57 protein-coding genes (1 of these 57 only partly in view) are annotated in these 55007 nt (G+C 67.2%); 18 read left to right on the forward strand and 39 right to left on the reverse strand.

The genetic code is table 11. From position 1 onward, the window contains the following. Nucleotides 1-38 precede the first annotated feature (38 nt). Entirely contained in the window at nt 39-437 is a 399-nt protein-coding gene (locus BWO91_RS18915) for a hypothetical protein (RefSeq protein WP_079003678.1), read from the reverse strand. Between the two features lie 247 nt (nt 438-684). After that, nucleotides 685-1572, reverse strand: coding sequence for a MerR family transcriptional regulator (locus BWO91_RS18920; protein WP_079003679.1), 888 nt, complete (start codon nt 1570-1572; stop codon nt 685-687). A gap of 317 nt (nt 1573-1889) precedes the next feature. Between BWO91_RS18920 and BWO91_RS18925 the strand changes: the two genes are divergently transcribed. Next, on the forward strand, nt 1890-2759 hold the full coding sequence (locus tag BWO91_RS18925; protein ID WP_079003680.1) for a hypothetical protein: 870 nt from the start codon (nt 1890-1892) through the stop codon (nt 2757-2759). Nucleotides 2760-3097: 338 nt separating this feature from the next. On the opposite strand, the gene BWO91_RS18930 is transcribed toward BWO91_RS18925, so the two are convergent. Together BWO91_RS18930 and BWO91_RS18935 are read right to left on the reverse strand one after the other, a co-directional pair. Further along, entirely contained in the window at nt 3098-3604 is a 507-nt protein-coding gene (locus tag BWO91_RS18930) for a hypothetical protein (RefSeq protein ID WP_153303555.1), read from the reverse strand. A gap of 279 nt (nt 3605-3883) precedes the next feature. After that, on the reverse strand, nt 3884-4756 hold the full coding sequence (locus BWO91_RS18935; protein WP_079003682.1) for an alpha/beta fold hydrolase: 873 nt from the start codon (nt 4754-4756) through the stop codon (nt 3884-3886). 85 nt (nt 4757-4841) lie between these two features. Between BWO91_RS18935 and BWO91_RS18940 the strand changes: the two genes are divergently transcribed. Then, entirely contained in the window at nt 4842-5339 is a 498-nt protein-coding gene (locus tag BWO91_RS18940; protein ID WP_079003683.1) for a CGNR zinc finger domain-containing protein, read from the forward strand. After that, the gene (locus BWO91_RS18945; RefSeq protein WP_079003684.1) at nt 5317-5766 is read left to right on the forward strand and encodes a hypothetical protein; all 450 of its coding nucleotides are present in this window, start codon (nt 5317-5319) and stop codon (nt 5764-5766) included. Before BWO91_RS18940 ends, BWO91_RS18945 begins: the two co-directional genes overlap by 23 nt. 111 nt (nt 5767-5877) lie before the next feature. Here BWO91_RS18945 and BWO91_RS18950 read toward each other — a convergent pair whose 3' ends face one another. Beyond that, the gene (locus tag BWO91_RS18950) at nt 5878-6123 is read right to left on the reverse strand and encodes a hypothetical protein (protein ID WP_079003685.1); all 246 of its coding nucleotides are present in this window, start codon (nt 6121-6123) and stop codon (nt 5878-5880) included. A 16-nt stretch (nt 6124-6139) separates the two neighbouring features. On the opposite strand from BWO91_RS18950, the gene BWO91_RS18955 reads away from it, so the two are divergent. The 4 genes from BWO91_RS18955 (at nt 6140) to BWO91_RS18970 (ending at nt 10080) form a co-directional block, all read left to right on the forward strand. Continuing rightward, complete coding sequence (locus BWO91_RS18955) at nt 6140-6967, forward strand: MerR family transcriptional regulator (protein WP_153303556.1); 828 nt, start codon at nt 6140-6142, stop codon at nt 6965-6967. A gap of 254 nt (nt 6968-7221) precedes the next feature. Then, complete coding sequence (locus BWO91_RS18960) at nt 7222-7893, forward strand: CPBP family intramembrane glutamic endopeptidase (RefSeq protein ID WP_064295664.1); 672 nt, start codon at nt 7222-7224, stop codon at nt 7891-7893. A 659-nt stretch (nt 7894-8552) separates the two neighbouring features. After that, entirely contained in the window at nt 8553-8918 is a 366-nt protein-coding gene (locus BWO91_RS18965; RefSeq protein ID WP_079003688.1) for a hypothetical protein, read from the forward strand. Nucleotides 8919-9066: 148 nt separating this feature from the next. Continuing rightward, entirely contained in the window at nt 9067-10080 is a 1014-nt protein-coding gene (locus tag BWO91_RS18970) for a PIN domain-containing protein (protein WP_153303557.1), read from the forward strand. Nucleotides 10081-10098: 18 nt separating this feature from the next. Here the strand turns inward: BWO91_RS18970 and BWO91_RS18975 are convergent, their stop codons facing one another. The 7 genes from BWO91_RS18975 to BWO91_RS19000 all read right to left on the reverse strand — a co-directional run bounded on the left by BWO91_RS18975 (nt 10099) and on the right by BWO91_RS19000 (nt 13823). Then, the gene (locus BWO91_RS18975; protein WP_079003690.1) at nt 10099-11292 is read right to left on the reverse strand and encodes an ATP-binding protein; all 1194 of its coding nucleotides are present in this window, start codon (nt 11290-11292) and stop codon (nt 10099-10101) included. A gap of 146 nt (nt 11293-11438) precedes the next feature. After that, on the reverse strand, nt 11439-11660 hold the full coding sequence (locus tag BWO91_RS18980) for a hypothetical protein (RefSeq protein ID WP_079003691.1): 222 nt from the start codon (nt 11658-11660) through the stop codon (nt 11439-11441). Nucleotides 11661-11981: 321 nt separating this feature from the next. Next, nucleotides 11982-12257, reverse strand: coding sequence for a hypothetical protein (locus tag BWO91_RS18985; protein ID WP_079003692.1), 276 nt, complete (start codon nt 12255-12257; stop codon nt 11982-11984). Nucleotides 12258-12261: 4 nt separating this feature from the next. Next, complete coding sequence (locus tag BWO91_RS18990) at nt 12262-12555, reverse strand: hypothetical protein (protein ID WP_079003693.1); 294 nt, start codon at nt 12553-12555, stop codon at nt 12262-12264. Further along, on the reverse strand, nt 12548-13018 hold the full coding sequence (locus BWO91_RS18995) for a hypothetical protein (protein ID WP_153303558.1): 471 nt from the start codon (nt 13016-13018) through the stop codon (nt 12548-12550). Before BWO91_RS18995 ends, BWO91_RS18990 begins: the two co-directional genes overlap by 8 nt. A gap of 268 nt (nt 13019-13286) precedes the next feature. Next, nucleotides 13287-13562: a hypothetical protein gene (locus tag BWO91_RS19840; RefSeq protein WP_153303559.1), complete on the reverse strand. Its 276-nt coding sequence runs from the start codon at nt 13560-13562 to the stop codon at nt 13287-13289. A 45-nt stretch (nt 13563-13607) separates the two neighbouring features. Next, nucleotides 13608-13823 (reverse strand): histone-like nucleoid-structuring protein Lsr2, encoded by a 216-nt coding sequence (locus tag BWO91_RS19000; RefSeq protein WP_079003696.1) that lies wholly within the window; start codon nt 13821-13823, stop codon nt 13608-13610. Nucleotides 13824-13867: 44 nt separating this feature from the next. Between BWO91_RS19000 and BWO91_RS19005 the strand changes: the two genes are divergently transcribed. From BWO91_RS19005 to BWO91_RS19015, 3 genes are all read left to right on the forward strand, one after another. Further along, the gene (locus BWO91_RS19005) at nt 13868-15010 is read left to right on the forward strand and encodes a DUF262 domain-containing protein (RefSeq protein ID WP_079003697.1); all 1143 of its coding nucleotides are present in this window, start codon (nt 13868-13870) and stop codon (nt 15008-15010) included. After that, the gene (locus tag BWO91_RS19010; RefSeq protein WP_079003698.1) at nt 15010-15489 is read left to right on the forward strand and encodes a hypothetical protein; all 480 of its coding nucleotides are present in this window, start codon (nt 15010-15012) and stop codon (nt 15487-15489) included. The genes BWO91_RS19005 and BWO91_RS19010 overlap by 1 nt, the downstream gene beginning before the upstream one ends. Nucleotides 15490-16252: 763 nt before the next feature. After that, nucleotides 16253-17869 (forward strand): hypothetical protein, encoded by a 1617-nt coding sequence (locus BWO91_RS19015; RefSeq protein WP_143736417.1) that lies wholly within the window; start codon nt 16253-16255, stop codon nt 17867-17869. Between the two features lie 254 nt (nt 17870-18123). Here the strand turns inward: BWO91_RS19015 and dnaB are convergent, their stop codons facing one another. From dnaB to rpsF, 5 genes are all read right to left on the reverse strand, one after another. Next, nucleotides 18124-19497: a replicative DNA helicase gene (dnaB, locus tag BWO91_RS19020; RefSeq protein ID WP_369808454.1), complete on the reverse strand. Its 1374-nt coding sequence runs from the start codon at nt 19495-19497 to the stop codon at nt 18124-18126. Nucleotides 19498-20072: 575 nt separating this feature from the next. Next, nucleotides 20073-20525: a 50S ribosomal protein L9 gene (rplI, locus tag BWO91_RS19025; protein ID WP_056780635.1), complete on the reverse strand. Its 453-nt coding sequence runs from the start codon at nt 20523-20525 to the stop codon at nt 20073-20075. 12 nt (nt 20526-20537) lie between these two features. Next, complete coding sequence (rpsR, locus tag BWO91_RS19030; RefSeq protein ID WP_056010351.1) at nt 20538-20801, reverse strand: 30S ribosomal protein S18; 264 nt, start codon at nt 20799-20801, stop codon at nt 20538-20540. 65 nt (nt 20802-20866) lie between these two features. Next, on the reverse strand, nt 20867-21388 hold the full coding sequence (locus BWO91_RS19035; RefSeq protein WP_064295656.1) for a single-stranded DNA-binding protein: 522 nt from the start codon (nt 21386-21388) through the stop codon (nt 20867-20869). Between the two features lie 5 nt (nt 21389-21393). After that, nucleotides 21394-21801, reverse strand: coding sequence for a 30S ribosomal protein S6 (gene rpsF / locus BWO91_RS19040; RefSeq protein WP_217485263.1), 408 nt, complete (start codon nt 21799-21801; stop codon nt 21394-21396). Nucleotides 21802-22005: 204 nt separating this feature from the next. On the opposite strand from rpsF, the gene BWO91_RS19045 reads away from it, so the two are divergent. Continuing rightward, complete coding sequence (locus BWO91_RS19045) at nt 22006-23313, forward strand: heparan-alpha-glucosaminide N-acetyltransferase domain-containing protein (protein ID WP_167620531.1); 1308 nt, start codon at nt 22006-22008, stop codon at nt 23311-23313. 8 nt (nt 23314-23321) lie between these two features. After that, nucleotides 23322-24413, forward strand: a complete 1092-nt coding sequence (locus tag BWO91_RS19050; RefSeq protein WP_079004068.1) for a hypothetical protein — start codon at nt 23322-23324, stop codon at nt 24411-24413. 79 nt (nt 24414-24492) lie between these two features. Here the strand turns inward: BWO91_RS19050 and BWO91_RS19055 are convergent, their stop codons facing one another. The 3 genes from BWO91_RS19055 to BWO91_RS19065 all read right to left on the reverse strand — a co-directional run bounded on the left by BWO91_RS19055 (nt 24493) and on the right by BWO91_RS19065 (nt 27617). Further along, complete coding sequence (locus BWO91_RS19055) at nt 24493-24747, reverse strand: hypothetical protein (RefSeq protein WP_079003701.1); 255 nt, start codon at nt 24745-24747, stop codon at nt 24493-24495. A gap of 129 nt (nt 24748-24876) precedes the next feature. Further along, nucleotides 24877-26595, reverse strand: a complete 1719-nt coding sequence (locus tag BWO91_RS19060) for a bifunctional 3'-5' exonuclease/DNA polymerase (RefSeq protein WP_079004069.1) — start codon at nt 26593-26595, stop codon at nt 24877-24879. A gap of 380 nt (nt 26596-26975) precedes the next feature. After that, nucleotides 26976-27617, reverse strand: coding sequence for a hypothetical protein (locus BWO91_RS19065; RefSeq protein WP_079003702.1), 642 nt, complete (start codon nt 27615-27617; stop codon nt 26976-26978). A gap of 162 nt (nt 27618-27779) precedes the next feature. On the opposite strand from BWO91_RS19065, the gene BWO91_RS19070 reads away from it, so the two are divergent. Next, complete coding sequence (locus BWO91_RS19070) at nt 27780-28094, forward strand: YbjQ family protein (protein WP_064294105.1); 315 nt, start codon at nt 27780-27782, stop codon at nt 28092-28094. Nucleotides 28095-28185: 91 nt separating this feature from the next. Here the strand turns inward: BWO91_RS19070 and BWO91_RS19075 are convergent, their stop codons facing one another. The 4 genes from BWO91_RS19075 to BWO91_RS19090 all read right to left on the reverse strand — a co-directional run bounded on the left by BWO91_RS19075 (nt 28186) and on the right by BWO91_RS19090 (nt 33860). Beyond that, a complete protein-coding gene (locus BWO91_RS19075) occupies nt 28186-29907 on the reverse strand; it encodes a dipeptide ABC transporter ATP-binding protein (protein ID WP_079003703.1) in 1722 nt (573 codons plus the stop codon). Continuing rightward, nucleotides 29904-31028, reverse strand: a complete 1125-nt coding sequence (locus tag BWO91_RS19080; protein ID WP_079003704.1) for an ABC transporter permease — start codon at nt 31026-31028, stop codon at nt 29904-29906. Before BWO91_RS19080 ends, BWO91_RS19075 begins: the two co-directional genes overlap by 4 nt. 2 nt (nt 31029-31030) lie before the next feature. Beyond that, on the reverse strand, nt 31031-32104 hold the full coding sequence (locus BWO91_RS19085; protein WP_064294103.1) for an ABC transporter permease: 1074 nt from the start codon (nt 32102-32104) through the stop codon (nt 31031-31033). Between the two features lie 124 nt (nt 32105-32228). Beyond that, nucleotides 32229-33860: an ABC transporter substrate-binding protein gene (locus tag BWO91_RS19090; protein ID WP_064294102.1), complete on the reverse strand. Its 1632-nt coding sequence runs from the start codon at nt 33858-33860 to the stop codon at nt 32229-32231. Between the two features lie 305 nt (nt 33861-34165). Here BWO91_RS19090 and BWO91_RS19095 point away from each other — a divergent pair, with 305 nt between their 5' ends. Genes BWO91_RS19095 through BWO91_RS19105 form a run of 3 tightly spaced genes read left to right on the forward strand, consistent with a single transcriptional unit; the run spans nt 34166 to nt 36249 of the window. Next, nucleotides 34166-35455, forward strand: coding sequence for an aminotransferase class I/II-fold pyridoxal phosphate-dependent enzyme (locus tag BWO91_RS19095; protein WP_079003705.1), 1290 nt, complete (start codon nt 34166-34168; stop codon nt 35453-35455). Next, complete coding sequence (locus BWO91_RS19100; protein ID WP_205847552.1) at nt 35413-35904, forward strand: RidA family protein; 492 nt, start codon at nt 35413-35415, stop codon at nt 35902-35904. The genes BWO91_RS19095 and BWO91_RS19100 overlap by 43 nt, the downstream gene beginning before the upstream one ends. Before the next feature lie 39 nt (nt 35905-35943). Beyond that, nucleotides 35944-36249, forward strand: a complete 306-nt coding sequence (locus BWO91_RS19105) for a hypothetical protein (RefSeq protein WP_079003707.1) — start codon at nt 35944-35946, stop codon at nt 36247-36249. A 15-nt stretch (nt 36250-36264) separates the two neighbouring features. On the opposite strand, the gene BWO91_RS19110 is transcribed toward BWO91_RS19105, so the two are convergent. From BWO91_RS19110 to BWO91_RS19160, 11 genes are all read right to left on the reverse strand, one after another. After that, nucleotides 36265-37284, reverse strand: a complete 1020-nt coding sequence (locus BWO91_RS19110; protein ID WP_079003708.1) for a D-2-hydroxyacid dehydrogenase — start codon at nt 37282-37284, stop codon at nt 36265-36267. A gap of 72 nt (nt 37285-37356) precedes the next feature. Beyond that, entirely contained in the window at nt 37357-38241 is an 885-nt protein-coding gene (locus BWO91_RS19115; protein WP_079003709.1) for a DUF4438 family protein, read from the reverse strand. Then, a complete protein-coding gene (locus BWO91_RS19120) occupies nt 38238-39146 on the reverse strand; it encodes a DUF4438 family protein (RefSeq protein WP_079003710.1) in 909 nt (302 codons plus the stop codon). The genes BWO91_RS19115 and BWO91_RS19120 overlap by 4 nt, the downstream gene beginning before the upstream one ends. Further along, nucleotides 39143-40582 (reverse strand): metallopeptidase TldD-related protein, encoded by a 1440-nt coding sequence (locus BWO91_RS19125; protein ID WP_079003712.1) that lies wholly within the window; start codon nt 40580-40582, stop codon nt 39143-39145. The genes BWO91_RS19120 and BWO91_RS19125 overlap by 4 nt, the downstream gene beginning before the upstream one ends. Next, nucleotides 40579-42105 carry a TldD/PmbA family protein gene (locus BWO91_RS19130; RefSeq protein WP_205847553.1) on the reverse strand — a complete coding sequence of 509 codons (1527 nt, stop codon included), beginning with the start codon at nt 42103-42105 and terminating at the stop codon, nt 40579-40581. The genes BWO91_RS19125 and BWO91_RS19130 overlap by 4 nt, the downstream gene beginning before the upstream one ends. Beyond that, nucleotides 42102-43268 (reverse strand): Gfo/Idh/MocA family protein, encoded by a 1167-nt coding sequence (locus BWO91_RS19135; protein WP_079003713.1) that lies wholly within the window; start codon nt 43266-43268, stop codon nt 42102-42104. Before BWO91_RS19135 ends, BWO91_RS19130 begins: the two co-directional genes overlap by 4 nt. A 72-nt stretch (nt 43269-43340) precedes the next feature. Then, a complete protein-coding gene (locus BWO91_RS19140; protein ID WP_071262055.1) occupies nt 43341-44276 on the reverse strand; it encodes an ABC transporter permease in 936 nt (311 codons plus the stop codon). Nucleotides 44277-44279: 3 nt separating this feature from the next. Then, nucleotides 44280-45212, reverse strand: a complete 933-nt coding sequence (locus tag BWO91_RS19145) for an ABC transporter permease (protein ID WP_197478999.1) — start codon at nt 45210-45212, stop codon at nt 44280-44282. Next, entirely contained in the window at nt 45209-46276 is a 1068-nt protein-coding gene (locus BWO91_RS19150) for an ABC transporter ATP-binding protein (protein ID WP_079003714.1), read from the reverse strand. Before BWO91_RS19150 ends, BWO91_RS19145 begins: the two co-directional genes overlap by 4 nt. Continuing rightward, the gene (locus BWO91_RS19155) at nt 46273-47286 is read right to left on the reverse strand and encodes an ABC transporter ATP-binding protein (RefSeq protein WP_064294094.1); all 1014 of its coding nucleotides are present in this window, start codon (nt 47284-47286) and stop codon (nt 46273-46275) included. The genes BWO91_RS19150 and BWO91_RS19155 overlap by 4 nt, the downstream gene beginning before the upstream one ends. A gap of 120 nt (nt 47287-47406) precedes the next feature. Next, nucleotides 47407-49032 (reverse strand): ABC transporter substrate-binding protein, encoded by a 1626-nt coding sequence (locus BWO91_RS19160; RefSeq protein WP_079003715.1) that lies wholly within the window; start codon nt 49030-49032, stop codon nt 47407-47409. Nucleotides 49033-49175: 143 nt separating this feature from the next. Between BWO91_RS19160 and BWO91_RS19165 the strand changes: the two genes are divergently transcribed. Next, nucleotides 49176-49874, forward strand: coding sequence for a GntR family transcriptional regulator (locus BWO91_RS19165; protein WP_064294092.1), 699 nt, complete (start codon nt 49176-49178; stop codon nt 49872-49874). Between the two features lie 65 nt (nt 49875-49939). Here BWO91_RS19165 and BWO91_RS20355 read toward each other — a convergent pair whose 3' ends face one another. From BWO91_RS20355 to BWO91_RS19175, 3 genes are all read right to left on the reverse strand, one after another. Further along, nucleotides 49940-50257, reverse strand: coding sequence for a hypothetical protein (locus BWO91_RS20355; RefSeq protein ID WP_240555600.1), 318 nt, complete (start codon nt 50255-50257; stop codon nt 49940-49942). Next, a complete protein-coding gene (locus tag BWO91_RS19170) occupies nt 50254-51255 on the reverse strand; it encodes an ABC transporter substrate-binding protein (RefSeq protein ID WP_240555601.1) in 1002 nt (333 codons plus the stop codon). Before BWO91_RS19170 ends, BWO91_RS20355 begins: the two co-directional genes overlap by 4 nt. 129 nt (nt 51256-51384) lie before the next feature. After that, a complete protein-coding gene (locus BWO91_RS19175; RefSeq protein WP_079003716.1) occupies nt 51385-52836 on the reverse strand; it encodes a CCA tRNA nucleotidyltransferase in 1452 nt (483 codons plus the stop codon). A gap of 188 nt (nt 52837-53024) precedes the next feature. On the opposite strand from BWO91_RS19175, the gene BWO91_RS19180 reads away from it, so the two are divergent. Continuing rightward, the gene (locus BWO91_RS19180) at nt 53025-54665 is read left to right on the forward strand and encodes a stealth family protein (protein ID WP_399542858.1); all 1641 of its coding nucleotides are present in this window, start codon (nt 53025-53027) and stop codon (nt 54663-54665) included. Between the two features lie 45 nt (nt 54666-54710). Here BWO91_RS19180 and BWO91_RS19185 read toward each other — a convergent pair whose 3' ends face one another. Further along, nucleotides 54711-55007, reverse strand: the final stretch of a protein-coding gene (locus BWO91_RS19185; protein WP_079003717.1) for an SDR family oxidoreductase. The gene runs 783 nt beyond the window's last position; the window shows 297 of its 1080 coding nt (coding positions 784-1080); the start codon falls outside the window, past its right edge; it ends in the stop codon at nt 54711-54713.

Below are 55007 nucleotides of genomic sequence, written 5' to 3' on the forward strand. Positions count from 1 at the left end.
GGGACGTGTCCCGGGCCCCTCCGTCACGCGTCGAGTGACTATGCGACGCAGGACTTCAGTCCGTAGACGGAGGCAGCCAGGCCCACGTAGGCGACGACGCCGGTGCCGGCCGTCTGGACGATGCCGTACGCGGACGCGCCGGTGCCGACGACGGCGACCAGGCAGTCCATGTTGATGGCGTTCGGATCGGCGACGGTGCCGTGCCCGGTCAGCGCGATGGTCTCGATCTGCTTGCCGTTGATGTACTTCTGCAGGTACGAGCCCTTGCAGGTGCTCAGCGCCGCGCCCTTGGTCATGCTGTAGGACGACCCGTCGGTGCCGACGCAGACGTATTCGTACTGCCCGGCGGGTTCGGCGTTCGCGGCGCCCGCCGCGCCGACGGTCAGCCCCATCGCTGCGACCGCGGTGATCAGGATCCGAGAGAACTTCGTACGCATCAGAGATACTCCTTTGTCTCGTTTGTTTCCGAAGCCGACACCGTACCCACCCGTCGTCGCTTGAAGTCAAGGACGAAGGCGTGTTACTCGCGGGCGCGCGTCCCACTTCGACGATCCGCGCGCCAGCCCGGCCCGATTGTGGCCACGGGACCGATAGCTGGATCGGAGGCCGCACCATCGACAACCATGTGAAGAACCTTTAGGCCGGTGACGACCAGTCCCGACACGGACGATCGCGGTCGACGGCTCAGTGTTCGGCCCGTGGCGTGAGGTCGAGCGCATCGAGTTCGAGGACGAGTTCCATGCACCGCAGGCGTGCGCGGGAGAAGTCGTAAGGCATCATCCGGACGGCCTCGGTGAGGCTCGTCGAGCCGCAGGTCGAGCCTGCGCCGTCCTCGTCGTCGGGAAGGGGGTGCGACTCGTCCCACGCGTCGAAGCGGTCGTCGTCGGCCTGCGCCAGGCCGGAGTCCTCGATGACCGTGCGGAGGGCCACCTCGAAGGCATGCCGTTCGGCGGCGACTTCCGCGACGCGGGGGTCGTCGACCGCGACCGTGTCGTCGAGTGCTTCCTCGGCGGCGTCGACCCGGTCGGACTCCTCCCGCAGCTCCGGGTGGGTGGCCAAGGCGATGAACCGCGACGCCTGGACGGAGGCGCCGAGCCCACCGAAGATCCGTTCGGTCACGAGCAGGGTGTCCAGGTCGTCCTGCCGCAGGGCGCTCGCGGGCAGGTCCGTGAGGCGGTCGCTCACGACGTCGGAGAGCAGCCCCAATCTGCTGCCCTGCGCACGCATGCGCTGCACGGCGGTCCGCTGCTGCTCGAGTTCCGCCTGCCGAGCGACGAGGGAACCCTCCAGGCGGTCCAGGATCCGCGCGACATCATCGTCGGTATCGGTGATGCCTTCCGCAAAGGCGTCGCGGATGTCGTCGAGGGCGATGCCGGCGTCCGCCATCCGACGGATCCAGAGCAGCCGGATCATCTCGTCGTAGCCGTAGCGGCGGCGACCGTCGCTCCCCCGCTCGGGCTCAGGGAGCAGACCGATCTGGTGGTAGTGACGGATCGCCCGTGGGGTGATGCCGACGAACGCGGCGGCGCCTCCGATGGTGACCTGGCGCGGCGGGGTGAAAGTCGAGAACATGTGGGGGCCTTCCTCGGTGGGCGGAATACGTCCACTGCACCACATGACGCTACGGCAGGTGCAAGTCGACCCACGGCCGTCCCCGGGAGACGGATGTGCCTCAGTTGTGGTTCTCCTACGTTCGAGTGCACGAACAGGATGAAGCCGACCATGACCAGAGCAACGAGCCTGAACCGCTCCCAGGACCACATCGCCCGCCACTCGCGTCGAACGTCCGTCGAGAGCGCGCATTCCGCTCGCCAAGGCGTGACGAACGAGCCGAAGGCGCACGCTCGGCACAGGGCTGCACCCTGGGGCGCCGTGGTTACGCTGGCGATATGACCGATCGCGTCCTGCGGAACAGTGACCCGGGTGATCTTGACGCCGACGCGCGTGCCGAGCTGACGACCCGTCTCTCCGAGCTGCGAGGTCGGCAGCGTCCCGACGCCGTGGTCGAGGCCTCCCGCGCGGCGGTACTGGCGGCAGTGCCGCGGCTGCGTAGCGCACAGGCGCGTCTTGCTCGGGACAGCGGTGTCGACGGACGAAGAGCGTCCCGCACCCGCTGGGGCGCTCGCGACGCGGCGACGGTGGTCGCGCTCCTGCTCGGGCTGCTCGCGGCGGGCCTTGTCCTGCCGTCTCCTCGGAACGGCCGGCCGGCTCTCGGTGTCGACGAAGCCGCGATGTGGGTGGGGCTGTGCGCGATCGTCTCAGCGGTGATCTTCGGCCTCCTCGAACGGGGAAGACTCACGTCGTTCCTGCTCGGCGCACACACGCGCGGCGCGGCGCGGCTGTACGTGGTGGTCGGCGTCGTGTGGACAGTGGTCTTCGCCTACGTGGTGGGCAACTGGGATGAGGTCGATCGGTACGAGCCCGCCCGGGCGATGACGGGCCTCGTGCTCCTCGGCACAGCTGTGGCCGGAATCGCTGCGCTGGCGGTGGTCGCTCGCCGCCGGGATCGCGTCGCGCTCGCTGATCCGATCACGGCGGCGAAGGACGAGTGGGGCAGGAGCCCGGGAGACGTCGATCCACTTCGGCAGTGGTGGGCTGCGCTCCCCAGCACGCTCACGCCAGCCGAGCGGCGTGCAGCGGATCGCTCCTACGGTGTGACGCTCGAGGTCTTGGAGGGGGAGAAGATGCTCCGGGCTCGCGACGCACGGCGCCTCCGACGCAAGAATCCTGCCGCGGTCTGGCGGGGCGACACAGGCTGAGATGAAGCGTGAGCCCCCGCCCGACGGCGACGCACGACAGTCCTCCGGGCGAGGATCCTCTCATCCGGTCAGCAGCGCTCCGTTCGGCGATGCACGGATGCCTCGTCGCCGTTCATGCAGCGTTCACCCGCGCGTTCCGCCGGTCCTCGCGAATGACACTGATGATGCCGATAGCCGTGGCGAGCAGGAGGAGGCTCTGCACGATCGCGGGGTACAGCTCGGTCGGTACCGGGCGTCTTCGACGCTCCGGCACGGCAGCGACATCGCGAACACGACCGCTGAAGCCACGCTCGCCCAGGTCCGGGGGGGGGCGAGGAGCATGACTTCGAGATCCGACCTCAGCTGAGAGCCGGGAGGGCCCAACAGCTCAGGGCTGCGCCGGTACCGAGTATCACGGCGGCGCCCCAGACAAGGCCCGCGCTGATTCTCCTGGTCAGCCCGAGGCGTTTCCGCAGCCGCGTGACGGTCTCGACGTGTCCCGCCATCTCTGCAGTGAAGCGCCGAAGCATCACCTCGTCTGCAGGTGTGGCCGGCGCAGGAGTCGTCGGCTCGGACAGACGTTCCACCGCGCGGGAGACCGAGTCGATCCGCAGCTGCACGGCTCCCGTGTACTGCTGGACGATGACCCCGGCAGACAGGACGAACGCCCCTATGGAGGTCGTGAAGATCGGCAGTACCTGCGCCAGCTCCTTCTCCGAGTAGTCGTCCAGCGGGCCGATGAACGCTGCCGACGCTATAAAGCCGACGCCCAGTACCGACAGGAGGACGACCAACGCACCCGGCCAGGTGGCGAGCGGCTCATCGACCAGCTTCCTGAAACCGTGGACGTTCAGCGTCTGAGCCATGCAAACGAACCTACCCGCGACGATGACAATCGCGCAGCATCGATCCCGGGGCTGCACTTCTCGACGGCGGACACCTCGGTGCAGAAGCTCGTCGACGCCGGGATCCTCGTCCAGTCCAGCGCAGGCGGACGGAACCGCTACTGGCAGGCCGGCGAGGTCCTGCAGGCGCTGGACGAGTCCGGCGCACGGGCCAGTCGTCGGCGGGGAGGTTTCCGAGCTGGCCGGCCCGGAAGGCGCCGCCGCTGAGCGCAGTCCGGGTGAAGGGACCGATCCGCCGAGCTAGGCGCTTCGCTCGGTCGTCCGGAGCCAGTCCGTGATGGTGGTAGCGACGTGGTCGAGGTCGGATTCGAGGAGGAAGTGTCCGCCGTCGACGAGTTCGACGCGAGCATCGGGGACGTCGCGGGTGAACGCCGTGGCGCCGGCGGCTGCGAAGATCTCGTCGTTCCGCCCCCAGATCGCGAGCACCGGCACCTGTGAGGTGCGGAGCCAGTCGTGCACCGCGGGGTAGAGGTCCCGGTTGGTGGTGTAGTCGCGGAAGAGTGCCAGCTGCACGTCGTCCTGACCCGGTCGGGCGAGGAGCGCGAGGTCGTGCTCCCAGGCGTCGGGGTCGACGGTCGTCGGGTCCGGCACGCCGTGGTTGTACTGCCACTCGACGGCCTCCCGCCCGAGGGCCGGACGGAGCGCGTCGCGCGTCTCGGTGGTCCGTTCGGCGCCGTCGGCCCAGATCGGGTCCCAGAAGCTCGGTACGAAGCCTTCTTCGTAGGCGTTGCCGTTCTGGGAGATGACTCCGACGACGGCAGTGGGGTCGTTGAGGGCCAGTCGCCAGCCGACCGGGGCGCCGTAGTCCTGGACGTAGATCGTGTACTGCGTCACGCCGATGGTCGAGAGGAACCGGCCGGTCACCTCTGCGAGGGCCGCGAAGGTGTATTCGAACTCGTCGACCGAGGGGGCGGAGGAGCGACCGAAGCCGATGTGGTCTGGAGCGATGACGCGGTACTGGCCGGCAAGCGCCGGGATGAGGTGCCGGAACATGTGGGAGCTGCTCGGGTACCCGTGGAGGAGCAGGAGCACGGGAGCGTCGGCAGGGCCGGCCTCACGGTAGAAGACGTCGAGCCCGTCGATCGAGACGGTGCGGTGGTGGACGATGACCATTGCTAACCCCTTAAGATTGTTTTACTGGTTAGCCAGACGGTAGCATGGATCCAGGGCGCCGGTCGGCGCGACAGAACGGAGAACGATGCTTCGCGACGAGGAGCTGCTGCTGGGCCTGTTGAACAGTGCGCCGGTCGTCGAGGGCACCCCGACCGATCAGCTCGAGGGGGTGGCCGGGCGAGACCTGGCGCGCAGCTGGGGCGGCACGGGATCCGCGGACGAGTTGACGCGCCTTCGTCGTGCGAGGCAGGCACTGCAGACCATGGTCCGCGGCGATGACGGAGGAGCGATCAGAGACCTCGCGGGCATCCTCGACGATGCCGTGCGCACGCCGCGTATCACCCCGGATGGCGTGGTCTGGGAGCTTCAGGTCCCTGACGACGATCGCTTGGTGGCGGGGGTCGTGCTGGCGTGGTCGAGCGTGATCACGGAGTTCCCCGGGCGCCTCCGCGCCTGCGCGAACCACGAGTGCACGCAGTTCCTCGTCGACCACAGTCGACCTGGCACCGCGAAGTGGTGTTCGATGGCGGTCTGCGGCAACCGGATGAAGGCGCGCACGCATGCGCGCCGCGCTCAGAGCTGAGCGGCCCGGCACACGCTTCCTCGCCTCGACGTTGGTCTCGGCGGCGATGATGGGACCCCCGGGCCGCCGGAACCAGTACCTCGACGCGATGACGGCGGTGGCGGTCGCCGGGCCGGCCACGGTGGTCGCCTTGCTGGCTGGCGTCACGGTGGCGCTGCTCCCCGTGCCGACTCGACGGGCGTTCGCTCCGACCGCGGAGACGTTCTCCATCACCCTGCTCGTCATCGTCACCGCGGTCGCCCTCTATCGCGGAGCCGTGGGCGCTGACGACGATCGCCAACTCGACGCCGGAGCGGTCGGCGGATGGCTGTTCGGCGCCGTCGGGATCATGGTTCTGCTGACCGCGGTCGCGATCCGCGCCGACCGCAGGCGACGAGCCGACCGTCGTGCCACGTCGACGACCGCACGGCGGTCGTCGCGCCGCTGACCGCAGCGGCGCGCGGACCGGGACGAGTGGGGCCGGAGCTCGCATGCGGTGCGTGCGCTCAATCGTCGTCTCGATCTCACTGGGGTTCCTCTGCCGAGCGGGGCAAGCACGCTACTGAGCGGAACGACGCGATTGCGCCTTCTCGACTCGACCTGCGACATACAGCCGAGACAGAATCGCGATCGCGCCCACCGCGGTCCCGATCCAGGACACCCAACCGTGGTCCGTCATGAAGTTCGTGATCGGGTCGGGGAGGAACCGCAGCACGTTCGGGTTGCTGTTGTGCAGAGTGAAGGAGACGGCGATCAGGATTCCGAGACCCGCGAGGACGGCGAGGGCGGCACTCAATTTCTTCATGGAATGAGAGGACACCGTGCCCTTGGGGCCGAGTCAAGTCATCCGTTCGCTTGACTCTGCCCCTGGGGCATCTGCTGGTATTGAGATCGAAGACGGGGAGAAACGTATGGCGTGGAGCACGCAACAGCTGGCCGACCTCGCCGGCACGACGGTGAAAACGGTCCGGCACTACCATCAGGTCGGGCTCCTCGATGAGCCGGAGCGCGCGCGCAATGGCTACAAGCAGTATCAGACCTCCCACCTGGTGCGACTCCTGCAGGTCAAGAGGATGAGCGATCTCGGCATCTCCCTCGCGCAGATCCGCGCGCTGGCCACGAGCACGCTCGACACGGACGCCTCCATCGCCGTCCTCGATGCCGAACTCGAGGCGAGCATCGAACGACTGCAGCGCGTGCGCGCGGAACTCGCCCTCCTCCTGCGATACCGCGCGCCTCTCGACACGCCCACACCGTTCGCGCACTCCGCCGACGGCCTCCCGGAGAAGTACCGCGGGCTGCTCACCGTGTACTCCCGCGTTCTGAACGAACCGGCGCTCCACGACACGAGCGATCTCCTGAACGAGCCGGATGAGGCGAGCGAACCGTTCGAATCCCTCACCGACGAATCGGACGACAGGGCCATCGATGATGTCGCACAGCTCCTCGCGGTGTCGATGGCGGCCCACCGCGAACGGTTCCCGTGGGCTTCCGATCTGCGATCGGCTCAGCGGACGAAGGGGAATCTCGCGCAGGAGGCACTCTCCTCCGCGGTCGTCGATGCCTTCAATCACGGCCAGCTGCGTGCTCTCGCGCGCGCGAACGATATCGTCCGCAAGGCTGACCCAGTGGACGATGAAACGCTGTGAACGATCCGCGTCACGGGCGCCACGGAGTTGACCCTGTCGTCAGGGCACAGTGTCCGATGACACCCATGAAGAACCACACATTCTCGGTGGCCTGACGGCTGTATCCGCGCTCAAGCGATCACCCGATTCGCCGAGAGGGCGAGTGATCATTCGAATCGGCGAGGCTTGACTCGGCCCCAAGGGCAGGCTGTCGACTGTCCGTGTCGTGAAGTGCGCGACACCGACAGGAGGGCTTTTCTGTGAACACCGACACCATGCCGACAGATCGTTCTCGCAGCGTCGGCTGGCCCGAACTCGCCGTCGCGGCGATCACCGCTGTCGTGCTGTACATCGGCGGCGGGCTTGGCCTCTACCTGCTCGAGCTCCCAGCCGCAGCATCGGGAGTCGCGCAGTTCGCACTCTCTGCCGCCGTCCCCGTGCTCGCGTTCGTCGCCGCGGTCCTCACTCGTCGGCGATCGCTGAGTGCATTCGGGTTCCGCCGGGTCGCCCCGAGGTGGTTGCTCCTCGCGGCGTTGCTGGGCCTCGTCGCGATGGGCCTCGCGTCGCTGCTGTCGATCTTCGTCCTCGATCCGCTCTTCCCTGACGACAACACGCAAGCGGACTACGACACCGCCGCGACCGCAGGCATCGCATTCTTCCTCGGAACGCTCGCCATGGGCGGAGTCATCGAACCGTTCGGCGAGGAGCTCCTCTTCCGCGGTGTCCTCGCGAGCTTTCTGAAGCGTTGGGGGCCATGGGTGATGATCATCGGATCGACCCTGGTGTTCGCACTCGCCCACGGCATCAACGTCGTCTTCTTCTCAGCCGTCTTCATGTCGGTCGTGAGCACCTACCTCTATTGGCGGACCGGATCGATCTGGACGAGTGTGATCGTCCACATCACGTACAACTCCGCCGCCCTCATCGCCAAAGGCTTCGGACTGTAAAACGGAGACAAATAGGAAGGCACCATCGCGCGATTTCCCGCGGCGTGGAATACCAGAGCGTCCTGACCGGCGATACACGCCGAATCGGTCGCGGGCTCATGATCTCCCGCTCGCCTTCCGCTTCCTGGGAGGCGCAGAGAGAGCCGGTTGCCACTCCGAGTGAGCCAGAGGGCTACATGTGAACGCGCACGCAAAGTGTCGCCGCGGGGCCAGTGAACGAGCGGGTTTCCAACGTAAAGTGTCGCCGCGGTTTCCAGCACAAAGTGTCGCTCCGAACAGGCCCGCGTGATTCCGCGGATCTGAGGCCGCGATGGGGCCATCTGGTGGCGCTCCGCGGCGAGGTCCACGCGTGGAGAGATGAGACGCCGTTGAATGAATCATCCGCAAGTACCACGCCGGCCTCTGCCGCGCAGCAACTCCGCTTTGCGTGAGCCCCCGTGCAATCTGCGTCGGGTCGAGGCCGACCGTAGCTCCGTCGTACTCGTGATGCCGACCGAGATTCCGGGGCCGTAGAGCACCGCGGCATGTCCGAATGATTGGGCCATGGCCGTGAGCGTCGGATTCAGCTTCGACGTGAACAGTCCGTCGCATCGACGGCACGCGTTGATCATGCTCGGCACTTAGGGCGTGTCGTCGACGAGCTCGCCTAGGCTGACTTCATGGTGAAGCTCCTCAAGACCGCGAACCCCGACGGCGGGCCCAGCATTCCTGTTGTCGTTGAAATCCGTTCTGGGTCGGTCGATGTGACCCACGTCGAGATCACTCGGGGGGAGAACGAGGGCAGCACGCGAGCATTCCACGCCGCGGTCGGCTTCGATACCAGCACCGCGTCGTTTCCGACAGGCGCATCTCGCACGTTCTACGTCGAGGTCCATGTCCTGACAGAGCACTGGGTGGCCACGATGCAGGATGCGATGACCGTGGAGAAGGAGCCGGACATCGCGAAGTCGTGGGACGACCTCGCCACGACATCGGGCGGCGACGGCGCGATTCACGCTGTCCTAGTGAAGACGTGGTTCGAATAAGAACAGGCCCGGCGCCGAAGCACCAAGCCTGTAGATAGCCTTATCTGAATATGACCGATCATCTCGGCCGTGACAGTCTGCGGCTTCCTCGTTCGGGGAGTCGTCATATTTGATCCGACCGCCTGTGGGCGGCTCTGAGGGGGGGAGCATGCTGGTCATCGTCGACGCCAACATCATCGTCAACGACCCCCTACTTCGCCAGCGCAAGTGGCGAGTAGCGCAGGACGAGATTGCTTCACACCGGCTACGCCTTGTGCTACCGGAGGTTGCACTACTGGAGGCAATCGGCGGATATCGCCGTGAGCGCACCGAGAAGGCGCGGCAGGTCCGATCCATCATTCGCAAGTCGACACAGAGAGCGAAGGGCGCAGCGGAAGAACTGTTGAACGTCTACCGAGACGAAGCCAACGCATACGAGTCGATCTTGCGCGCGCGGCTTCGAGAAGTCGGCATTGAGGTCGTCGACCCATCCGAACACAGCCATCTCGAACTGACTGAACGAGCGGTGAATCGGACGCCGCCCTTCGACGATGACGGGGGCGGGTACCGGGACACGCTAATATGGCTCACCGCCCTCGAGCAGGTCGGCGAACCGCCCTTCTTCGACTTGATACTTCTATCCGATGACGGCGTGTTCACGAAGCAAAAGAGCATACTTGCCGAAGAGCTACATGCAGAAACGGGTGCTGAGCTCACGGTTCTGCGTTCGATCGGGAGTTTAGCTTTCCCAGGCGAGTATGAGAGCGGTGACTTCGATCTGTCCGATCTCGATCTGAGCACTCGGCAGATCATCGATCGGCTCACGCTCGACCTTGCGCACAAGGACATCACGCGATGGAGCCCGCCCGGAGTGGATTACGCCCAAGTGCAGATCGTCGGTGGCGTAGACCTTCGCTTCGACACGCTCGAAGTCAAGAAGAGATACGGCACGACGGTCTACGAGATCGGTGTAGACGCCATCGCAGATGTGGACGCCGAGGTACTTGTGATCCATGACGAGCGCGGAGGCGAGACGGACTTCACGCAGATGTCAGCGCGATGGGATCTGCGTATGCGGTGGCGGGGCGAAGTCGAGTCGGAGACGAGCGGGCTTAGCCGGCAAAGCGAGCTGGAGGTACGGGGTCTGGACGAACGCCAAAGACCTTCCCCCGAGAGCAGCTGACGCCCCTTCTCCTGCTGATCATTCATCATCCTCGTCGTCGACGTTCGGTTGTCGAAGGATGAACGCGTCCATGTTTGGCACCGTGAAGCTAACGTAGCCCCGTCGTTCCGCATAAATGATGCCCTTGCTGATGAGAGATTGTCGGGCCGGGCTGAGCGCCGATGATACGACTCCCAGGTACTCCGCCACGGCGGTGGTGCTCGCCGTATTTCCTCCGACTGCAACCATGGCGCGGAGGTAGTGTCGCTCTCCGGCAGTTGTGCGATCCCATCGTGCAGGGAAGAATCCCTGGTCGAGGTCGGCGTTCCCCTCGGCGATCCCGGCTGCGGCGATCTCGGCGTCAATTCGTTTATCGGGGGCCAGATCCCACACGGCCTTGCCGTAGGTTTGAAGGAAGAACGGATAGCCCTTCGCCTCTCCCACGATGAGGTCGACCGCTCTCTGATCGAAAATCGCGCCCAGATCGGTGGCAGGCTTTGCAACGGCCTCGACTGCAGCTTCGTGGCTAAGTGCCCCAATTTCGCGAATCACGAATCGCTCGGCGTACGAGCGAGCTTCGGCCAATGTTCGCCTCAATGTCGAGAGGCCAGCGCCGATCACGTAGAACGGCCACTCGGATTGTGACGCCTTGTGTTGAACGGCCAGGAGCGCAGTCAGTAGGTCGCTGTCCAGGTCCTGCATCTCGTCGACGAATATGGCCAGCGCGCTGTTGTTCCGCGTCAGCGGGCCGGCGAGGTCCGCTACGAGTTCTTCAAGATCGATCTCTATCAGGCCGGAGTTCGCTCTGTTCTCTGCAGCCGGCGCATCCAGTTTGAGCGTCATGCCGGCGACCGTTGCGGAGAACGATGCGACGGTCGCAACGGCTGTCCGCACATCGCTGGCCGCGTTCTTGAAACGAGAGGTCATCTGCCGGCCAGCCATTGCCACACCGCGGCCGAGCGACTGCCTGGCGACCCGTGAGCCAGCCTCGCCAGGGCGAGCCTCCAACTGCACCGTCACCCATCCTGCTTTCTCAACGTTCTGCTGGAGCTGGTTCAAGAGCACGGTTTTCCCGACGCCCCGGAGCCCGTACAGAATCATGCCGCCATCGTTGCGCCGACGGCGGCTCTTAGCGACCATGAGGTCAACGAGATCGATCTCCGACTGGCGTCCAACCAGCTCGGGCGGACGCACGCCTGCGCCTGGTCGAAAGGGGTTCAGGACGGGCAACATGCCTGCAGTCTACCGCAATATAGCGCTCTATAACTAAAAAGCTATACAACCGCCAGCTCGTCGCGCCGGTGAGCCGGAGCTTGTAGCCTCATTGACAAGAGGGCCCGATCTCAGTTGAGTTGAGATCGGGCCCTCTTTCGAGAGATCTACTTCTTGTTCTCGGTGATGCTGGTGTGCGGGTGACGCGCAGCCGCAGCGGGCGTGATGTAGTGCCCGGTGATGGCGCTACGGTGCTGCGTCTCGCTGGTGCGGTTCGCTCCGGACTCGGTGACGCTGGTGCGCGGGTGACGCGCCGCGGCTGCGGCGACGAGCAGAGGCAGCCATGGCGGGAAGCTCGTGACTGCTGCGACAACGGTGACGACGAACAACGCAACAGTCCCTGGGCCGAGTATCCATCCCACCCAGAGTCGGCGTGTCCGCATCCCTTCTTCGTACTCGGCCGGCCTTCAAATTGCCGATCGCCCTCTGAGCGTTCGGCCCTCAGCGCATGCGTCGAAGGACCAACGCGAGCGCTACACCGACGATCACAACCACAAAGACGACGACGGCCTATGGCCGCAGCGAGGCGTCTTCCGGTCGACGTCGACGAGCACGGTCGAGGCCGAGGGCCGCGACTATCCGGCGGCGCGTGCCGCGCTCCGCGCCATGGTGCCCGCGGAACAGTTTGTGCTCTCCGTGCGCGTGCTCGACTAGTCGACGTCCAGGACGCCTGGCGCTCCTTGCGACTTGGCGTAGCTGTCCCACTCCTCAATCCGTGAGTCGAGCATCTTGCTCAGCTCATAGGCCGTCGAGGAATGGAGGTAGTGCCGCACGCCGTGGATAGTCACAACGATGCACTCGGCGTCATCGCTGCCTGTCAGCTCGACGCCAACGTGCCCGTCCGGCCAGTTCTGCGGCACTTTGGGTTCGTGCGTGGCCGTGATGACGCTGCCGCGCTCGCGCTTGATCCGGCTGGCCTTTCCCATGCGCTCAGCCCGCCTGTCCGCGAACGGGTGCTGCGTCGAGCTGATCCGCAATCTCGCGGAACGCGCGCGCAAGGATCTGGTGTTCGCTGGTGCCGCTGAGCTGAATGGTGAAATCCCGTTGCGATTCGGAGTCTCGCTCCTCTGTTCCGAGCCAGATCGACCCGCCTTGGACATTGAAGCGCACGGATGAGTCACCCGAGTTGCCGTCTAGCGGAGACGAATGCTCCACCGTCGCGAGAAGGATCGCGAAATCGGTATAGGTGAACTGCTTGACGATAGGCAACTGAGAGTCATTCATGCCCCGACACTAGTGGCTGCCGAGTCGACTGTTCCAAGCGTTCCCGAACGCGCTGCAGCGATTCGAGATAGGACGGTTTCGCCCATTTTTGATCTGCGGTCTTGACCGGGTGCAGAGGCCAGCGGCCTGTGAATCGTTTGGCTGCAGGAGATGTGCCACGCCCGACCCACGGCGTCTTGCGAATCCCGGGGAACTGGCCGATGGACGGGTCGACGGAGTAGACCGCTTCTGTCCCGATCCGATATTCCAGCCAGGTGTGCGTCGCGGTCTCTGGTCCAGAGTCGTTCGTGTCGACCAGGAACCATTGTCCGTCGCCGTCATTCAGGCCCCGATCGAGCAGCACCATCCCAACGGTGTACGAAGAGATGCCGCACGATCCGGCTGGATAGTTCTTGTACTGCGGGAGGTCATCGAGCCGATGCTCGGCGCGCAGCTGTTCGATCACGTCGAGGGTATCGAGCATGGCTTGACGGACCTGCTTGCCCCAATCCTCGGGTCGCCCGTCAGCCCACATCTCCGGCGCTTCCTCTTCGGCGCGTGCGAGACGTCTGTCACGCTTCCTGTTACTCGCCTTACCCATGACCACGTCCGTTCATCTAGGGGCCTTCGGATCGTCCGCAGGCTGCAGAAACGGGGCGGCTCGGAAGCCGCCCCACCTGTGGATAACTACCCGACTGAAATACGTAGATAACACTGGATTACGAAAGTCTGAGCGTTTCCTCTGTGGATAACTAGTCGGTCACCGTCGGCTTCAGATACTCGATCGATGAGAGCTTGAACAGCTGTTCCAGTGCCTGTGCAATCTGGTCCTCGGTCATCCCGTTCGGGCCGAGGTTGAACTTGAAGGACTGGCCACTTATGTCATGCAGCGTTGCTACGTAGCTTCCATCCTTGGTCGCCTGGCGCACCGTTGCGCGGATGATGTGAGCAGGATTGAACGCGGAGGTTAGACCTCCGTCGGTCGCACCGCCCGAGTCTCGGCTGATTACTACTACTGGATTCTGCATGTGTCCCCCTGGTTCTCGGTCCGACCCCCGGACCGTTCTGACACCCTACCGCCGACGTCGACGCGGACGGGTCGGCACGATCCGTCGACCGGCCTCCGTGTACGGCTGCAGCGCCTCGCGCAAAGCTGCAGCATTGTCGTCGCTGAGGTCAATCTCGTAAGCGCGGCCGTCGACGCCGAACCGGATCGTCTCGCCAGATCCTCGCTCGAGTTCTGAACCGTCGAGGTCGTCGACGAGCGTGGTGATCGTCCGCTGTACCATACCCAGATCTTGGCAGACTAATTTCGGTCGATAGGCTCAGGGCCATGAGCGAAATCGATGCGCTGCCCCCGAACGACGAGCCCTCTCCCGTCACGATCAAGGACGGAGACGGAGAGGTCTTCGACATTGACTCTGCTGACGAAGTGATGTCAACCAGCTACGACATTGCTTCGTATGGAGCGGACTACGACGTCGAGGGGCTCGTCCGCAGGATGGAGAAGGGCGACATCATCGTTCCCTCGTTCAGTCCGTCGACGCCGGGGCAAGATGTTGGTGCTTTTCAGCGGGGCTTCGTATGGCGGCAGACTCAGATGAGTCGCTTTGTCGAAAGCCTGCTACTGGGTCTTCCTGTGCCAGGCATCTTCCTCGTCCGTGATCGTGACAATCGGCTCTTAGTGCTCGACGGTCAGCAGCGGCTTCGCACGCTCCAAGCTTTCTACGCTGGGCGTCTGGGAGACCGGGTGTTCCGTCTCATCGGCGTGCAAGATCCGTTCAACGACGTGGCTTACGAGGATCTGCGTCCGGAGGATCGGCGGCGGCTGGACGACTCCATCATTCACGCGACCGTGCTGCGTGAGGAGACTTCTGACGGCTCTCAGAACGCCGTCTACTCGATCTACGAACGCCTGAACACGGGAGGGAGCCCCCTTCAACCTCAGGAGATTCGAATCGCTCTATACGAGGGCGATTTTCTTCGCGGTTTGAGCCTCTTAAACGGGCATCCCGCTTGGCGCGAAGTTTACGGTCCACTCTCCCCTCGTTTCCGCGACCATGAACTGATTCTGCGCGTGCTGGCGCTCTACGACTGGGAGAACCGATACCGGCGACCGTTGAAGTCCTTCCTGAATGAGTATCTTGCAGCTCACCGCGACACAAGCCTGACGGCAGACAGCGGTATCGGTCAGTTGTTCTTGCAAGCAGTCGAGGTCGTCGAAGAGGCTCTGGGTAAGTCCGCGTTCCGCCCTGAGCGTGCGCTCAACGCAGCCTTCGTGGACTCGATTCTCGTGGGGATGATGCGTCGTCTAGACGCGTCATCCGTGACTCCCTCAACACCTCTGGTTCAGCAGTCATTCGTCACACTGACGACCAACCGTGCTTTCATCTCCTCCACTGTGGTTCGCACCTCGGATGAGGACAACGTTCACCAGCGACTCGGTCTTGCTACTGAAGCGTTCGCCGCAGTCTGATGCCACAGCTGTATGGCGCTGACGAGGTCGCACGGCTGCAGAACAAGCTCGCTGCCGTTTTTTCACTGGTCGATGGCGCGGGCCTTGAAGCGGAAGTGTTAGCTCACTACTCGCGCTATCTGGCAGTCCAGCTCGCTGGATTTTCCGAAGAGTCATTGAAGCTCCTAGTCTCAGCACACGCCAGGAAGCGTTCAACGGTCCAGATCCATCGATTCGTTGAAGGGAGAATTCGACTGCTGTGGGGAATCAATGCGACCAAGCTCAAAGACACCCTCGATTCGTTCGACACGAGCTGGTGGCATGAGCTGCAGCAGACTCACAGCCAAGAAGTCGAGGCTCTGAACAGTGTGGGTAAGTTGCGTGACAGCATCACCCACGGTGGCAACTCTGGGGTGTCGATGCCAATCGTGAAGCAGTATCGAGACGATGTCTTCCGCCTTTTCCGAAAGCTCAGCCTCCTATTAGATCCGCCGAGCTAGTTTTCTTCGCCGCAAACCGTCCAGCGCAGCGCTATCAACCAGGAGCTTGGTCGTGGGACACCTCGGTGGTCGGTGACGTTCACATCGGCGCCGTTCCCCTGCGACCTCGCCTCCTCTTGTGGAGTCTGCATAACGGTTCGATGAGACGTGCTACCGTGATCGCCCACCGTAGGGGTGGATTTCTGCAGTATGCCTATAGGAGGCATCTTGAAGAAGCTCAGTAGGGACTGCTGCACGAGTAGGTGACAGTGGTTTTGTCACGCAGCCAGTGCGGCTGGCGTGTTCATGATGACCTCGAATTCGATGGGGCCATGTCACGCAGCCAGTGCGGCTGGCGTGTTCATGATGACCTCGAATTCGATGGGGCCACATGGCCAGGATGGCGCTCGAGAACGGGCACTCATTGGAGGCGATCGCCGATGCAGTCCAACGGCCGACGGTGACCGTGCAGGAATGGTTGGTGGAACCGGATGAGGAGTCGCCGTGACGCCCCGACTTCTCGGGTTCTTGCGGGGGTGCGCCTACTCGGGCTGGGCGCTCCGGTCTCGCGCCGAAGCGTGTAGGGCGATTCACGGCACACTTGAGCGCGATCACCATGTCGAAACACGCACGCTCTCGCACTGTGGCATCGCAGTAGACATCGAAGGTATGTGACACAGTGTGACCACTGCCCGACAAAGTAAAGACGGGAGCGGCCCCGAGGGGCGACTCCCGTCTGTCAGAATAACGAGCTCGCGCTCTACCGCAAGGATACACACTCAACGTGGAAAATCAATCGACAACTGGTGAACTTGTGCTGGCCCGCATGAGGGAGCTGGCTGACAGCCGCACCGCTTGGCATCGCGGTCTCTGGCAGCCCGGAACGCTCGTGCTTCTCGATGAAGTCATCGAGGCGGTTCTGGCTACATGGGACGGTTCGCTTACCTCTGACGAGGCGATGAAGGACATCATCAACACCACGATGACGCAGGTGCTCCGCGACCCGGGCGTCGGCGACCAGACCGTCCGAGAGGCTCTGCACGAGCTACTCCGGCAGCTACGACCGTCCGGCAACGCCAAGTCGAAGCCAACTCCCGATCTCCAGCAGCTTCTGGACCGAACCGTCGCCCTCGCTGCGCGAAGCCGAACCGGGTACGTCCTGAGGTGGATCGAACACGTCGAGTCAGTCGGTATCGCACCAGAGCAGGTCGAGCTGGCGTCACGCCTTCTGGTCGCGCACCTCTTGGACGAGGGATTCCACCGGAATCACGTCCACGGTTGGTTGGTGGCCCAAGGGCGGAAGGTCGAGCTGGCCGCTGTGCTGCGACGGGGTAGAGAGATGCTGGTCCAGTCGCGACGTACCTTTACCTTCTGTGTGGGCGTCGTCCGAGCCCCACTCGAGGTGAGAGAGGCGCTCAAGGAACACTGGCTGGACTCCGACACTTACACCAAGCGCTTTCGAGCAGCGAACAACCCAAAGCGCCGGCCCGTGCCACGCGCCGGCGCTGGCGCCATCGAGTGGAGCGCCGAAGCTCGCGACCCTCACGCCGCGATGTATGAGCTGCTCGAGTGGCAGCAGAAACTGGTGGCGAGGGTCCAACTGGGATACGGCCAGGGAGACAAGATCGAGTTCGAGGCCGACGTGATCGACGCAACAGCCAACAAGATACGCACTCCTCTCGAGGATCGCCGCTCCATTCGTGTGCCCGCTATCCAGCGGAGCCGGCTGTTTGTCGGAGGGGCCGACAGTGGCCAACGCTTGGATGGAGCGATCGGGCTCCTCGCCTCCCATAGCGGCGAGATCCGCGGAGCATCCATCGCCTCTGTTTGGGCTGCTGCTGAAGGCCTCCTCGGACGACCGGGCGGCAAGGGGACCGATGTCGCCGACAGGCTCTCTGACATCATTACGTGCAGTTTCCCCCGAGCAGAAGTCGGAGACCTGGCCCGCGCTTGGGCGGACCACGGATCTGGCGAGCTCTTTGACGCGCTTCAAGGACTCCCCAGTGCGGATCAAGCGCGTCTGATGGCTGAACATCTAGCTAACGCAGGTGACCCAGGATTCGAGTCAGCGGCGGATCGCGCGGCCGCCGCCCGCTATATTCAACTTGCCGCAGACCCGGTGGGCGTTCTCGAACGAGTTCGGAACTACTACAACAGTGTCTGCCGGCGCCTGTACTACCACCGCAATTTCATCATGCACGCAGCAAAATTTGACTCCGTCACACTCGGCGTCAGCGTGAGAACCGCCCCGGTGCTCGTGGCTGCAGCACTCGACCGAGTGGTAAACGCCGAGCAGGGCAAGAACCCTGTGTCCCCTCTTGCGCTCGCGGCTCGAGCACAGAACGAGCTCAGCCTGGTCGGCACCACCGGCGCGCGACCCCTCCACCTGCTCCTCGACTGAGCAGCCGGTTCAGCATGGGCCACAGGCCACTTCACCTGTCACCCCGGGCTCACAACCGCCCGAGCATCGTCAAGTGATTCGACTCTTGACCAGTCCTCGTCAGCAAACGACAGCACCAGTTCTCACGCAGGAGTGAAGCCTGAATGTCGATGTGATGCCCTGAGCCAGAGCGTCACATTCGGCCTGGACAGTCGGTCGGATCAAAGAAACGACACTTTACGCTGGCCAACGACACATTGTGATGGGCGTTCACACTACATCCCCGGCGCCATGTCCGCGAAGCGGCTGAAGTGCCCGTGGAAACCGACGGTGATCGTGCGCGTCGGTCCGTTCCGGTGCTTGGCGATGATCAGGTCGGCCTCGCCGGCTCGCGGGCTGTCCTTCTCGTACGCGGACTCGCGGTGCAGGAGGACCACCATGTCGGCGTCCTGCTCGATCGAGCCCGACTCACGGAGGTCGGAAAGCGCCGGCATCTTGTCGGCCCGCTGCTCAGCACCACGGTTCAGCTGCGACAGCGCGATGACGGGGACCTGGAGCTCCTTCGCCATGAGCTTCAGCGCACGGGAGAACTCCGAGACCTCCTGCTGACGGCTCTCGACACGCTTACCGGACGTCAGCAGCTGCAGGTAGTCGATGACGACCATCTTCAGGCCCACACGCTGCTTGAGTCGACGGCACTTCGCACGGATCTCGACGAGCGTCATGTTCGGGCTGTCGTCGATGTAGAGCGGAGCGTCGTTGATGCGTCCGCGCACCTGCGCGATTTTCGTCCAGTCCTGCGAGTCGACGGTTCCCTTACGCATGAGCTGCAGCGGCACGGACGCCTCAGCACTCATGAGACGCATTGCGATCTCACTGCGCCCCATCTCGAGCGAGAAGAAGATCGACGGCTGGTTGTAGTGGACCGAGGCGGCACGGGCGAAGTCGAGCGCGAGCGTGGACTTACCGATAGCGGGTCGGGCGGCGACGATGATGAGCTGACCCGGGTGCAGCCCGTTCGTCAGTTCGTCGAGCTCGCGGAAGCCCGTCGGCACGCCGGTCATGGAACCGTCGGTGTGCTTGGCGGCCTCGATCTCGTCGATCGCCGCACTCACCGCGTCGGTCAGCGGGACATAGTCCTCGACCTCCTGGTTGCCCGAGACGGCGTAGATCTCGGCCTGAGCGGAGTTGACGAGCTCGACGGCCTCACCCTCGGCGGCGTACCCCATCTGCACGATGCGGGTGCCGGCCTCGACGAGACGACGCAGCAGTGCGCGCTCCGCGACGATGCGGGCGTAGTAGCCGGCGTTCGCCGCGGTCGGCACGAGACTCGTCAGCGTGTGGAGGTAGTCCGCGCCACCGGCACGGGACAGCTCACCCGTCTTGACGAGCTCGTCGGTCACGGTGATGACGTCGGTGGGCTCACCGTGCGAGTACAGCGTCAGCAGGGCGTCGTAGATGACCTCGTGCTTGGGGATGTAGAAGTCCACACCACGGAGCGTCTCGACCACATCGGCGACCGCGTCCTTCGACAGCAGCATGCCGCCGAGTGCACTCTGCTCGGCGAGGAGGTCGTGCGGAGGGACCCGCTCGTTGCCGCGCGGCTCGTCGTACGAACCGCCACCTTCGGAGCGGTTGAGGTGAGCGATCGACAAGTGGACATCCCTTCTCGATGTTGACTCGGGTGGTGCGGGTGATGACGACTCAGGTGTAGCAGGAACGTGCGACACGCACGGGCCCTGCGGGGCGCCCACGGGCTACGGACGAGGGCTGCTCAGCCTGCTCGCCCGGCTGTTCCGAGACGCCGATGACTCACGATAGAGCCACTCGTCTCCACAACCAACTCTGCCTGTGTATAACTCTGTGGAGAGATCGGGGGAAACGCCGCGTGTCGTGTGCACAAGCTGTGGGAAACCCTGTGGAGAGAGAAGTTTTTCCGCCAGTCAATACCGTCCTGACCAGGAGATTCTGATTCCACAGGCTGTGTGTGGAAAGTTCTTTCGATCCTGTGTCGAACGTTGAGGAGAACGGGGGTCACCTGTGTACAACTTGCTTGACTCCGAGGGCGAAACGGGTGTAACACGCGGACGCCGAGACGACACTCCACCCCCGTTCTGGGCACAGAAAAACGCGATGGCGGCAGACCTCTCGGTCCACCGCCATCGCGCTCATCACGACGTGCATGAGGCGCCGGACCCGAGGGCCCGACACCGCACGGCGGGTGCTACTTGGCCGCGACCACCTGAAGGGTGATCGTGGCGACGATCTCGTCGCGGAGGCTGATGGTGGCCTCGTGCTCGCCGACGTACTTGATCGGGGTGTGGATCTCGATCTTGCGCTTGTCGACCTCGCCCAGCCCGGCTTCCGCCACTGCCTTCGCGATGTCGGCAGGCTTCACGGAACCGAACAGACGGCCTTCGCCACCCGTCTTGACCGTGAGCTTGACCTTGGTGGCCTGGAGGCGAGCCTTCAGGTCCTGGGCCTCTTCGATCGTGGCGTGCTCGCGCGCAGCGCGGGCCGACTTGATCTGCTCGACCTGCTTCTCGCCACCGCGGGTCCACGGGGTCGCGAAACCCTGGGGCACGAGGAAGTTGCGGGCGTAGCCGTTCTTGACGTCGATGACGTCACCAGCGGAGCCGAGGCCGGAGACCTCGTGCGTCAGAATAACTTTCGACATGTGCGGCGCCTCCTAGCGGCCAGAGCCGGCGTAGGGCAGGAGCGCCATCTCGCGTGCGTTCTTGACCGCACGTGCGATGAGTCGCTGCTCCTGGACGTTGACACCGGTGATACGACGAGCACGGATCTTTCCCCGCTCGGAGATGAATTTGCGAAGCGTGGCGACATCCTTGTAATCGATGACACCGACGCGGATCGCCTTCGCGGGAGCGACGTTCTTGCCGCCCTTAGCACCGCGGGCAGGCTTGCGGCGGTCGCCGCTCGACTTTCCAGCCATGGTTGTTCCTTTGCGTGTGAATGGAGTGATCGGCTAGCCGGCAGAACCGGACCGATCGAATCTGTTTAGAAGGGGGTCTCGTCGCTGTAGCTGCCCGGAGTGTTCCAGGCATCCGCACCGCCGTTGCCGCCGGAAGCTGCGGGTGCGCTCTGAGCCCAGGGCTCGTTCTGCTGCACCTGCGGAGCTCCGCCGCCGCGCTGCTGACCACCGCCGCCGCCACCCGAGGGTGCACGGCTGATGGTCGCGGTCGCGTACCGGAGCGAAGGGCCGATCTCGTCGACTTCGAGTTCCATCGAAGTCCGCTTCTCGCCTTCCTTCGTCTCGTAGGAACGCTGCTTGAGACGCCCGGTCGCGATGACGCGGCTTCCCTTGGTGAGCGATCCGGCCACGTGCTCGGCGAATTCACGCCAAACGCTCGCGCGCAGGAACAGCGCTTCGCCATCCTTCCATTCGTTCGTCGCGCGATCGAAGTTGCGCGGCGTGGAAGCGATGGTGAAGTTGGCGACAGCCAGGCCGTTCTGCGTGAAACGCAGTTCCGGATCGCTGGTCAGGTTGCCCACCACGGTGATGACGGTCTCGCCGGCCATGAGCCCTAGGCTTCCTTGGTCTCAGCCGCAGCCGGAGCCGCGTCTGCCTTGGGAGCCGCGGCGACAGCAGCAGCGGGCTTGGCGGCAGCCTTGCGGGCGGCCTTCTCTTCGCTGCGCTTCGTCTCGGTGGCGACCTGAGCGATGGCCTCTTCGGCACGCAGCACCTTGGTGCGCATGACGGCCTCGGAGAGCTTCAGCTGACGGTCGAGCTCCTGCGTGGCAGTGCTCGTCGCAGTGAAGTCCACGACGGCGTAGATGCCTTCGGTCTTCTTGTTGATCTCGTAAGCGAGACGACGACGGCCCCAGATGTCGACCTTGTCGATGGTTCCACCATCGTTGCGGATGACGTTGAGGAACTTGTCGAGGCTCGGTGCAACCGTGCGCTCGTCAATCTCGGGGTCGAGGATGACCATGAGTTCGTACTGATGCGTCACTAACCCACCTCCTTCGGACTCGAACGGCCACAGACTTTCTGTGGCAGGAGGGTGTAAGCATCGTTGCGATCGGGCGAGAACAGAGCGGACGCACCCGGGCAACCTTCACAGCGTACCGGACGGGAGCCCGGACCGCCACCGCGGGCCTGTCGCGGAGCCGCCACGCATGGGATGCTGGACCCGATGAGCAGCCCAGCCAGCCGACAGCGCGCCGACCGACTGATCGGTCTCGATCTCGCGCGCTTCCTCGCCCTCATCGGCATGATGGCCACGCACGTGTGGGCGTTCGACATCGCCACCGGCGGGCACACGCCGATCACGGAGGTGTTGTCGGGCAAGGCCGCTGCACTGTTCGCCGTGCTGGCCGGCATCGGGATCGTCCTCACGAGCCGGCGAGACCTCGCCGCCGGATCCCCCGCCGCCGCGCGCCTCAATCTCTTCGGCCGCGGCTTCGCCCTACTCGTCCTCGGCCTCACCCTCGGCGTCCTGCCCGGCGGTATCTACGTGATCATCGCCTACTACGGTGTGACCTTCTGGCTCGCGATCCCGGCCGTCACGTGGCGTCCGCGCACGCTGTTGATCGTCGCGGCCGTCTGGGCGGTGGTCTGGCCGATCTGCTCGCAGGCGCTCCGCATGCCGCTCAGCGGCGTCGACTCCCCCGAGATCGGCAGTGCGTCCTGGTTCGACGTCTCGGGCGGTGGGTTCGCCCGAGGGTTGCTCCTCACCGGGGTGTACCCGGCGCTCACGTGGATCGTCTACGTCCTCGTCGGGATGGCGGTCGGCCGGCTGCTCATGGATGCGCGGGCGGACGGGACCCTGCGACGGTTCGCACTCCGGCTCGCGGCGATCGGACTCGTCGTCGCCATCGCCGCGGACCGCCTCGCCGCCCTGCTCCTCGGTCCCGTCGGCGGCGTGCAGGGCATCGCGCGCGCCTGGACCGGCGGGCTCGAACCCGATCCGACGACGATCACCGCCGTCGACGACGCCCTCGCCGAGGGGATGTACGGCACGAGCCCCACGGAGTCCTTCTGGTGGCTCGTCGCCCGCGCCCCGCACTCGGGCACCACGCTCGACCTCGTCTTCACGATCGGGATCGCGGCGGTCGTCATCGGCCTGTGCCTGGCACTCGGCACGGTCCTGAACCGCGGCTGGTCGCTCGCACTCCTGCCGGCGACCGGCGCCGGGGCCGCTCCGCTCACCGTCTACTCGGCGCACGTCTTCATGGCGTCGGTGGGCGCCTTGATCGCCGCGATCGCCGGGACGTATGCGGACACGGCGTGGTTGATCTCGAGCCCACAGCTCTGGGTCGTCCACGTCGCCGGCGCGCTCCTCCTCGGCTGGATCATCGCCCTCACCAAGCGTCGCGGACCGCTCGAGACACTGGTCCACGCTGCCGGCCGTGCACTCACGGTCGCCGCGAACCGCCCTGGTCGGACGCCCGCGACGATGACGCCCGTGCCCGAACCGCACGGAACACCGCACGTACGATGACCGGTCCGATGACGCGAACCTCGACGCTGGACACGCGACCGCTCACGGAACGGATCGACCGACGCGCGCTCCGCGAGTACCGCACGGGCCTCCCGGGCGAGGTCCGTCCACCACTCATGGCGGCGATCTGGCCCGCCGTCGTGCTGGCGGTTCTGCCGATCTTCTTCCTCTCCGCCTGGTGGTTCGTACTCGAAGACGGCTCGATGCCGGATGAACCCTTGGACTGGTCGGCCCTGATCCTCCTGCCCTACCTCGCGCTGCCCGTCGGCATGCTCGTCCTGCTGGTGCGCACGGTCCGACGACGCAGCGGCGTGCGTCAGTACCGGCTGGACCGATTCGCTCGGGCGAACGGCCTGGGCTACCGACCGATCGCCGTTCCCGTGGCGCTGCCCGGGCTGATCTTCACCATGGGTGGGACGAGCGTGGCCAGGGACCTCGTCTGGCGCGACGGCAGGTCGCCGCTGTCGGTCGCGAACCTGGAGACGACCATCGGCTCGGGGCGGAACCGGAAGGTGCACCGCTGGGGTTACGTGGCCCTTCGGCTGCCGGTGGCGCTCCCCCACATCGTCCTGGACGCCGTCGGCAACAACTCACTCCTGCACCCGAGGCTCCCAGTCACGTTCACGAAGGACCAACGGCTGCGGCTCGAAGGCGACTTCGACCGCCACTTCGAGCTGTACTGCCCGCGCGGGTACGAGACGGACGCCCTCTACCTCTTCACGCCCGACATCATGGCGAGGTTCATCGACACCGTCGCCGAACTCGATGTCGAGATCGTCGACGACCACCTCTTCCTCTACTCACCCAGAGACCTCTCGACCCTCGACCCCGAGGTGTGGACGTGGCTGATGTCGGTCGTCTACATCCTGACCGAACGCATCGCGCAATGGGATCGCTGGCGGGATCGCCGACTGGAACCGGTCGACGCGGCGACGATGGCGGCTTCGTTCCCACTGATCCGTCCACCACGAGGAGTGGCACGGCAGGGAAGACGCCTGTCCCGTCGGACGGAATGGTGGTGGCTCATCGGTCTGGCCCTCGGCGTCTACGGCTGGTACCTCATCATCACCGACGCCGTCCGGGCGATCACCGGCGGCTGAACCCCCCATCCCAGCCCGCGAACTGTCACGTCGGAACAGTGCGGGCCGCGCACACCCACATCAACTGACAGTTCGCGGGCTAGGGGGCGAGGAAGGCCGCGGCGAGCATCGCCGCCGTCCCGCCGATGCAGATCGTGCCGATCGCGACGGCCCCCATGAAGATGCCGACGACGACGACCCAACCGGTGAGACAGCCGATCACCGCGCCGCCGGACTCGAGCAGGCTCGCGAGCGGTCGCTGGTCGTCCGGGGCCACCGCGTCACCGTCGGTCGGGCGGGCTCCAGCCGCCCAGGCGGGTCGGGTCGGGCGGGTCTGGACGTGTTCGACGGTCATGGCGCATCCTTTCGAGGGCTGATGCACTCCATCCCACCGCCCGACCTGTTTCGCCAGCGTCAAGCTCGCGAACTGTCACCTCGGAACAGTGTGGGCCGCGCACACCCGCGTCACGTGACAGTTCGCGGGCTACTTGGCGTCGGCGTAGGAGGTGACGACGGCGGTGGTGACCGGGAACTCGACCGGCGCGGTGCCGAAGATCAGGCGACCGGCCTCGGCCGCCGCCTCGCGCACGAGGGCGACGACCCGCTCGGTCTGGTGCTCGGGGCAGTGGACGACGATCTCGTCGTGGAGGAAGAAGACGAGGTGGGCCGACTCGGTGAGCGCGGCCGCCGGTCCGACCGTCTCTGCGGCGAGCGCCTGCAGCCGTGTCCGGAGGCCGGCCATCCAGCACAGCGCCCATTCGGCGGCGGTGCCCTGCACGACGAAGTTCCGGGTGAAACGACCCCAGCTCCGTGCCTCCATGCGGGCGCGCTGGGTCGCGGCGGCGTTCGCGCCCTCCATCGACGCGGCGGACTGGATCTCGCGCCAGGTCTCGCCGGGCAGCGGTGAGGTGCGGCCGAGCCGGGTGCTGACCCGTTCCCCGCGCTCCCCGGCACGGGCGGCGGCCTCGACGAACTCGATCGCCCGCGGGAACGCCCTCGTGAGCCGGGGCAGGAGGCGCCCGCTCTCCCCCGTCGTCGCGCCGTACATGGCACCGAGCATCGCGATCTTCGCATGTGGTCGGGTGTCGACCGCGCCGACGTCGACCATGCCCTGGTAGAGGTCGACGCCGCGTCCGGCATCGGCCATCGCGCGGTCGCCGGACATCGCCGTGAGGATCCGTGGTTCGAGCTGCGCGGCGTCGGCGACGACGAAACGCCAGCCGTCGTCCGCGAGGACGGCGCCGCGGACCTGGTGCGGGAGCTGGAGGGCACCGCCGCCGTCGGATGCCCAGCGGCCCGTGACGACTCCGCCGGGCACGTAGGTGGGGCGGAACCGTCCGTTCTTCACCCAGGTCTCGACCCACGTCCAACCGTTCGCGGTGAGGAGACGGGACAGCTTCTTGTACCGGAGCAGCGGCTCGATGACGGGGTGCTCGATCTCCTGCAGCTCCCACTGCCGGGTGGAGGTCGCGTTGATGCCGGCACGCTGGAGCGCCTTGAGGAGCTCGCCAGGTGACTCGGGGCTGAGCTCCTGCACCCCGAGGGCGGCCTTGACCTCCTCGAGGACCGCGGCCAGCTTCGCCGGACGGACACCGGGCGGCACCTTGGGGCCGAGGGCCTCAGCGAGGATGCGGTCGTGGGCCTCGGCGTCCCACGGGAGACCGGCGAAGGTCATCTCCGTGGCGATGAGGGCACCGGCGGACTCGGCCGCGAGGAGGAGTCCGAGCTGCGAGCGTCCCTGCGGTGTCGCGCCGTCGACGGCGTCACGCTGGAGCGTGAACTCGGCGACGGGATCGCGCTCGCCACCCGGGAGGTCGAGGTCGAAGAGGGTCCCGACGGCCTCCGCACGCTGAGCGACGCGCGGATCGAGGACCTCGTCCCACGGGCCGGCCGGAGCCATCGCGAGGGAAGAGTCGGCGGTGAAGGCGGCGTTGCGGAGGAGGTTGTGGGAGAGCCGGAGGTCGACGCAGCGGGCGACCCGGACACCCGCGGCGAGGAGCGCCGGGTACCAGAGCGTGGTGTCGTCCCACACCCAGCGCGGCGGGTTCGGCTCGGCTTCGAGACGCCGGACGAAGGCCGCGAGGTCGGCCCGCGGCATGGTGGTCTCGGAGACCCGAGGTGGCTCGCCGGATGGAGTGGGGCGGTCCTCGAGGTGCACGACGCGCACGCGGGCGCCGTCGAGCTGCTGGAGGATGATGTGCACCACCCCAGTCTGCCGTCACCCGCCGACCTCGCCCGACGCGCGCACTCGCTAGAGACACGAGACCCGGACGGAATCACTCGTTCCATCCGGGTCTCGTACTCGTCAACGCAGCTACAGCGCACCGCTCCCGTCGGGCCAAACTACCTGGCTAGAGAAACCGCTGCGCCAGCGTGATTCAACTGGCGCGTCGCCGTTTGTTGATCCAGCCGATGAGCCACCAGGCGGTAGCGAGCAGCCCCACAAGGAAGATCGCGCTCGCTAGGTAGTCCAACGGCCGGGCGCCACGGGCGATCGCACCTAACAGCAGCGGAACGCCGCCGGCGAAACCGCCGGCGATGAGGGCGCGTCGCCTGCGCAAGGGTGGATGCAGGTTACGAGGGTCAGACACGTACACACCCTGCCGTCACACCGTTCAAGTAGATCTTCATCTCCTTCCCGTTCTGGCAGACGCCCCAGTTGGACAGGACAGCGAAAGCGATCGTGATGAGTCCGCCGACAACCAGACATGCTGCTCGTCCGACTCCAGGTATCGCGCAAATCGCGGCTCCGATCGCGAAGCCGCTCCCGCCGATGATGAGGTTCTGGTCGAGCGCGTTGAAGAGGACATACATGCCGCCGCCATCGATGCCGCCGCCAATTCGCGTCGATGGAGGGTCGACGAACGTGAGATCGAGGCCGGCGCCGAGACTGAAGGTGGTCGTCACGGTACCGCCCAGGAGTTCCTCCTGGAAGGGGACCGCGGCGGCTTTCAGCTCGACGAAGGCCTGCCGTACATCAGCCTCAGAGATGGACGGCAAGGTTTCCGGCTTCACCGACTCCGCGGCCACGTTCTGAGCGCCTGCCTGGCTCGTTTGGTTCAGAACAGGCGCAGCTACGGCACCACCCCCGCCGCCGGCGACGACGGCCGTCGATACGACGAGTACAAGGACAGCACGAATCATCCACTTTGATTTCATTCCCTGCTCCATTTCGATACGAGAGGACTCCCTCTCGGTGAGATATATGATCATGAAACTCTTCATTCAAGAGTATTCCTGGTCAAAAAACGAGAGCGCAGAAGTTCGGAAAGCTGACCCGCGATTGCGTCGCGTGGCTCGTCGATCACTGCGCTTTCAGCGTCGACCGCAGTCGCTACCGGGACATCCCCCCTATGGGGGTGGGCGCAGCGGTGCCAGACTGCGAGCATGCTGATCTCGACGATGAACGATGTCCCCGGCCGCCAGGTCACCGAGGTGCTGGGCGAGGTGACCGGACTCACGGTCCGTGCACGCAACGCGGGCGTGCAACTCGGCGCCAACTTCAAGGCACTGCTGGGCGGTGAGCTCTCCGGGCTCACCAAGCAGCTCGCTGAGAGCCGCGAGGAAGCGAAGCAGCGACTCATCGAGGCGGCCACCGCGCTCGGTGCCGACGCGGTGCTCGCGATGCGGTTCGACGCGGCCGAGGTCGGGCAGAACTACCAGGAGGTCGTCGCCTACGGCACCGCCGTCAAGCTCGGCTGAGGTCACACACCACCGCTTGGCGACAGGAGAAGCGCCTGAGGGCAGGACCGAACGCGACGTTCGATCCTGCCCTCGTGCAGATCTCCTGCTGTCAGGCGCGGAGGCGCTTGAGCTCCTCACGACGGACGGCCTGCTCGGCCGGGTCTGGCACGGGGAGCGACGCGAGGAGACGGCGCGTGTAGTCGTCGTTCGGCGCACCGAGCACGGTGGAGCCCGGCCCCTCCTCGACGATGTCGCCGCGGTACAGCACGACGATGCGGTCGGCGAGCACGTCGACCACCGCGAGGTCATGGCTGATGAACAGCGACGCGAACCCGAACTCGCGCTGCAGCTCGGCGAAGAGCTCCAGCACGCGAGCCTGCACCGACACGTCGAGTGCCGAGGTCGGTTCGTCGGCGACCAGCAGTGCCGGTTCGAGCGCCAACGCCCGCGCGAGCGAAGCGCGCTGCCGTTGCCCACCGGAGAGCTCGTGCGGGAACCGGTCGCCGAACGCCTTCGGCAGCTGGACCGCTTCGAGCAGCTCGTCCACCCGGCGTCGGGCCGCCCGTGTGTCGCCGAAGCGACCGTGCACGATGAGCGGCTCCGCCACGCACTCCGCGATCGTGAGCAGTGGGTTGAAGCTCGTCGCCGGGTCCTGGAACACGAACCCGATCTCGCGGCGCTTCGGAGCGAACTCGCGCTCCTTCACCCGGTTCATCTCCACACCGAGCACCGACAGCGAGCCACCGGTCACCTTGGTGAGCCCGGCGATCGCGCGGCCGATCGTGGTCTTGCCCGACCCCGACTCCCCCACCAGGCCGAGGACCTCGCCCGCGTGGATCGTGAAGTCGACGCCCTTGACCGCCCGGAACCCGGCACGCCCGAAACGGCCCGGGTACTCGATCTCGAGCCCCTTCGCGACCACCACCGGCTCACCGAGCTGCAGCTGCTTGCCGCGCTCGACCTCGGCCGGCGCGGAGCTCTTGCCGCGGCCGACGTGCGGCACCGACGACAGGAGCTTCTTCGTGTACTCGGCCTTCGGTGAGGAGAACAGCTCCTGGACGGGAGCCTCCTCGACGATGTCGCCCTGGTACATGACAACGACGCGGTCGGCGAGGTCGGCGACGACGCCCATGTTGTGGGTGATGAGGACGATGGCCGTCCCGAACTCGTCGCGGCACCGACGCAGGAGGTCGAGGATCTCCGCCTGCACCGTGACGTCGAGCGCGGTCGTCGGCTCGTCGGCCACGATCAGTCCGGGGTCGAGCACGAGCGCCATCGCGATGACGATGCGCTGCTTCTGCCCGCCGGAGAACTGGTGCGGGAAGTAGTCGACCCGCTCCTCCGGCTCCGGGATGCCGACGCGACGCAGGATGTCGATGGCCTTGGCCCGTGCCTCGGCCTTCGTGTACGAACCGTGCGCGCGGAGACCTTCGGCGATCTGCCAGCCCACCTTGTAGACGGGGTTGAGCGCGGTCGACGGTTCCTGGAACACCATCGCCGCGTCGCTGCCGCGGATGGACCGCAGCTGCTCAGCCGACGCCGTGACGACGTCCTGCTCGGTCGAACCGTCGCGGGAGCGCAGCACGACCGCGCCGGAGGCCGTCGCCGTCTCCGGGAGCAGGCCGAGGATGGTCTTGGCCGTGACCGTCTTGCCCGAGCCGGACTCGCCGACGATCGCGACGATCTCGCGCGGTGCGACCGACAGCGAGATGTCGTTGATCGCCTTCACCGCGCCGGCGTCGGTCGAGAACGAGACCCCGAGGTCGCGGATGCTGACGATGTCCGTGGTACCGAGGTCGCGTGGACCGGTGGTCGGCGTCGACTGGCTCATGAGCGCTCGTCCTCTCGTCGGTTCTCCAGATCGCTGTCCGCCGCGGCGTCGCTCACGGCTCCCAGCGATTCGGCGTCCATCATCCCGGCGCCACCGGGGCTGTCGGGCGTGCCACCGGTGGTCGTGATGCTCGACGTCGCAGCGACCGATCCACTCGACGCACCGACCCGACGACGGCTGCGCAGACGCGGGTCGGACAGGTCGTTGAGGCTCTCACCGACGAGGGTGATGCCGAGCACGACGAGCACGATCGCGAGGCCGGGGAACAGCGCGGTCCACCAGATCCCGCTCGTGACGTCGGAGACGGACCGGTTGAGGTCGTAACCCCACTCGGCGGCCGCGGTCGGCTCGATGCCGAACCCGAGGAAGCCGAGCCCAGCGAGCGTGAGGATGGCCTCGGAGGCGTTGAGGGTGATGATGAGCGGCAGCGTCCGGGTCGCGTTCCGCAGCACGTGGCGGAACATGATGCGGGAGCTCGACGCACCGATGACCTTCGCCGACTCGACGAACGCCTCGCTCTTGATGCGCACGACCTCGGAGCGGATGACCCGGAAATACTGCGGGATGAAGACCACGGTGATCGAGATCGCGGCGGCGAGGATGCCGCCCCAGAGGCTCGACTGGCCGCGGCTGATGACGATCGACATGACGATCGCGAGCAGCAGCGACGGGAAGGCGTAAACCGCGTCGCAGACGACCACGAGCACGCGGTCGAGCCAGCCGCCGAAGTATCCGGCGACGAGCCCGAGCAGGACGCCGATGAAGATCGACAGGATGATCGCGGCCACGATGACGAAGAGCGCGGTCTGGGCTCCCCAGAGCACCCGGGACAGGACGTCGTACCCGCCGACGGTCGTGCCGAGGAGGTTCGTCGCGTTCGGCGCCTGCTGCGTGCCGAACGAACCGTCGTCGCCGCGCAGCTGGTTGAACCGGTAGGGCGCGACGAGCGGCGCGAGGATCGCGATGAGCACGAACACGCCCGTGACGACGAGACCGATGACGAGCATCGCCCGCTGCAGCCCGACCGACTGCCGGAACTGCTTGACGACGGGGAGACGTTCCCGCAACGGTCGCTTCGCCGGCGCGGTCTGAACGGCCGTGGTGGCTGTCGGAGCACTCATGCTCAGTACCTCACCCTCGGGTCGATGATCGCCGCGATGATGTCGACGATGAAGTTGGTCAGGGCGACGATGACGGCCAGCAGCGCGACGATCCCCTGGACGGCGACGAAGTCACGCGCCTTGAGGTACTCGCTCAGCATGAAGCCGAGGCCCTTCCATTCGAACGTCGTCTCGGTGAGGACCGCGCCCGCGAGGAGGAGCGCGATCTGGAGGCCGATGACCGTGATGATCGGGATGAGCGCCGGACGGTAGGCGTGCTTCGTCACGAGCCGGAACTCACTGACGCCGCGCGACCGGGCCGCATCGACGTAGCCGGAACCGAGCGTGCCGATGACGTTGGTGCGGACCAGCCGCAGGAAAACGCCGGCCGTCAACAGGCCGAGGGCGATCGCCGGGAGCACCGCGTGGGCGAGGACGTCGCTGATCGCCGTCGGATCGCCGAGGCGGATCGCGTCGATCAGGTAGATGCCGGACGGGCTCGAGATGGTCTGGAGCGTCAGCTCGGTGCCGGTGCTCGCTCGCCCGGCGACCGGGAGGATCCCGAGCCAGACGGAGAAGATGAGCTTGAGCAGCAGGCCGGCGAAGAACACCGGGGTGGCGTAGCTGAGGATCGCGAAGACGCGGAGGCCCGCGTCCTGCCAGCGGTCACGGCGGGCGGCGGCGAGCATGCCGAGCGGGATGCCGACGATGAAGGCGACGATGAGCGCGTAGATCGCGAGTTCGAGGGTCGCGGAGCCGTACGTGAGGAGGACCTCGATGACCGGCCGGTTGTCGGAGATCGTCGTGCCGAAGTTGCCGACCGCGATCTGTCCGAGGAACTCGACGTACTGGATGAAGATGGGCCGGTCGTAGCCGGCGGCACTGATGCGTTCCGCGAGCTGATCGGCCGGGAGTCGGCCTCCGAGCGCTGCGGTGATCGGATCACCGGTCAGGCGCATCAGGAAGAAGACCATGGTGACGAGGATGAACACCGTCGGGATGATCAGCAGGAAGCGGATGACGAGGTACCGCCAGAGTCCGCCACCTCCGGAACGTCTGGCCGCCTTGGGGGGTGGGGTTGCGACAGCTGCCGTCATTGCAGTGGATCCTCCTCGATCACCGACTCGGTAGAGCCCGGACAGACGATCGGGGCGGCTCTGTGGAGCCACCCCGATCGCGACGTCCGACTCACCATAGTCGGATATCAGTTGGTCAGGCTAGTCAGCCCTTGGTGATGGGCGCGTAGCGGAACTTGAACGACGCGTCGAGGACGGTTCCCTCGACGTCCTTGCCGACGACGGCCACCTGAGCGCCCTGGAGCAGCGGGATGGTCGACAGGTCGGCCGCCTCCGTGTCCTGGATCTGCTCGATGAGCTTCGTCCGTGCGTCGGCGTCCGTCGTCGAGCGCTGCTCGTTGATCAGGTCGTTGACAGCCGGGTTGTCGTAGTGGTTCGCGAGGAAGTTGTCCGTGGCGAAGAACGGCGACAGGTAGTTGTCGGCGTCGGAGTAGTCCGGGAACCAACCCAGCTGGTAGGCCGGGTAGACGTCCGTCGTGCGGTCCTTGGCGTACTGGACCCACTCGGTCTGCTGCAGGTTGACGGTGAACAGGCCGTCGGCCTCGAGCTGGTCCTTGATGAGCGCGTACTCGTCGCCGGAGCCGGAACCGTAGTGGTCACCGTTGTACTGGAGGTTGAGCGCGACCGGAACGGTCACACCGGCTGCCTCGAGCGTCTCCTTGGCCTTCGCGGCGTCGGGGCCGCCGTCGCCGTCGCCGTAGAGGCCCTTGAGGGACTCGGTGGCACCGGTCAGGCCGGCGGGCACGTAGGAGTAGAGCGGGGTGTAGGTGTCCTTGTAGACGTCCTTGGCGATCGCAGCGCGGTCGATCAGGTCGGCAGCGGCCTGGCGGACGGCGAGCGCCTTCGCGGGGTCGGCGTCGGCGGTGGTCGCACCGTAGGGCATCGTATCGAAGTTGAAGACGAAGTAGCGGATCTCGCCACCGGGGCCGTCGACGACCTTGACGTTCTTGTCCTTCTTCAGGTCCTCGATGTCGGTCGCGGAGAGGCTGCGCGACGCGACGTCGATGTTGCCCTGCTTGACGTCGAGCTTCAGGTTGGACTCGTCGGTGTAGTACTTCACGTTGACGGTGTCGTTCTTCGCCGCGCCGAGGAGGCCCTGGTAGTCGGCGTACTTCTTGTACGAGATGAGCTCGTTGAACTTGTAGCTGTCGATCGTGTACTGGCCGGCGAACGCCTTGCCCTTGACGATGTCGGCGTCCGGGGTGATCTCGGTGGCGGAGAAGACGTCCTCGTCGACGATCGGGCCGACGGGGCTCGAGAGCACCTGCGGGAAGGTCTGGTCGTTCTCGGTCTTCAGCGTGAAGACGACGGTGAGGTCGTCGGGCGCGTCGGTCTTCTCGAGGTTGCCGAGGAGCGAGGACGGTCCGTTGTCGTCCGCGATGGCGAGTTGACGGTCGAAGCTGAACTTCACGTCGGACGAGGTGAGGTCGTTGCCGTTGGCCCACTTGAGGCCCTTCTTGAGCTTCACCGTGTACTCGGTCGGCGAGGTGAACTCGGCCGACTCGGCGATGTCGGGCTCGACGTCGGGGCTGTTGTACGGCGTGTTCAGGAGGAACGGGAAGACCTGGTTCATGACGGCGAAGGAGCCGTTGTCGTACGATCCGGCCGGGTCGAGCGTCGTGACCTTGTCGGTCGTGCCGATGACGATCGTGCCACTGGCGCCGCTGCTGGATCCGCTCCCGCCGCCGGCGGCGCAGCCGGCGAGGGCGAGGGCGGTGATGGAGAGACCCGCGAGCGCGACGGCGCTCTTCCGGAATCCGCTACGTGGGGATGACATTGATGTCGACCTCGTTTTCTGTGTGTGAGAGACGGCACGGCTGTGTGCAGGTTCTTCGCACGTGCTTGTAGAGGATTACAGCACGCTCCGAACAAATCCCTCAAACCCAGAAGGCTTCCGGTGCTGATTCGTTACGAGCACGAAACGTGCGCATGCGGCAGCTGTCGCGCAAGGACCGCGCGTTTGGCCCGCAGTCCGTGGAACTCGCCATCTCGCACCGATCATGGATCACCGGTTGTCGATAGTATACAGTCTACAGATGACAGGTCCGGATGAGGCGGACCTCAAGACTCTGAGGAGCTCGTATGTCTGTGCACCCGCCTGCGGCCACCACCGCTCAGCTGGGCGGCGACACGCCCGCCGCTCCCGAGTTGCGCCCGGCGCAGAGCGCTCGCGTGGCGCGGACGCACCTCACCTATCGGGAGGCGGCTCCCGGGCTCTCCGTCCGTGCAGCGGACCTGTCGCTCAGACTCGACGGCGGCGGTCACGGGCTCCTCGACACGACGCACTTCGACACCGTCCGCTTCCCGCCACCGGCCTGGGCCGACCAGGCCATCCGCGAGGCCGTCGCCACCGGCGAATGGGCGTACACCCCGTACCGAGGCGACCCCGGCGTGCTCACCGACCTCGCCTCGGCGATCAGCGGCTTCCTCGGCAGCCCGGTGGGTCCCGGCAACCTCGCCCTGACCCCCGGGACGCAGGGTGCCCTGTTCACGACACTGTCCTCGATCGTCGACGAGGGCGACCTCGTCCTCCTCGCCGACCCGGACTACCTGTTCTGCGAGCGGATCCTCGCGTTCCTCGGAGCACGGGTCGAGCGCATACCGCTCATCCTCGACGGCGAGCGCCCCGGCCTCGACCTCGACGTGGTCGAACGGTTCCTGCCCGAGCAGCCGAAGCTGCTCATGTTCTCGCACCCGAACAACCCGACCGGCGCCGTCTATCCCGCGGAGATGATCTCCCGCGTCGCCGAGCTCGCCGTCGCCGGCGGCTTCCGCGTCCTCGTCGACGAGCTGTACAGTCGCCTGCTCTACACGGACACCCCGTTCCCACACCTCCGCTCCGAACCCGGCATGGCCGACCGCACCATCACCCTGCTCGGCCCGTCGAAGACCGAGTCCATGAGCGGTTTCCGGATCGGCGTCGTGGTCGCCCCGGAGGACGTCATCGCGTCGGTCGAGCAGACGCTCGCGATGACCTCCCTCCGCGCCCCCGCCTACGCGCAGCGCATGCTCGCCCGGTGGCTCGTCGACGACGACGACTTCCTCCGCGAACGCATCGCCGACCTGGAGGCGATCAAGCGCACCACCGTCGAGAGCCTGTCGCGGGTCCCCGGCCTGCGCATGACGCCGCAAGACGGGACCGCCTACCTGTTCCTCGACGTCTCGGCGTTCGGGGTGTCGGACGTCGAGGTCGCCGGAGCCCTGCAGCGCGAGGCGCAGGTCGTCGTCTCGCCCGGGTACCAGTTCGGCCCCTCCGGCAGCGGGCACTTCCGGATCTGCTACGCCCGCGACGAGACGGAGTGGGCTGCGGCGCTCGAGCGGATGGTCGTGTGCCTGACTGGCCTCGCGACCGCAGCCGGTATCGACGCGTGACCGACGGCGCGCCTCGCGACCCGGGGCTCCAGCCGGCCGGCGCATACTCCGTCGCACGCCTCGTCGGCGAGCTCGTCCACACCGCCGGCATGACCCCGCGGGTCGATGGCGCGCTCGTGGCGACCGGCCGGATCGGTCGCGAACTCGACGACGCCCAGGCGCTGTCCGCCACCCGGATCGCGACCGAACGGGCGCTCGCTGCCGCTACGAGGGCCGTCCCCGAGGGTGCCCTCCTCACCGGAGTGGTCTCCCTGACCGTCTACCTCGCCGTGGCCGACGGCTTCGTCCGGCTGAGTGAGATCGCCGACGCGGCGAGCGCCGTGGTCGTCGAACGGTTCCCGGACGCCGAGCTCCCCGTCCGTGCTGCGCTGGGCGTCGCCGCGCTGCCGGGCGACGCGCCCGTCGAGATCCAGCTCGTCGCCCGATGCGCCGACCGGACGAGCACCTGATCAGCGCCCGTCGCACGACGCCTGTGGTCTGATGGTGGGATGGCCGTCTCGTTCAGTTTCACCGTCGGAGTCCGCGAGCCCCATCACGTCACGGTGCGGGTCGCCGGCATCCGGAACCGGGTGACGATCGAGGTCGACGGGTGGCTGGCGGCCGACAGCGGGGGCAATCTGGGGCGCATCATGCCGAACGTCTTCGACGTCGAGGTCGGGGTGCAGGAACGACACATGGTGTCGATTCGGGTGATCATCCAGGAACCGATCGACGGTGGCGCACGCTACATCGACGTGTTCATCGACGGCCGCTTCGCCGCGCGGCACGACTGGCGGGCGATCCGCGAGCGGTGACCGTGGGTCGACAGGTCAGTAGCCCCGGTCGGCGTCGAAGCGGTTGAGCAGCGACTCCCCCGCGCGGTACCGGGCGAGGTTCTCGATGAAGAGCGCGGTGAGCGTCGCGTTCTCGCTCTCCACCGTGGACGCGGAGTGCGGTGAGATGAGCACGTTGTCGAGGTCCCAGAGGGGCGAGTCGGCGGGCAGGGGCTCCTCACGGAACACGTCGAGGGCGGCACCGCCGAGTCGACCCGAGCGGAGGGCCTCGATGAGGGCGTCCTCGTCGATCACCTGACCGCGCGAGATGTTGACGACGGCGGCCCCCTCGGGGAGGAGCGCGATCCGGTCCGCACTGATGAGGTTCTCGGTCTCGGGGGTGAGCGCCGTGCAGAGCACCAGCACGTCCGTGGTCGGCAGCACCTCGTCGAGCCGGTCGACATCGCTCAGCTCGACGCCCTCCGGCAGCTCGTAGCTCCCGCCCACACGACCAACCGCGGTCACGCGGGCGCCGATCGCGTCGAAGGTCCGGACCACGTTCGAGCCCATGCCGCCGACGCCGACGACGGTGACCCGCATGCCGGCCAGCTGCCGGGTGGTGTACCGCTCGAACCGGTGCTCGCGCTGCTGACGCTGCAGGTACGGCAGGCCCTTCACGACGAAGAGCGCGCCGGTCAGGGCGAACTCGGCGAGCGGCACGGCGTGCACGCCACCGGCCGTCGTCGCGACGATGCCGCTCCGGTCGAGACCCGTGCGACGCATGAACGCACCGATGCCCGCACTCGTGGCCTGGATCCACTTCAGGTTCGGCGCCCGCTGCGGCAGGGCCGCTGGATCCTGCCAGTCGAAGTCGAACGCGACCTCGGCCCGCGCGAGCATGTCCTCCCATCGCTGCTGCTCAGCGGCGGAGAGCCGGGGCGTCGGACCGTGGTGGTCGGCCACGTACTGCGGGACGCCGATGAGCGACGGGTCGTAGAGCACCTCGACGTCCGGGTGCGAGGCGCGGATCGCCTCGACGTGCTCGGCTTCGAGGTGGCTGGCGATGAGGATCTGCATGATGGTCCATCCTGCCGCGGGTGCGGCGATGCGTCGGTCGCGGCGCGGTGCGTCGCGCGTTCCTTCGGTCGGTCAGTCGGTCGGCCAGGGCGCGACCGCCGCGAGCCGCTCCGCCGTGAGCGCAGGCCGGACACCGCCTGCCTCCTCGCTGACGATCCGGGGCTGGAGGACCGATCGAGGACCGCAGGCGATCGGCACGAATCCGGGACCGTGACCGGGCATGGGCGAGCCGCCGTGGACGATGATCCCCACGGTGATCCAGTCGCGCCGGTACCCCATGTTGTGGCGGACGTCGAGGTGCTCGACCGCGAACAGGTCCCCGAGCCGCATGTCGACCCCGGCGAGTTCGGGCGATTCCGGCACCACGGCGAGGTCGACGTCCCACTGGTGCGCGGGTCGGCCGATACCGTTCCCGGCCACCTTGCCCGGCAGCACCCCGACCACGTCGAAGCCGGCGACACCGTCCTCGACGCGCAGTGGAAGCGCGTCGAGCAGGGCGGGGTCGATGTTCAGCAGGACGATCTCCTCGGGCAGGTCCTCGCGGCGCAGCCCCTGACCCATGGCGTGCACCGCGATCCGGTCCCCGGGCAGCAGGGCGGCCATCGTCTCGTCGTCGAAGGAGACGATGACCCGGCCCGCCTCGCCGCGCTTGCCGACGACGGACCCCGTCGCCCCCGTCGCCGCGCCGGACCGGACGGTCGCGCGGTTCCCGATGCAGGCGAAGGACGTCAGTCCGAAGCGCGACCCGGCGTCCGGGTGCACGAGCGTGACCCCGGGTGCGACGTGGTCGGTGTCTGAGGCGAAGACCGAGTCTCCCAGGTGCACGCCGAGGACGACCCCGCCGTCGCCGATCGGCACGTAGGGGTGCCCGTCGCGGTCGATCCGGTACGACACCATGGGGGTGAGGCCGGCGTGCTCGACGAAGCCGAGCAGGTTGTTGGCGATGATCGAGCTCATGCGGCCGTCTCCGTCGTGGTCGTGGTGGTGGTCGTCGCCCGGCCCATGCCGGCGAGCGCGGTGCCGAGGTTGGCGGCCCGGTCGTCGACGACCGTGAACGCCGACGCCGGTCCCGACAGCAGGGTTGAGGGCCCGGGGCCGTGCCCGAAGAGGCGGCACTCCCCCGTGGAGATGACGCCGATGGTGATCCAACCGGGCCGGTAGCCGCGTCCGTAGGAGTGGTCCTGGTCCTCGAGCACGACGATGTCGCCGATGCGGAGGGACTCAAGGCCGAGCGACAGGTCCTCGCTGAGGCCCGGGTAGGCGCCCATGAGGTCGGTGTTGGCGAACTCGGAGAGCATGCCGCCTCCTGCACCCGCCGCCTCGGCCGGGACGCGCATGGCGACGCCGACCTCGAGTGTGCCGTCGGCCGCCGTCGAGAACGGCAGGTGCGGCAGGAGCCGCGGGTCCAGGTTCTTCACCCGGACGTCCGGGTGGTCGAGGAGGCGAAGGCCCTGACCGCGGGCCTCGACGCTCACGGCGTCGCCGGTCGTCACCTGGCGGAGCGCCCCGTCGGCGAAGTCGGCGAGGACGTAGGCGTGCTGGCCGATGACGACACCCTCGGCTCCTGCCGCCGCCCCCGAGCGCACGGTCACGACGTTGCCGACGCAGCTGAGGAACTGCAGTGCGGCGTTCGCCTCGGCACCCGCGTGCCGGATCGACAGCCCGGGTTCGAGATGGTCGCTCGCGTGCCCCGTGGCGGCCTCTCCGACGTGCGCGCCCATCGTGACCCCGCCCATGCCGGGCAGGATGAAGGGGTGGCCGTCGGGATCCACCCGGTAGCCGTGACGGTCGGCCTGGGGCGGCCAGACCTCTCCGGTCAGGATCTGCGTGACCAGCCGGTCCTCGTTGGTCCTGAGACTCATGCCGTCGCTCCCTTCGGGGCCGGTGCGGTGCCGAGGGCGAAGCCGCGGATGCGGAGTGGTGGCGCGGTCGCGGCACCGTTGAACACGTTCATGAGCGGCTGGCTCAGCGAGACCGATCCGACGCCGTCGACCCGCGCGAGACTGTCGAGCACGCTCACCGTGAAGCGCTGCGACTCGACCGGCCGCGTGATGCGACCGTTCTCGATGAGGAAGCACGCGTCGCGCGTGACCCCTGTGATCGTGGAGCGGACCGGATCGACGGTGCGCGTGTACCAGAAGCGCTGCAGGTACACCCCGCGCTCGACGCCCGCGATGAGGTCGAGCTCGGTCGTGTCGGCTGCACGGAGGATGACGTTCATCGGGATCGCATGGGGCGCCTCCTCCCGGGCGATGTGGAAGTTGCCGGTCGATGCCGTCCCGAGCGCGAAGGCGGTCTCCCGGTCGGTGACGACCTCCGCGACCCGGCCGTGGTCGAGGAACGGGACGTCGCGCTTCGTGGTGCCCTGGAAGTCGAACGGGAACGGCAGTCCGAGGTCGGCCGTCGCGTCGTCGTGCACCGAGACGAGCGACGAGGCCGCCTGCTCCCCGGCGCGGGTCGCGGCCGTGCCGAATCCCGAGGCGAGGGCTCCGCCCGTGAACCCGAAGGCGCCGAAGAAGTCGAGGAACTCTCCGGCGGCGAGCGCCCCGAGCACGACGTCGTACTCGCCGGGGGCGAGCGGGGCGCGACCCCGGGCGGCGGACGCCTCCGAGAGCGTCCGCTCGACGGACTCCGCCGCCAGCAGGCGGTCCGACGACCGGGAGAGGTCCTTCCAGTGGGAGGAACCGTCGTCGATGCGGACGGTCAGGGAACCCTGCGCCTCGGTCGCCGCGGCGTACCGGGAGGTCCCGCGCTCGCGGTCGTGGAAGGCGACCTCCGTGACCGCCCGGCCGAACATGCCTGCGGCCACACCACCGGCGCGATCGGCCTCCGCCATCGCCCGGTCGGCGAGGGCGACGTGCTCGCCGACGTCCCAGGCCGCCGTGTCCTCGCCCCAGAGCAGGGCGCCGGACGCGGTGCGACCCGACACGACCGGCTCGTCGACAGGGCCCGGTTCGGCTCGCGGTGGCGCGGCGGGGAGCCCCTGCCTGGCCTGTTCGCGCGCGGCGGCGCTGGCGTTCGCGACCGCCCGGCCGAGCCCGGAGATCGAGCTGGCCGCAGCGAGCGACGCCCGCCCGTCGACCTCGGCGCGGACCATGATCTGCACCTCGTCGATGGCCTGACTCTGATGCACCCGGCGGCCGGCGAAGCGGGTGAAGTCGCCGCGCCGCCCGGTGAGGAACGCCTCGATGCGGTCGGCCGGGGCGTCGCGGAGGGCGGCCTCGAGCGCTTCGGCGGCCCGCTCACCGCCGACGACGGGCCCGAAGGCGGTCGTGGTGGTGCTGTCGGTGTCACTCATCGGTCCACTCCGATCCGGAGGTTCCGCACGAGCGTCGGCGAGGCGCCGTGCCCGAGGAACCCCCATTGCTTGGGTTCGCCCTTGCCGCAGGGCATGCCGAAGGCCTTGAACTCCTCCGGTCCCGCGACCGCTTCGACGGACTGCCAGAACTCGGGCGTCGTACCGCCGTAGGAGAAGCCGCGGAGGAGGCGACCCCGACGGCCGTTCTTCACCTCGTACGCCACCTCGGTGCCGAACTGGAAGTTGTGACGCCGCTCGTCGATCGACCAGCTGCGGTTGTCGTCGATGTAGTACCCGTCCCCGAGACGCTCCTGGAGTTCCTCGGTCGACCCGCTGCCGGGCTCGAGGAACACGTTCGTCGCGAAGCAGACCGGGGTGTACCCCCACCCGTCGGAGCGCGCGGCCCCGATCGACGGCACCCCGATCCGGGCGGCGGAGTCCCGCGTGGAGAGGAAGTTGCGGATGATCCCCTCCGAGATCAGCGGTTGCCGGGAGGCCGGGACACCCTCGTCGTCGAACGCGAAGGAACCCCGCGTGCCGGGCACCGTCGGGTCGGACGTGATGTTCACCGCCTCGGAACCGTAGCGGAGCGAACCGACCGCATCGGGTCCGATGAAGGAGGTGCCGGCGTAGTTCGCCTCGTCACCGAGGATCCGGTCGAGTTCCAGGGCGTGACCCGTCGACTCGTGGATCTGCAGCGCCATCTGGGCGGGCCCGATGATGACGTCGGCCGTGCCCTGCGGCGCGAGCGGCGCGGTCAGCAGTTCGACGGCCTCGCGTCCGATCCGGTCGGCCTCCTCGACCATCCGGAGCCCCTCCACGTACTCCCATCCCGCCTGCGCGGTGTTGCCGTGGAACGAGTTCGGGAAGGATCGACGCTGCATCGTGCCGTTGCCGACCGCGTTCACGAGCGCCATAGCCCCGCTCTCGATGAGGTGCTGGTGCTGCATCGAGCCCTCGGTGTTGGCGAAGTGCCGATGCTGCCGTTTCGCATTCAGGCCGGCCTGCGCCATGACGACTTCGACGGGCGCGCTGGCCGCGCTCAGGATGTCGCCGAGCAGCGCCTGCCGCGTCGACGCCGACACCGCGAAGGGGTCGAGCACGACGTCGGTCGCGTACCGACCGCTCACCGCCGGCATCGGTGGCAGCTCGGTGCGGTACGCGTCGGACACCCGGTCGGCGTTCCGCGCGTTGGCGAGCGCCCGGTGCGCGGCGAGCGTGAGGTCGTCGGCGTCGTCGATCGGCACGGAGGCGAACCCCCAACTGCCGTTGAACAGCACCCGGACACCGACGCCGAGGTTGTGCTCGATCCGCTCGTCCAGACCGGACTCGAGGGTGGAGTAGAGGCGCACCTCCTCGGCCTCGATGAGTCGCGCATCGGCGTAGCCGACCCCCGGGACGTCCAGGGCGGCGAGCACCCTGGTGAGCATGGTCGCCGCGGTCCCATCGTCCGCGAGTTCACCCCAGGCGTGGGCCGCGGCGTCCACCGCGGCGAGCGGCGCGACCGTGTCGGCGCTCGTCACGCGCGGGCCGCCTCGGCGTCGTTCGCGTCCGACGGGGCGAGCGCGAGGGGGAAGTCGCACCAGGCGCGGGTGCGGAAGGACAGCTCGAACGCGTTGATCGTCTCCTGGACGAGCGCGCCCTGGTCGAAGTTGCCCTGGTTGAAGTCCTCACCGGAGAGGATCTCGGTGGCGAAGTCCTTGCAGAGGTTCGAGTAGAAGAGGAACGGCCAGGGCTCGGTGGACGCCCCACCCTCGGGGAAGAACTCCTGGGGGATCTCGAGCTCCTCGAATTCGACCTGGTCCTTCTTCGCGACCTTGATCGTCTGGCAGATACCCGCCTCCTCGACGAGGCGGACGATGATCGCGCCCTCCGAACCGTAGATGCGGGCCTCGATGCCGGGGAAGTTGCCGACGGTGACGTAGGACGACTGGATCGACGCCAGACGGCCCTGCTCGAACTCGGCGATCCACATGTCGCCGTCGTCGATGTTCATCCGCTGCATCGCGCCCGTGTCGCGGACCATCCGCTCCGGGACGAAGTTGCGCATCGTCCCGACGACGCTCGTCATGGGCGCGTCGAGCCACCAGTGCATGATGTCGATGATCGGCGCGCCGTAGCCCTCGATGGAGGAGACGGCGATGACCTCGGGGTCGGCGTCCGGGTCCACCTGACGCAGCGGCGTCTTCGGATCGATCCACTGGCTGTTCTGCTCGTAGCCGTTGAAGATGTAGGGCTCGCCGATGAACCCCTGGTCGATGAGGTGCTTCGCGTACTGGATGGCGGGGGCGAAGCGGAAGGTGAAGCCCAGCTTCGTCTTGACGCCACGCTCGGCGGCGAGCGCCGCGGCGCGCCGGGTCTCGGTGTAGTCGCTGTTGACGGGCTTCTCGCAGAGGACGTGCTTGCCCGCCGCGATGGCCGCCATGGAGATCTCGAAGTGCATGGCGTTGCCGGTCGCGACGTCGATGACGTCGATTTCGGGGTCGTCGATCAGTTCGCGGTAGTCGGTCACGGCACGCTCGACGCCGAACTCCGCGGCCGCCGACGCGAGCGCCTCCTCGTCGATCTCGGCGAGCGCGACGACCTCGACACGCGGGTCGCGCTGCCAGCCGGGGATGTGGGAGCGGACGGCCCAGCGGCCGGCACCGACGACGGCGACTCGGAGCTTGCGATCGGACTCGGACATGGTGGTTCTCCTTCTGCGGGTGCCGGCATCGTGCGATGCGCGGACGGTGGTGGGATCGGTCGGAGGTTCAGGTCACGCGCGCTGCAGGCGGACGCGTGGGTCGATGACGGAGTAGAGGAGGTCGACGATGAAGTTGACGACCACGATGAAGAGGGCCGAGAAGAGCACGGTGCCGACGATCATCGGGGTGTCGAGGTTGGAGATCGCGTCGAAGGCGAGCCGGCCGATGCCGTTCAGTCCGAACACGGTCTCGACGATCACGACGCCTCCGAGGAAGTATCCGAAGTCGAGTCCGATCATCGTGACGAGCGGGATCGCGACGTGCCGGAAGCAGTGGCGCCAGAGGATGGTCCGCTCGGGCATGCCCTTCGCCCTGGCCATCCGGACGAACGGCGAGTCGAGCGTCTCGATCATGTTCGTCCGCGTCATGCGGGCGTACCAGGCACCGCCGCCCGACCCGAGCGTGAAGGTCGGGAGCACGAGGTACCAGATGATCGGGTCACCGAGCCCGTTGAGCGGGAACAGTCCCCAACTGAACGCGAAGTAGTAGATGAGGAGCAGGCCGAGCCAGAACGACGGCGCCGACAGTCCGATCAGCGAGACGAAGGTCACCGTGCGGTCGACCCAGCCACCGCGACGGTAGGCGGCGTAGATGCCGGCCGGGACACCGAGGATGATCTGCCAGACGAGCCCGCCGATCGCTACGAGGACCGTCGTCGGCAGAGCGGAGACGATCCGCTCGAACACACTCGTCTCCCGCAGGACGTACGAGGTGCCGAGATCGCCGCTCAGGAGCCGGCCGATGAACCCGAGGTACTGCTCCCACAGCGGGGCGTCGAGGCCGAGCTGTGCGCGGATGGATGCGATCGTCTCGGCACTCGCGTTCGGCCCGGCGAGGGTCGCCGCCGGGTCCGCGGGGACGGCGTAGACGAGGAGGAACGCGAGGCTGACCACCCCGAAGAGGACGAGGGCCATCTGGCCGAGTCGTCGTGCAAGCCACCAGAACACGGTCTACCTCGCCATCGGTGCAGCTGAGTCGAGCATCTCGGACAACCAGTCGCCGACGAGGTTGAACGCCATCACCGTCACGATCAGGCAGATGCCGGGGATGAAGAGCATCCAGGGGGCGATCTGGAAGTAGGTGCTCCCGTCGGAGATCATCTGCCCCCACGAGGCCTGCGGGATCGGGACACCGATGCCGAGGAACGACAGGGCGCTCTCGATGAGGATCGAGGAGGCGACGCCGAGCGTGGCGTACACGATGATCGCCGGCAGCAGGTGCGGGATGATGTGCTTCCACATGATGCGGAGGTGCCCGACACCGAGCGTCCTGGTCGCGACGACGAACTCGCGGTGCTTCAGGGAGATGACCATGCCGCGGATGATGCGGGCGAGCGTCGTCCAGTAGATGAGGGCGATGACGATGATGACGTTCGTGGTACTCCGGGTCGTGACCGCGATGAGGGCCGTGCAGAGCAGGAGGATCGGGAAGGAGATGACGACGTCGGTGATGCGCATGAGCACCGCCTCGACGATGCCGCCGAAGTAGCCGGCGATCACCCCGACCGTCACCCCGACGATCGTCGCGAGTCCGTTGGCCACGATCCCGATCACGAGGGACACCTGCGTGCCCGAGATGAGCCGCGAGAGCACGTCGCGACCGAGCGCATCGGTCCCCAGGAGGAACCCGGGCGTCCCGGGCGGGAGCGGCTGCCCCTGCGGCCCGAGTCCGATGTCGTTGTAGGTCTGCAACGGGTCGTGGGGCGTGATGAGCGGAGCCAGCACCGCGATGAGCGCGATGAGGAGCAGCACGATGAGCGACACGAACGCCGCGGGGTCGCGTCGGAGACTGCGCAGCACCTCGCGGGCGCGCATCGGTCGGTCATCGTCGGTCGCCGCCAGGTCGACACCCTGGCCGATGACGGGAGGCAGTGCTTCACTCATGCGTCGGCTCCGATCCGAGCGGGTTCCGGGACCAGGACGGGATCCGCGAAGTGGCACGCCGCGTCCTGCCCCGATGTCGTGGTCCGCAGCGGCGGCGCGACGGTCCGGCAGACCTCCTGGGCCATCGGACACCGCGGGTGGAAGCTGCACCCGCTCGGCGGGTTCGCGGCGCTCGGCGGTTCGCCCGTGAGACGGACGCGCGGCAGGCGGGTCGAACGATCGCGGACGATCGGCTCCGGCACCGCCGACAGCAGGGCTCTCGTGTACGGATGCTGCGGGTTCTCGAAGATCTCGTCGCGCGTCCCGATCTCGACCAGACGTCCGAGGTACATGATGCCGACGTGGTCCGCCATGAACCGGAGGGTGGACAGATCGTGCGAGATGAAGAGGTACGCGAGACCGAGCTCCTCCTGCAGGTCCTTGAGCAGATTGAGCACCTGCGCCCGGACCGAGACGTCGAGCGCGGAGACGGCCTCGTCGCAGAGGATGAGGCGCGGATCGACGCAGAGCGCGCGAGCGATCGACACGCGTTGCCGCTGTCCGCCGGACAACTCGCGCGGACGCCGATCGATGAAGCTCCGCGACAGGCCCACCTGGTCGAGGATGCCCTCGACCGCCCGCCTCGGGTCGGTCGGCTTGGTGGTCCGGAGCGAGATCGCCTCGAGCAGGGTCTCCCCCACCTTCATCCGCGGGTCGAGCGAGTCGTAGGGGTCTTGGAAGATCATCTGCATCGTGCGGCGGTACTCCGCGAGCCGACGTCCTCGCAGCGCTCCCACGTTCTCACCGTTCAGCCGCATGCTGCCGGCGGAGGCCTGGTTGATGCCCATGAGCGTCCTGGCGATGGTGCTCTTCCCGGAGCCCGACTCGCCGGCGATGCCGAGGGTCTCGCCGGCACGGAGCTGGAAACTGACGCCCTGCACGGCGGGGACGCGGGACGCCCGTCGACCGATACCACCGGAGCGGCGGAACGTGACCTCGAGGTCCCGCACCTCGAGCAGCGCCTCGCCGGCCCGCGAGCGGCTGCTGGGACCGTTGACGAGGTCCGAACCGTCGAGCCGGCTCATGCGGCCGACTCCTGCTCGACCACGAAGGCCTCCGGTGCGACGACGCCGCACGCGACCCGCTGCCCGACACCGCCGAGCGGTGCCTGGACGAGCGCCGGGTCGTTCGTGAGACACGCGTCGACGGCTGCTGGGCAACGCGGCGCGAACGCGCAACCGCTCGGCCGACGGCCGGCCGTCGGTGGCGCCCCGGAGATGGTGCGGAGCCGCGGCGGGATCGGCTCGGACAACTTGAGGATGGAGCCGAGCAGCGCGTGCGTGTACGGGTGCTGCGGGTCGCCGACGATCTGCTCGGCCGTGCCCTCCTCCACGATGCGCCCCGCGTACATGACGAGGATGCGGTCGCAGAAGCTGGAGATGACACCGAGGTCGTGGCTGATGAGGATGACGCCCGTGTCCTGCTCGGAGACCATGTCGTCGAGCAGGTCGAGCACCTGGGCCTGCACGGTCACGTCGAGCGCCGTGGTCGGCTCGTCCGCGATCAGCAGCTTCGGTGAGCAGGCGGTCGCGATGGCGATGCAGACGCGCTGCCGCATCCCGCCGGAGAACGCCCCGGGGAAGTCGTTCATGCGCGCCTCCGCGTCGGGGATCCCGACGCGGCGCAGCAGGTCGACGGCGCGGGCGCGAGCGGCGACGCGGCCCATGCCCAGGTGCGTCTCGAGCGACTCCGTGATCTGCCGGCCGACCCGCATGAGCGGGTTGAGGCTCGACATGGGGTCCTGGAAGACCATCGCGACCTGCGAACCGCGCCACTGCTGCAGCGCCCGGTCGGAGTAGGCGAGGACGTCCTCCCCGCCGAACCGCACCGATCCGCCGGCGATCACACCGGGGTCCGACACGAGCCGCATCACGGCCTGCGACGTCAGGGACTTGCCGGAACCCGACTCCCCCACGATGCCGACGCGCTCACCCGCGGACACCTGGAACGAGACGCCGTCGACGGCGTGGAAGGGGTCCCCCGAGGAGGTCGGGAAGTCGACCACGAGGTTGGAGACGTCGAGCAGCGCACTCATGTCGCGTCCTTTCGGTGGGGGCGCCGCGGGTGGTCCGTCGAGGGACCACCCGCGGTTCGGGTTCCGTGGTGCGGTGATGCGGGTGGCGCGCCGGTGCGCCGGGTGATGCGTATCCGGTGGCTACCGCTTGGCGGTGCCGTCGGACTTCCAGTACTCGGCCATGTCCCAGCCCCAGATCGGCTGCGGGAAGTACCCCTCGATGCCGGTGCTGTGGAGCTCGGTCTTGGTACCGAAGTACAGCGGCACGATCGGGTTGTCGGCGAGCATGAGCTTCGACGCCTCCTCGTACTTCGCGGTCGCCGCATCCGGGTCGGTCTCGGCGAGCGCCTGGGCGACGAGGTCGTCCATCTCCGGGTTGCAGTAGTACGCGTAGTTGTGGCCCTGCGGGACCGCCGAGGCGCACGACATGAGCGCCTGCAGGAAGTCCGAGCCCTCGGGGTAGTCGGCCACCCAGAAGGTGAGGGCGAGCGGCGCCTTGCCGGCTCCCGCCAACTCGCTGAAGGTGTTCGGGGCCAGCGTCTGGAGGTTGACGTCGATGCCGATGGCCTTGAGGTCCTGCTGCATCTGCGGCGCCAGGGCCGAGAAGGGCGGGACGTTCCAGGCGTACATGTCGGTCGTGATGCCGTCCGCGAACCCGGCCTCCGCCAGCAGCTGCTTGGCCTTCTCGACGTCCTGTTCGTGGGTCATCTCGTCGCCCGTGTAGCCGAGGACCTTCGGTGGGATGAACTCGGTCGCCGCAGAGCCCTGGCCGTTGACGAGCTTGAGCAGCGCCTTCCGGTCGAAGGCGAGGGAGACGGCCTCACGCACCTTCGGGTTGTCGAAGGGGGCGGTGTTGACGTTCATCGTGAGGTAGTAGGTGCTCGGCTTCTCGATCTCGACGAGCTGATCCTTGAGCTTCGGATCCGAGGTCACCTGGATGAACTTTGCGGGCGGGATCGGGCTGCCCATCAGGTCGATGTCGCCCTTCTGCAGCATGAGCACCTGGTTGTCGGGGTCGACACCGAGGATCATGCGGATGTGGTCGACGTACGGACGCGGGGAGTCCCAGTAGTCGGCGTTGCGGTCGAGCGTGATCTCCTTGCCGGCGCTGAAGGTGTTCAGCGTGAACGGCCCGGAGCCGACGGGCTCGGTCGCGACGGTGCCGCCGCTGCCCTCGGGGATGATCGAGCCCGCGGGCATGGCGAGGATGTACTTGAACGAGGAGTTGGGCGTCGTCAGCGTGATCTTGAGGGTCTGATCGTCGACGACCTCGATGCCGCTCGGGAGTCCGGTCGGGTTCGCGGCGTATTCCTCGGCGCCGGCGATACCGCGCCAGAACTCGGCGAGACCCGCCTTCGTCGCGGGGTCGAGGACCCGGGCGTAGGAGTAGGCGACGTCCTTGGCCGTGAGCGGGTCGCCGTTGCTGAAGGTGAGCCCCTCCTTGAGCTTCATCGTGTAGGTGAGCCCGTCGTCGCTGACCTCCGGGAACGACTCGGCCGCCTGGAGCTTCAGCTCGCTGGTGTCGCGGTCGTAGTCGTACATGCGGTCGAACATCATCCGCATCATGTTCCAACACGTCGCTCCCGTGCAGACGGCCGGGTCGAAGGTCTCGGGGTCGGACGCCGCGGCCGTGGTGATCGTGCCGCCGTACTTGGGGTCGCCACCAGTGGCGGAGGTGCTGCCGCCGCCGGCACCGCCAGCGCTGCACGCCGTCAGAGCGACCGCGAGCGCTGCTCCGAGCAGCGCGCCTCGCAGTGATTTCTTCACTGAGTTCTCCTGTCAGGGTTGTGCCGGACCTCCTGAGGAAGCGAGCCGCCGACGGAACGTTCGTGTGCTGTTGGTGGACGATATCACAGACTGCACACTGTCGACAATCGACAACACCGATTCGTTTGAGCTAGGATTCGGGCATGGAAACTCTCGAACGAACCGGCTTGACAGGAGCCGCGGTCAACGAGCTGCGGGAGGCGATCCTCGAGGGTCGCCTCGTCCAAGGTGAACGCCTCAGCGAGGTCAATCTGTCGACCACCCTCGGCGTCAGCCGCGCCCCGGTGCGAGAAGCCCTCCTCCACCTCGAGCAGGAGGGGCTCGTCGTGTCTCTCCCGTACAAGGGAGCGTCGGTCGTCACGCTGTCACCACAGGACTTCCTCGAGTTGTCCACGCTCCGCACCGCCCTCGAACGGCTCGCCTGGTCGCGTGCGATCGAACGCACCGGCGACGACGAGGTCGCGGCCATGCGCGCGATCATCGAGGAGATGCGTGTCGCCGTGGAGACGGACCAGAAGGCGAAGCTCGTCCGACTCGACATCGACTTCCACGACCAGGTGTTCCTCCTGGCCGACCACTCACGGCTCTACACCGCCTGGCAGGCCATCAAGTGGCAGGTCGCGCTCTTCCTGCTCACCCGGCGTGTGAAGGTGGACGACTACCACAGCATCATCGTGCAGGAGCACACCGAACTCCTCGACCTGCTCGTCGAACGGCGTTCGGGTGCGATCGACGAGACCATCGAGCGGCACATCGGTTCCGGGTACGGGCGGGTCAGCGAACGACTGGCCGGAGACGCCCGCGCTGCTGCAAGCGACGGAGCGGTCGTCGAACCGGTGTGAGCCCTCGGGCGCGGTGACCCGTCAGGACTCGGAAGCGCTCGACGTGCGCCCGGCCCGGTGCCGACTCAGTCGTTGATGGCGGCGTTGGCCGCCTCCTGCGCCTTCTTGAGGCCGTCGGCGACGGGCGTCGTGCCGGCGAAGATCTCCTTGAAGATCGGGTCGTAGGCGGCGAGTCCCTTCGCATACCCGGCACCCGTCGGCGGTGCGATGGTCTTCGCGTCGTCGGCGATCACGTCGAAGAAGGGCTGAACGTCGACGTCCTGGCCCTTCCAGTAGTCGAAGTACTGCTGCTGAGCGGCGGTGACGGCCGGGACCGCCGAGCCGGATGCACCGACGGGCGCGTTACCCTCGGAACTGCCCAGCCAGGCGAGCACCTTCTTCACCTGGTCGGGGTGCTTGGTGGCCGCGTTGCCCGCTGCGGCGATCCCGTTCGTGACGCTGACCTTGCCCGCGGGCCGGCCGGGAGCTCGGCGACACCCCAGCGGAAGTCGGCGCCGTCGTGCACGGCCTTCAGGCTGTAGAGCCCCGACTGGAACATCGCGACCTTGCCCTGGATGAAGGCGTCGCGGGCGAAGTCACCGTCGGCGTTCGTGGAGGCGGCCGGCGGGGCGACCTTGGTGCCGTTGATCGCGTTCACGAGGTAGCTCACGGACTCGCTCGTCTTCGGGTCGTTGAACGCGAAGTCGTCGCCGTCCTGGTACTTCCCGCCGTTCGAGCCGATGAACGGCAGCAGCACGGCCTGCAGGTCGTACCCGAGGCCGGTGCCGTAGGTCGCGGGCGCCCCGGGGTTGAAGCCGGGCTGGTCGGCCGAGACCCCGGCCGCGTCCTTCGTCAGCTTCTTCGCCAGGGGCAGGAAGGTGTCCTTCGTCGCATCGGGCGACCAGGTCGCCTCCCCGAGTTCGGCGGGCTTCACGCCGGCCGCGTCGAGGAGGTCGGCGTTGTAGTAGACCGCGATACCGGCGTCGGACAGCTGCGGAACGGCCCAGAGCTTGTCGTTCCGGGTGAACTGGCTGACCACGCTCGGTGCCCAGTCCTTCGAGGCGTCCTTGCCGAGCGTCTGCCCGACGTCGAGCACGCTCCCGCTGTCCGCGTACCCGGCGAGATAGGAGTTGTTCAACCAGAAGACGTCTGGAGCGCTGTCCGCCGCGACGTCGGTGCGGAGCTTCGTCCAGTAGTCGGCCCATTCGACGACGTCGACGCGGACGCGGATGTCGGGGTTCTCGCGCTCGAAGGCGGCGAACGAGGTCTCATAGGCGTCGGCGACGGCGGAATCCCAGACGCGCACGGTGACCGTCGTGCGCTCCGTGGATCCGGCTGCGCAACCGCTCAGCATCAGGGCGGAGGCGGCCGCGATCGCGAGGGCGGCGTGTCTCTTGAGCATGAGGATCCTTCGTTCCGTGAACCTCAGGGAGGCTAGCAGTTCAGTCTGAACGCCCGCGAGCTGTCAGAAACGGTCAGTGTGACGCCGTCGGACTGTGCGTTCGTGACAGTTCGCGGGCAGGTGGGGGCGTCACCGGGAGGACCACCAGTCGAGGAGGCGACGGGTCGCCTCCTCCTCGCCGAGCGGGCCCTCGTCGAGACGCAGTTCCAGCAGCCAGCGGTACGCCTCGCCGACCTCGCGACCGGGTGCGATGCCCAGCACCTCCTGGATGCGGTTGCCGTCGAGGTCGGGCCGGACGGACTCGAGCTCCTCCTGCTCCTGGAGCTCGACGATGCGCTGCTCGAGGTCGTCGTAGGCGAAGCCGAGGCGGTCGGCCTTGCGCCGGTTGCGGGTCGTGACATCGGCACGGACGAGCATGTGCAGTCGCTCGAGCAGCGGACCGGCGTCGCGGACGTAGCGCCGCACCGCGGAGTCGGCCCAGACGCCCTCCGAGTAGCCGAAGAACCGCATGTGCAGTTCGACGAGCCGCGCGACGCTCTTGATCGTGTCGCCGTCGTACCGGAGCGCGGTGAGGCGCTTCTTGGCCAGCTTCGCCCCCACGAGGTCGTGGTGGTAGAAGGTGACGGCTGCGCCTGGTCCGGTCTTCTTCGTCGCCGGCTTGCCGATGTCGTGGAGCAACGCGGCCCAACGCAGGACGAGGTCGGGCGCCTCACCGGGGTGTCGCGAGTGCTCGTAGCCGATCGCCTGCTCCAGCACCGTGAGCGAGTGCTGGTAGACGTCCTTGTGGTGATGGTGCTCGTCGGGCTCCAGCCGGAGTGCCGGCAGCTCGGGCAGCACGAGGTCGGCGATGCCGGTGTCGACGAGCAGCTCGAGGCCCGCGCGCGGGTGGTCGGTCGCGAGCAGTTTGCCGAGCTCGGCCTGGACGCGCTCGGGGCTCACGATCGAGATGGTCTCGCGACGCTCCTCCATCGCCTCGATCACGTCGTCGGTCGGCCGGAAGCCGAGTTGCGAAGTGAACCGCGCGGCCCGGAGCATGCGCAACGGGTCGTCGCCGAAGGACACCTCGGGCGAGCTCGGCGTCCGCAGCAGGTGGGCGACGAGGTCCTCGACGCCGCCGGACGGGTCGACGAGGGTGATCTCGGGGATGCGGAGCGCCATCGAGTTGACGGTGAAGTCGCGCCGACGCAGGTCGTCTTCGAGGGTGTCGCCGAACGCGACGACCGGCTTGCGGGTCACGCCGTCGTAGGCATCGGCCCGATAGGTGGTGATCTCGACCGTGTCGGCGTGCTCGACGCCGTCGTCGTCGATGACGGTGACCTTCGCGCCGATCGTGCCGAAGTCGCGGCCGACGTCCCACCAGACGCTCGCCATCGGCTTGAGGACCGCGAGGATCTGGTCGGGCGAGGCGTTCGACGTGAAGTCGAGGTCGCTCACCGTGCGACCGAGCATCGCATCGCGGACCGGTCCGCCGACGAGGGCCAGTTCGTACCCGGCTTCGGCGAACGCCGACGCCACCCGAGCGACCACGGGCGACGAGGCCAGGTCCTGCAGGCGCACCAAGGATTCCGCCACGCTCACCATGGGGTCAATCGTACCCGGACGCCGCCCGCGACCCCGTCGCCGTCAAGCCGCGAGCGCTCCTGGGCGACGGCCGTACAATAACGAGGAACCCACTCCCCAGCAGACCAGAGGCGGACACGATCACGAACGAACTCGACGACCAGCGGCCAACCGTCGGCACTCAGGCACCGACGGCCTTCACCAGTACCGTGAAGGACCCGATTCCGCCGGAACTCCCGTTCACCACCGCCCCTGAACTCGTCCTCGTGACCGGAAGTTCACGGTCCCAGCGCTTCGACCGACCGGACGTCGTGCAGCGCAAGGGCGTCTACACCCTCATCAACGGTCACCTGACCCCACAGCAGTCGATGGTGGAGGACCTGCTCGCCGTCGCCGACGTGCTCGATGCGGCCGAGATCGAGTACCTCCTCATCCGGGGCGAGCACGACCGCCCGGTCATCGTCGTCGACCGCTCCCTGCGCAAGCGCCTGCAGACCGCACTCGCGGAGGCGTTCGCCGACGAGCCCTTCTACAGCGTGCCGCTCAAAGCACGCATGTCGACGATGAAGCCGGCCGGCGATCCGCACCTCCTCTCCGACGGCCTGCTCACCGGTGCCCGCAAGGCCGAGGTGTTCCGGCTGTACCGGCCGCGCATCGAACCGCTCGGTCGCCTCCGCTACGGCATGGAGACCGCCCTGCAGCTCGAACTCTGGCGCTTCGGCGACGAGGAGATCACCGCGCCCGTGGAGAACGTCCTCATGCGGACGTACATGCCGCGGACGGAGGCCGTCGAGACGACCGTCGAACGCTACGGCCGCAGCTGGCGGACGCTCGAGCACATGTTCGGCGCGCTCGCGAGCGACGTCACCTTCGACATCGACCTCGTCTTCTCGTGGGTGGACGGCTCCTCCGAGGAGTTCCAGCGCGCCCGCGCCAAGCGGATGCAGAGCTACGTCGTCGGCGACGGCGACGACTCCGACGCCCGTTTCCGCCAGATCAACGAGCTCAAGTACGCCCTCCGCAGCGTGCACACCTTCGCCCCGTGGATCCGACGCATCTTCATCGCGACCGACTCCCCCGCGCCCGAATGGCTGGCGGAGCACCCGAAGGTCACCATCGTGCGCAGCGAGGAGTTCTTCCGCGACCTCGACGCCCTGCCGACGCACAACTCCATGGCCGTCGAGAGCCAGCTCCACCGCATCGAGGGGCTGTCGGAGCACTTCCTCTACTCCAACGACGACATGTTCCTCGGGCGACCGATCAGTCCCGAACTGTTCTTCTCACCGGGCGGCATCAGCAAGTTCGTGGAGGCGACCACCCGTATCGGCCTCGGGGCGAACGACCCCTCGCGCAGCGGCTTCGAGAACGCGGCCCGCGTGAACCGTCGGCTCCTGCACGAGCGCTTCGGACGCGTCACCACCCGCCACCTCGAGCACTGCGCCGCCCCCCTCCGCCGGAGCATCATGGCGGAGATGGAGCGGGAGTTCGCCGAGGAGTTCCGCGCGACCGCCCACAGCGCCTTCCGCGCTGCGGACAACATCTCGGTGACCAACTCGTTCTACCACTACTACGGCCTCATGACGGGTCGCGCGGTCCAGCAGACCCAGGCGAAGGTCCGCTACATCGAGACGACGCTCAAACAGTCGCTCGGGCAGATGGAGCGACTCCTCAAGCGACGCGACCAGGACATGTTCTGCCTCAACGACGGTAGCCGGCCGGAGATCTCGGTGGAGCAGCGCACCACCGCCGTGATCGACTTCCTCGAGCGGTACTTCCCGTTCCCGGCGCCATGGGAGCGCGAGGCGGCCGTGCCGAACGCGCTCGAGATCGAGCCCGCCAAGCTCAGCTGACCGCCCTTCGACAGGCTCAGGGACCGGAGTGGAGCTCCGAGACCGCTACGGGACGATGCGCTCTGCGCGGAGTCGGTCGAAGATCGCGGAGAAGGCGTCCAGCGTCCGCCGGTAGCCGGTGAAGCCAGCGAGTCGACTCTTGCTCATGTCGGTGACGACCTCGATGTCCCGGCCGAGGTCGCCGTCGGTGTGCCACCACGACGCCACGCGGGAGAGGTCGGCCTCGACGAGACCGTGTTCGGCCACCACCTCGGCCCAGGTGCCCTCGACGCCCGCCATCTGCTGCTCGAGCGGACGCGGCGCGGTGTCGAAACCCTCCGGCTCGACGCCGAGGTGCGCCGC

This window comes from Plantibacter flavus (assembly GCF_002024505.1).
Classification (GTDB): Bacteria; Actinomycetota; Actinomycetes; order Actinomycetales; family Microbacteriaceae; genus Plantibacter; species Plantibacter flavus_A.

What these genes read in the sequence shown, in the direction of transcription:
- BWO91_RS18915 (WP_079003678.1), bottom strand. Translation starts at nt 437, where the DNA reads ATGCGTACGAAGTTCTCTCGGATCCTGATCACCGCGGTCGCAGCGATG.
- BWO91_RS18920 (WP_079003679.1), bottom strand. Translation starts at nt 1,572, where the DNA reads ATGTTCTCGACTTTCACCCCGCCGCGCCAGGTCACCATCGGAGGCGCC.
- BWO91_RS18925 (WP_079003680.1), top strand. Translation starts at nt 1,890, where the DNA reads ATGACCGATCGCGTCCTGCGGAACAGTGACCCGGGTGATCTTGACGCC.
- BWO91_RS18930 (WP_153303555.1), bottom strand. Translation starts at nt 3,604, where the DNA reads ATGGCTCAGACGCTGAACGTCCACGGTTTCAGGAAGCTGGTCGATGAG.
- BWO91_RS18935 (WP_079003682.1), bottom strand. Translation starts at nt 4,756, where the DNA reads ATGGTCATCGTCCACCACCGCACCGTCTCGATCGACGGGCTCGACGTC.
- BWO91_RS18940 (WP_079003683.1), top strand. Translation starts at nt 4,842, where the DNA reads ATGCTTCGCGACGAGGAGCTGCTGCTGGGCCTGTTGAACAGTGCGCCG.
- BWO91_RS18945 (WP_079003684.1), top strand. Translation starts at nt 5,317, where the DNA reads ATGCGCGCCGCGCTCAGAGCTGAGCGGCCCGGCACACGCTTCCTCGCC.
- BWO91_RS18950 (WP_079003685.1), bottom strand. Translation starts at nt 6,123, where the DNA reads ATGAAGAAATTGAGTGCCGCCCTCGCCGTCCTCGCGGGTCTCGGAATC.
- BWO91_RS18960 (WP_064295664.1), top strand. Translation starts at nt 7,222, where the DNA reads ATGCCGACAGATCGTTCTCGCAGCGTCGGCTGGCCCGAACTCGCCGTC.
- BWO91_RS18965 (WP_079003688.1), top strand. Translation starts at nt 8,553, where the DNA reads ATGGTGAAGCTCCTCAAGACCGCGAACCCCGACGGCGGGCCCAGCATT.
- BWO91_RS18970 (WP_153303557.1), top strand. Translation starts at nt 9,067, where the DNA reads ATGCTGGTCATCGTCGACGCCAACATCATCGTCAACGACCCCCTACTT.
- BWO91_RS18975 (WP_079003690.1), bottom strand. Translation starts at nt 11,292, where the DNA reads ATGTTGCCCGTCCTGAACCCCTTTCGACCAGGCGCAGGCGTGCGTCCG.
- BWO91_RS18985 (WP_079003692.1), bottom strand. Translation starts at nt 12,257, where the DNA reads ATGGGAAAGGCCAGCCGGATCAAGCGCGAGCGCGGCAGCGTCATCACG.
- BWO91_RS18990 (WP_079003693.1), bottom strand. Translation starts at nt 12,555, where the DNA reads ATGAATGACTCTCAGTTGCCTATCGTCAAGCAGTTCACCTATACCGAT.
- BWO91_RS18995 (WP_153303558.1), bottom strand. Translation starts at nt 13,018, where the DNA reads ATGCTCGATACCCTCGACGTGATCGAACAGCTGCGCGCCGAGCATCGG.
- BWO91_RS19840 (WP_153303559.1), bottom strand. Translation starts at nt 13,562, where the DNA reads ATGCAGAATCCAGTAGTAGTAATCAGCCGAGACTCGGGCGGTGCGACC.
- BWO91_RS19000 (WP_079003696.1), bottom strand. Translation starts at nt 13,823, where the DNA reads ATGGTACAGCGGACGATCACCACGCTCGTCGACGACCTCGACGGTTCA.
- BWO91_RS19005 (WP_079003697.1), top strand. Translation starts at nt 13,868, where the DNA reads ATGAGCGAAATCGATGCGCTGCCCCCGAACGACGAGCCCTCTCCCGTC.
- BWO91_RS19010 (WP_079003698.1), top strand. Translation starts at nt 15,010, where the DNA reads ATGCCACAGCTGTATGGCGCTGACGAGGTCGCACGGCTGCAGAACAAG.
- rplI (WP_056780635.1), bottom strand. Translation starts at nt 20,525, where the DNA reads ATGTCGAAAGTTATTCTGACGCACGAGGTCTCCGGCCTCGGCTCCGCT.
- rpsR (WP_056010351.1), bottom strand. Translation starts at nt 20,801, where the DNA reads ATGGCTGGAAAGTCGAGCGGCGACCGCCGCAAGCCTGCCCGCGGTGCT.
- BWO91_RS19035 (WP_064295656.1), bottom strand. Translation starts at nt 21,388, where the DNA reads ATGGCCGGCGAGACCGTCATCACCGTGGTGGGCAACCTGACCAGCGAT.
- rpsF (WP_217485263.1), bottom strand. Translation starts at nt 21,801, where the DNA reads ATGGTCATCCTCGACCCCGAGATTGACGAGCGCACGGTTGCACCGAGC.
- BWO91_RS19045 (WP_167620531.1), top strand. Translation starts at nt 22,006, where the DNA reads ATGAGCAGCCCAGCCAGCCGACAGCGCGCCGACCGACTGATCGGTCTC.
- BWO91_RS19050 (WP_079004068.1), top strand. Translation starts at nt 23,322, where the DNA reads ATGACGCGAACCTCGACGCTGGACACGCGACCGCTCACGGAACGGATC.
- BWO91_RS19055 (WP_079003701.1), bottom strand. Translation starts at nt 24,747, where the DNA reads ATGACCGTCGAACACGTCCAGACCCGCCCGACCCGACCCGCCTGGGCG.
- BWO91_RS19065 (WP_079003702.1), bottom strand. Translation starts at nt 27,617, where the DNA reads ATGAAGAGTTTCATGATCATATATCTCACCGAGAGGGAGTCCTCTCGT.
- BWO91_RS19070 (WP_064294105.1), top strand. Translation starts at nt 27,780, where the DNA reads ATGCTGATCTCGACGATGAACGATGTCCCCGGCCGCCAGGTCACCGAG.
- BWO91_RS19075 (WP_079003703.1), bottom strand. Translation starts at nt 29,907, where the DNA reads ATGAGCCAGTCGACGCCGACCACCGGTCCACGCGACCTCGGTACCACG.
- BWO91_RS19080 (WP_079003704.1), bottom strand. Translation starts at nt 31,028, where the DNA reads ATGAGTGCTCCGACAGCCACCACGGCCGTTCAGACCGCGCCGGCGAAG.
- BWO91_RS19085 (WP_064294103.1), bottom strand. Translation starts at nt 32,104, where the DNA reads ATGACGGCAGCTGTCGCAACCCCACCCCCCAAGGCGGCCAGACGTTCC.
- BWO91_RS19090 (WP_064294102.1), bottom strand. Translation starts at nt 33,860, where the DNA reads ATGTCATCCCCACGTAGCGGATTCCGGAAGAGCGCCGTCGCGCTCGCG.
- BWO91_RS19095 (WP_079003705.1), top strand. Translation starts at nt 34,166, where the DNA reads ATGTCTGTGCACCCGCCTGCGGCCACCACCGCTCAGCTGGGCGGCGAC.
- BWO91_RS19105 (WP_079003707.1), top strand. Translation starts at nt 35,944, where the DNA reads ATGGCCGTCTCGTTCAGTTTCACCGTCGGAGTCCGCGAGCCCCATCAC.
- BWO91_RS19110 (WP_079003708.1), bottom strand. Translation starts at nt 37,284, where the DNA reads ATGCAGATCCTCATCGCCAGCCACCTCGAAGCCGAGCACGTCGAGGCG.
- BWO91_RS19115 (WP_079003709.1), bottom strand. Translation starts at nt 38,241, where the DNA reads ATGAGCTCGATCATCGCCAACAACCTGCTCGGCTTCGTCGAGCACGCC.
- BWO91_RS19120 (WP_079003710.1), bottom strand. Translation starts at nt 39,146, where the DNA reads ATGAGTCTCAGGACCAACGAGGACCGGCTGGTCACGCAGATCCTGACC.
- BWO91_RS19125 (WP_079003712.1), bottom strand. Translation starts at nt 40,582, where the DNA reads ATGAGTGACACCGACAGCACCACCACGACCGCCTTCGGGCCCGTCGTC.
- BWO91_RS19135 (WP_079003713.1), bottom strand. Translation starts at nt 43,268, where the DNA reads ATGTCCGAGTCCGATCGCAAGCTCCGAGTCGCCGTCGTCGGTGCCGGC.
- BWO91_RS19145 (WP_197478999.1), bottom strand. Translation starts at nt 45,212, where the DNA reads ATGAGTGAAGCACTGCCTCCCGTCATCGGCCAGGGTGTCGACCTGGCG.
- BWO91_RS19150 (WP_079003714.1), bottom strand. Translation starts at nt 46,276, where the DNA reads ATGAGCCGGCTCGACGGTTCGGACCTCGTCAACGGTCCCAGCAGCCGC.
- BWO91_RS19155 (WP_064294094.1), bottom strand. Translation starts at nt 47,286, where the DNA reads ATGAGTGCGCTGCTCGACGTCTCCAACCTCGTGGTCGACTTCCCGACC.
- BWO91_RS19165 (WP_064294092.1), top strand. Translation starts at nt 49,176, where the DNA reads ATGGAAACTCTCGAACGAACCGGCTTGACAGGAGCCGCGGTCAACGAG.
- BWO91_RS19170 (WP_240555601.1), bottom strand. Translation starts at nt 51,255, where the DNA reads ATGCTCAAGAGACACGCCGCCCTCGCGATCGCGGCCGCCTCCGCCCTG.
- BWO91_RS19175 (WP_079003716.1), bottom strand. Translation starts at nt 52,836, where the DNA reads ATGGTGAGCGTGGCGGAATCCTTGGTGCGCCTGCAGGACCTGGCCTCG.